This window comes from Fusibacter paucivorans (assembly GCF_018390735.1).
Taxonomy (GTDB): Bacteria; Bacillota; Clostridia; order Peptostreptococcales; family Acidaminobacteraceae; genus Fusibacter; species Fusibacter paucivorans.
The window spans coordinates 1-57,671 of sequence record NZ_JAHBCL010000003.1 but is presented as its reverse complement, the minus strand read 5'-3'; the positions used below and the strand labels follow the sequence as shown (position 1 = coordinate 57,671).

The following is a 57,671-nucleotide window of genomic DNA, read 5'->3' as shown; positions in this document are numbered from 1 at the left end:
GGATGGTTTGGTAGAGATTGGGAAGCAGGTAGAGACTGATGCTGTCTGCTGTTCCGATATTGAGCGTGGTGACGGTTGCAAGTGTTCTAATATCCTCAATTTCTTTTTCGATGCGTACTGATTTTTCAGCGATGGCAATAAAGGCGCGACCGCGTTCTGTGATCGTGATCCCTCGAACGCCCGGATGTCGTTCAATGAGTTTAAATCCTAGTTCGCCTTCTAGTATCTTAAGGCGATGGCTGACGGAAGACTGGGATAGATGCAGCATTCCGGCAGCTTTTGAGAGACTGCCGTTTTCGATAATTGCCAGAAAAGCTTCGATTCCTAAAAGATACATACAGTGCTCCTTAAATATTGATATATTCGATAAATACCATCTACAATATGCGCTTTATAGATATTCTCCTTTATATTATCATGTAAGGAAATTGCAGAATAGCCTTAAATTGATCTTTCACCACAATCTTTAAATTTTTTGTCTCATGAAAAAAATAAAGATTGTGGTCGTAAGCTTAAAATTGGAATAATGCAATGGCTTTATTAAACGGAAAGCGAGGGGAATATATGAATGCATTTTCACTTGGGTTAGTTGTTTTCTCAACTTTTTGTCATGCCTATTGGAATTTTGCACTTAAGCGGTCAAACGGCGGCATACGTTTTATGTGGCTGTTTACGACGATCACTGTGGCGCTGTATTTGCCATACATGATGACGATGGACTGGACGTTTCCAACCATGAAGACATCTTTGATGTGCGCAGGGAGTTTTGGTTTTCATTTTTTGTATTTTCTGGCGTTGGACAAGGCGTATCAATTTGGCGATTTATCCATCATTTATCCTGTGGCACGTGGGCTGGCGCCGGCTGTTACTGTGCTGATTGCCATTGTCCTGCTGCACGAGCAGTTGACGGCTTTACAATTTGCAGGTGTTGCCATAATCGTTGCGGGGACGTTTGCACTCTCTGGATTGAGTTTTCGCGGTGGTGATAAAATGGCAGCTTCTGTGTGCTATGCCATCGTATGCGGACTTATGGTTTCATCTTATACGCTCATTGACAAGATTGCGATTGCAAATGCGGGCGTGTCGCCCTTTGTATTGGATTTTGTCAATAATCTTGGCCGATCATTGTTGCTGATGCCAGTGGCTTTTAAAGATATTGCAAAACTTAAAGAAACGGCAAAGGCAAATTGGCGGGATGCGTTGATTGTAGCTGTGCTGTCGCCATTTTCATATTTGCTCATCCTATTTGCAATGCGTTATGCGCCTGTGAGCTTAATTGCGCCAATTCGTCAATTGAGCATTGTCATTAGTGGGGTTATCGGTATTCGGTTTTTACAGGAAAACAAGACGAAAATGAAACTGATTGGGATTGGCGCTACATTTTGCGGCGTTGTGTTATTAAGTGTGTAATGCTGTATTGAAAGATGATGCATGAAAGAATGCAGGATTAACGGCAAGGTAAAGTCATTCGAAAGACAAACTATTTTTTAATAAGGAGGCATTGATTATGATTATTACAACCACACCAAATGTAGAAGGCAAAAAGATTGTCGCTTATAAAGGTGTTATCTTTGGCGAAGTGATTTCAGGTGTTGATTTTCTAAAAGATTTTTCAGCAGGCCTGACTAATTTTTTTGGCGGTAGATCAAATTCATATGAGGGTGAGCTCATTAAAGCACGTGAGACGGCAATTGCCGAACTTGAGAGCAGGGCTGAACAGCTGGGATGCAATGCTGTTGTCGGCGTAGACATGGACTATGAAGTACTGGGGCAAGGCGGCAATATGCTGATGGTAACGGCATCCGGAACTGCGGTAATTATTTCGGATTGATCCTGAGTTTTGACGATGTGCTGCATAAGTGGTGATACTTTGCGCATAATTGATTTTGAATCTAAAAAGTGGCAAGGCATCAAATCATTCTGATACTGGTGAAAAAATGAAAGGGAGGCGAACACATGAATGAAACGATTAAAATCATGAAGGACCATACGTCTATTCGAAAATTCAACGGAATGCCCTTAACGGATGCAGAAATAGATGCGATTATCGAATCGGCAATGAGAGGTGCAACGGCTGGTAATATGATGCTCTACAGTCTGATTGATGTTCGCTCAAAAGAAAACTTGTCCAAGCTGGCGGTCTGGTGTGACAACCAGCCGTTTATAGAATCGGCTGCGTTTGCACTGATTGTGGTTGTCGACTATCAAAAATGGCATCGCTTTTATGAGCTGAATGGCCTGGATAGAAGCCTTGGCTATGATGGGCCAACGCCGACTGATTTAGTGCTCGGCATGCAGGATGCGATGATTGCGGCACAAAATGCTGTCATTGCAGCAGAGAGCATGGGCATCGGTACTTGTTACATTGGTGATATTTTAGAGCATAAAGAAACGGTATCGGCACATTTTGGTTTGCCGGATTATACGATACCTGCAACGCTGATTGTCTTTGGGCGCTATGAGCATAAGCCTGTACTGCGCAAACGATTCGACAAGTCCTATGTCGTCTTTTCGGAGCGTTATGAGACGTTGTCTGATGAATCCATAAAAGCAATGTTTTCAGAACATTTTACATCGGACGGCAGTGTGGAGGCTTTTTATAAACGCAAGCACAGTGCGCCGTTTTACAAGGAAATGGTACGTTCAATACGTGCGTATTTTGAACCTTTTTTTAAGGGCGAATAAAAGGGGGCGGCATTGTTTTATCGTAAAAATGACTAAATGTTGACAGGACATAGCAACGGGCAGTACATCACGATCGGTCTGAAATGAAACGGTTCGGTGGTTGACGAATGTGATGGTGCTTGATAAAATGTCCATACCCCCTTTCCAGGGGGGCAACAGGAGGTGGAAATATGATTGAAAGCATGCGAGAACGCATTGTTAAAAACCCTTATGATTATTTATTCGTCGGCACCATTGCTTTTTTTGCACTTAGTATAATCAATATTGTCTTTGCATGGCTAGGACTTGTTTGCATGATGACACCATTTATTTTGGCGTTGCGGTCGCATAAAAACCTGTGGTGCCGCAGTTACTGTCCGAGATCACGGTTTTTTATGAAGATCATGACGCCGATTTCTTTAAAACGGCCAATTCCCAAAGCGTTGCGATCGCCAAAGACGCGACGGTATATTATTACCTTCTTCTGTGTCAACTTAATGATGGTTGTCCTATCGACACTGAATGTGGCAAATGGCAGCATGGCACCAATGGCGTCTGTACGTTTTTTAATGTTCATTCGGGTGCCGTTTCAGCTGCCGCAGCTCTGGGAGATTACCGCATCGCCAGTCGTTTTGCACTTGAGTTACAGGCTGTATTCCATTATGTTTTCATCGACAATAGTCGGAATGCTCTTGGCGATACTCTATATGCCGCGCTCTTGGTGCACCATTTGCCCTGTCCAGACGATGGTGACGGATATTGTTAAAAAATATGAAAAAAACTGTGAATCCTGCCGTTAAGAAGGGTAATAATGTATTAACCTTGACTCAGTAAAGGAGGCTTAAATGGTGGGTTATGTTAAATACCTAGAGGACATTCCCTTGTTCAACCTTGATCTAAAGTGTTTACGGTCGTTAGCAGAAAGGCGCGGGCTGTCGTTTAATGAAATATCGCCGCTCAGGCAAATCCTGCCAGCCGATGAAATTTTAAACGACGGCGTAGACGATGACGTACATCTTTGGCAGTTGACGCAAGTGCTGAGTCGTCCGAAATTTGTAAGCCAGTTTACGAAAGCGGGACTTGGTGAACAAACAGAATCCTTTTCAATCTATGGCAAGTATATTGATGGAAAGGCATTTTTTGCCTTTGTTCAAGAACATCAGCAGGAACGTCAAATGCTTTTGTTTGATGCCGTAGAAGAATTGTCGACTTATGTCGTTTCCAGATATGCGTCGATGAATACACAGGCTGTGCCGCCTGAAACGGGATTTGATTCCGATGTGGATCACTTTATTTTCACGCTCAATGTGATTGACAGCATTCGAAGGCGTTACCTGACGGGACTCCTCAGCGGGAAACACATTGCTCTTGAACATATTACACTTCAGGATTACAATACAGAGTTGGATTTTAATTTAAAGAATTCTGATGTGCGCTGGCTATTGCCGTCTGCGTTAAGACTTGTTCCGAAGATTCATCGATTTAAAATTGAATTTGATCCTGAAAAGATTGCCTATGATCCTCATTATAAATTGGTGACAAAGTATCAGGCAGAGGATCAAGGTGAAATATTATTTTTTTTATCAGACGATATTAAAAAAATGGGGCTCGATTTTACCCATCACTGGAAGTATGCATTGGGGTTTGACTTTAGAGATGAAGTCGGTGATCATGGCCGTTATTATTTAGCGCCTTCTGATGAAATTAATCACTTTTTTGAGCTTTCAGGAGACGGGCAGTGCCGATATCGTGCACTTGGCTTCAACGAACTGCTTGAGCGTCTTGAATTATTATTTGAAACCGCTGTTAATTGATGAAGGGAGTGACAATATGGGCAAGACTTTGTGCAAACTCGTTGATGATGACTATATGGAAACACATTTTAAGGCGTATTCAGAGCTTGTAAAATCGCCAAAATATATTTGTAAGAAATGTGGCCGCGCATCCAACGATGACAATAAGCTGTGTAAGCCGAAAAAAATCAAAGCATAAGAGAAGCCGCGCCATAGTGAGTCTCAATAGAGTCCTATGGCGCTTTTGTTAAATTCAAGTAAATTCGTAGGCGAACGCCTTTGGGATTCGTTATAATGGAAAAAAGGAAAAAATGTAACCATTAAACTGTAAAACAAAGGAGCTCTGGTGGGCAAACGATGAAACAATCCATTTATACAGCAATTGTCATGGGCTCAAATGCCTTAAAATTAAAAATCATTCAACGTTCTGGCAAACAAGTTCAGATTTTAGAGAACATTTCAGAACCGATTGCACTTGGGAATGACATTTTTGAAGATTTTGTCATCAAGAAAGAAACTCTGAATGAAATCATTCGAATTTTGATGCACTTCGGGACGGCGATGTCCACTTATGAGGTGGACGAATATGAAGCAGTTGCAACGAGCGCTGTAGAAAAAGCTGTCAATGGTCTTCAAATTCTCGATATTATTCAAATGAAGACGGGATTACTGTTTGAAGTGCTGGAAGAGTCAATGGAGAAGGGCCTTATTTACAAATCGCTTGGCGAACAAGTGGAGGACTATCGAGCGCTGCGGCGGAGCAGCCTGCTGGTCTCCGTCAATTCCGGCACTTGCGATGTCAGTATTTATCATCGAAACAAACTGGTGAAAAATGATGAAATTGAACTCGGCACAAAGGCGATGAAATCGCTGCTCGGTGAACTCGAACACTTGACCGTTAACTATCCTTACGAAATGAGTCTCTTTATTAATGTCAAGGCGTCGCCGCTCAAGGCCGGAATTGAGCAAAAACAATTGAAGCATTTTGTCTACATGGGCAGTTTTTCAGGGCAGTTAAGGGAAAAGTTCTTTAAAGGTGCGGTTAAGATTTCTAAGAAGGAATTTGAAAAACTCTATGAGCGGTCTGTTTATGATCATCAGACTTTTCGCAAGGAAGTTGAAGCGCTGGAACTCGATTGGTATGAGTTTTTAATCAATGTGCTCATCGTTCACAGTATTTTGTCATGGAGCAAAGCGACTGCGCTGCTAATCCCGGAAGTTTCGTTGAGAGACGGGATCATTCTTGAAGCGATTGAGCGGCGGACATCACTAAAGTCCACTGTTGATCAGGATGCCATTCAATTGGCATATGCTATGAGCAGGCGTTACAAGTGCTCAGAAAAGCACATTAAGTATATGGAAAAGACGGCAATGTCGATTTTTTCACTGATGAAAGAGCCTTATCGACTAGACGATCGAGATGCGCTCTTGCTGAGGCTGAGTGCTATTTTGCTGGATATCGGAAAATATGCCAATGCTTCCAATTTTGAAAAGGTAACTTATGACCGTATCAATCAGCTTCGGATTATAGGCATTTCAAAAGCGGAGCACTTGCTCGTCGCACTGGTTTGCAAGCAGCTGATCGGCCGAGAACTCCTTCAAATATCAAAGACGAAATTAGCGGGAGAAAATGCATTCAATACACGCGTCAATCGAATGGCTGCGATCCTCGGCATCGCCTATGCACTGGATGCGGGTATGACACAGCGTGTCCACATTAAAAATATTAAATTGAACGAAAGCCGCATGAAACTGTATGTCGACGGCATTTATGATATGGCGCTTGAAGAGTGGTATTTTGAAAAGGCGGCAGACGTCTTTTTGCAGACATTTGATATAGAAGTAGAATTGAGGAGTTAACCTTATGTATTTTAATCGAGAACTCAGCTGGCTTAAATTTAATGAACGCGTGGTTCGGGAGGCCGATCTTCCCAATCGCCCTATACTGGAACGCTTAAAGTTTTGTGCTATTTTCTCATCCAATCTGGATGAGTTCTTTATGGTACGTGATGCGACAATTCTCGATCAGATTAAAGTTGGTTACAATGGCCTCGATCCGTCAGATATGCGGCCGCAAGAGGTATTCGACGCGATTCATGTAGAAGTTAACAGACTGACGAAGCTGCAGGAGGCCATTGAACGACGCTGCTTGGAAGATATTAGCACTTTTGGCATTCACCTGATTGACCGCAAATCACTGACGCTTTCGGATTTGAAAGCGCTTAAAGTTTTTTTTGATATCAATGTCTTTCCTGTATTGACCCCAATGGGGGTCGATTTTGGCAGACCTTTTCCGCTCATTGCCAATAAGAGTACTTACATAGCCATCAAACTAATGGTGGATGGAATCTATCGCCTTGCGCTTGTACAAGTGCCAACGGGAATTGATCGGTTTGTTGCACTGCCCTCTGAGCATACAGAACAGCGTTACTGCCTGCTTGAAGATGTGATCACGCTCTTTTTAAATCAGTTGTTTAGCGGGTTTGAAGTGTTGAGCAGCTGTATTTTTCGCATTACGCGAAATGGTGATATCAATCTCATTGAAGAAGGCGCAGAGGATTTGCTGGATGTCATTGAAGAAGCGGTGAAAAGCCGAAAGTGGGGAGAGGTGATTCGACTTGAAATTGAAGCACATTCTGATGCGTGGCTCCTTAATGTCATTATGACATCGCTTCAAGTTAAAGATAATCAAGTGTTTTATACCACTGGTATTATTGATAAAACACTTTGGTTTCGCTTTAGTCCCTCTGGTGATAAGCAAAAACTTTCAGCTGAACGCTATGCGCCGCGTTCATTGCCATATATGGCGAAAAAAAATATTTTTAAAAGTATCAGGGAGCGCGACATCTTTATTCATCATCCTTATGAGAGCTTTGATTATGTCGTCAATTTTATTAAGCAGGCGAGCAAAGACGACAACGTGCTCGCTATTAAGCAGACGCTGTACCGCGTCAGCGGTAATTCGGAGATTATCAAGGCACTTGGAGACGCCGCAGAAAAAGGCAAGCAAGTGACCGTGCTGGTAGAGCTCATGGCGCGTTTTGATGAAGAAAATAATATTAACTGGGCAAAAAAACTGGAACAAAAAGGTGCACATGTTATTTATGGGTTATACGGGCTTAAAACACACTCGAAAATCACGCTGATCGTCAGGCGTGAAAAGCAGAAGATTAAACGCTATGTTCATCTTGGAACGGGCAATTACAACGACCAGACTGCAAAACTCTATACGGATATGGGACTGTTCACTTGCAAAGAGAGTATCGGCGTGGATGCCAGTGTTTTTTTCAACATGATCTCAGGTTTTACACAGTCTATTCAGACACACACGCTGACAGTCGCACCGTATCAGATGCGCGAACACTTTATCAAACTCATTGATCGCGAGCGCATGAATGCTGAACAGGGCAAAAAAGGACATATTATTGCAAAAATGAACTCACTCGTCGATGAAGAAATCGTTCGGAAATTGTATGAAGCAGCACAAAAAGGTGTTAAAATAGAGTTAATTGTCAGAGGTATATGCACATTGGTACCTGGTGTGAAGGGGCTCAGTGAAACCGTTTCCGTTACGAGTATTGTTGGCGAATTCCTCGAACACTCGCGTGTTTACTATTTCCTGAATGATCACAATTCGGAGATTTATCTTTCCAGCGCGGACTGGATGACTCGGAATCTCAATAGACGTGTTGAGCTGCTTTTTCCGATTGAAGATCCGGTTATTGCAGAACGCATTCGATTAATTTTGGAGCTCGAACTCGCAGATACAAAAAAGGCATGGCGCCTGAAGTCCGATGGTCACTATGTCCGTAAAACCACTGACAAGGAAACGGCAATGTCAGCGCAAGATGTGCTGAAAACGCTGTCATATGACGACGACCAAACCTTTATTAACGCTCTGAAAGAAAGAATGTGATTAAATTGAAGCAAAAACTGGCGATCATAGATTTAGGTTCGAACTCCGTACGCATGAACATTATGGGCATTAATACTCAGGGAGGCTATGCCGTCTACGATCAGGCAAAGGAGATGGTGCGTCTCAGCGAGGGACTTAACGGTGATGGTCTACTCAAAGATGACCCCGTATCGCGAACGATTAAAGCGCTTGATTATTTTTCGAGTTTGCTAAAAGTATATGAAGTACAGGAAGTGCACGCACTCAGTACGGCGGCTGTAAGGCTTGCTAAGAATCAGCGTGAATTCATCGAACGCGTTCACCGGGAAACAGGTCTGAAATTTCGCGTTTTATCTGGTGAAGAAGAAGCTTATTACGACTATTTGGGTGTGGTGAACTCCATTGCATTTGAAGATGCGGTTCTTGTCGATATTGGCGGCGGGAGTACTGAAATTATACTCGTCAGACGTCGGCGGCTCGTCAATGCCATCAGTATACCATATGGCTCTGTCATTCTCACAGAACACTTTAAAGCCGATAAGAACAGACGCAAACAGATTGAACTTTGTGAAGCGTTCCTGCTGAAGTTGTTTAAAAAGATACCGTGGTTAAAAAATGCAAAAGATTTGCCGATTATTGGCCTTGGCGGTGTTATCAGAACACTTGGAAAAGTTGATCGAAACATGAACCGTTATTCCGGTGAAATCATGCACAACTATCAAATGACGGCGGCGGAGCTGAATGCTGTTTTTGAGCGCATTCATGCAACCGAACCGAAAGATCTCGATAAAATAGAAGGAATCAACAAACGGCGTGCCGATATCATGACCATGGGCATGATGCCGCTCAGAGTCCTTCAAAAAATGCTAAACAGTCCTTCGTTAACCATTAGCAGCAATGGCCTTCGGGAGGGGTATTTCTTTGCCTATTACCTAGAGACGATTGGTGAGCCGATGATTGTTCCCGATGTATTAAGACACAGCAAGTATAATTTGCTGAGATTGTACAGCGCCAATATCCCACATGCTGTCCACGTGAAAGCGCTGGCGCTTTCATTGTTTGACCAGATGCAGACGATTCATGACTTTGATGCACAGGACAGACGGCTTTTAAGTGCTGCGGCGATGCTGCATGATGTGGGCATGCATATTGGTTATTACGATCACCACGTTCACGGCATGTATTTGCTGCTAAACAGTAAAATAGATGGTCTCAGTTATCATGAAAACATTGCCGTCGCGTTTCTGGTAGGGAATCACCGGGAAAGCCAGCTTAAAGATCGCGTACGCGATATTGAAGGGCGTTTGGGTGAAGAATCTGTCAAGAAACTCCAAAAACTTTCGATTTTACTGCAGCTCGCAGAGCAGCTTGACCGTTCGGAAGTCGGTACGATTAAATCGCTGGCAATTGAAGCTAAATCAGATGCTGTTTACATTAAAGCGATTGCCGACAGCTATCCAGAACTGGATATTCAATCAGCCATGCGTTTTGCCGATCGGTTTACGAAATATTATGGCTGTGAAATCAATATTTATTATTAGCAACCGTTCGAAAGCTGTATCGATCGATTGCGTGTGCTTCGCTTGCATAACGGGTGGCTTTAAGCTATCATATTAAGGAAAGCGAGGCGTAAACAGTGATTCAAATTATGGAAGCATATTTGCATATATTAGACGCGCAGCTATTGGCGTCAGAGCGACCTGTGGCAGTTGACCACGATATCGCAGACTATTTTGAAAGTCATTTTATGAAGCTCTACGAAGGGATCGATACGGTTCATATGCCTGTCGATTCGGAATCGAAGCTCTTTCATCATTTAGAGGCATCTAAGGAGACCGGTGATTTCAGTGCATTCACACGTGTTCTTGCTGATGCCTTTTTTGACCTTATGAAGCAAAGCGACGGCATTAAGCCGGGGGTGCTTGCCTTTGTACTCTACGAGGCATTTGAGACGACGTATTTTGGTTTCTTAAAGCTTAACTTTAAAACGGCGTACTTTCATTCGGTTTCCATGGAATCCGATGCTGTGTCACATCAGCTGGCACTAAAACATACGACGCTTCCGGGTAAACAGCAGCGTATTGAAGAAGCCTTTATCGTAGACCTCGACCATTTAACGCTCTATTTAAAAGACCGTGAAGTGGTTGTTAACGGTAAAAAATCAAAGTATATTACCGAGCACATTCTAGGGCTGACACCTCAAATTTCTGCGAAAAAGGCACTTGATATTATCGCTAAAGCGGCAAAAGGGGAAGAAGCACCTATTCAAGCTGCCGTCAATAAAGCAAAGATTAATCAATATGTGCGTGAGCAAATTGAGACGGGAAGTCCGATCCGCATCAGTGATATTGCTGAAACGTGCTATGAGAGCGAAACCGAGCGGCGTCAATATGAAAACGAAGTGCGCATGAAAGGTGTTGATTCAGATGTTGTGACGATCCATGAGACACAACAAGTCAAGCTCAAAGGTGCTCAAAAAATAAAGACGGAAGCCGGGGTTGAAATCATTATGCCGGAGTTCTATTTAACCAATCCGGATAATTTTGAAATCGTAGAGGAATTGGATGGCAGCGTTACCATTAAGCTCAAACATATAGGAGCCATTATATGAGATTAAACAAATATTTAAGTGATGTTGGTTATTGTTCTCGAAGAGAGGCAGACAGGCTGATTGAGGCAGGTCGCGTTAGCATCAATGGCAAAAGTGCCGCGCTCGGCACGAAAGTAGATGCAGCTGATGAAGTGCGTGTAGACGGCAAAGCCATTGCCGCGAAGACAGATAAAGTTTATATCGCCTTTCATAAGCCGCGCGGTGTGGAGTGTACGACGAATCTGGAAGTAAAAGATAACATTATCGACTACATCGGTTATCCTGAGCGCATCTATCCTGTCGGCCGATTGGATAAATCATCGGAAGGCTTGATTTTGCTGACCAATGACGGAGCGCTTTCCAATCTCATTCTGAAAGCACGTCATTTTCACGAAAAGGAATACGTCGTCAAAGTGGATAAGCCTATTACGGATGCCTTTCTTAAAGGGATGCGTGAAGGCGTTCCCCTTTTAGCGTTAGAGACGGTTACGCGCCCCTGTACGGTAACAACGGTAAATCCCTATACATTCAAAATCATTTTAACGCAGGGACTCAATCGACAAATCAGACGCATGTGTGAGGCGTTTGGCTATGAAGTAAAAAGATTGCAGCGCATTCGCGTCTTAAATATTGAACTCGGCGATTTGCCGCGCGGCAAGTGGCGGCATTTGACGCCTTCAGAATGTGAAAAATTGAAAGTGCTTACCGGAAAAGCGTAAAGAAAGGAATAAAAACAGCCGATACTCTATCAGAGGCTGTTAAGCGTGAAAAATGTTCTATGCTATTTTGATTGCAGCGATTGGAACGCTCATGGTTTACATGTCGGTTCGATATATTAAAAGCATCCATCAAATTATGATCTTCAAGCAAGTGAGAGAATCCATACTGCTGTCAACCTTTAACTATGTTAAGCAGACACCGGATCGTTTCTTGGATTTGAATCAGTTGCGCGGGCTGGCCATAAAGCGTTTAAATGAGCATAAACTAAGGAAATGGGTCAAGGCGCTCAATATCACATGGGCGGCACACGACGCCATTCAATTTATGTTTGAATTTGATTTTACAGAAATTCATGCGAAATATAAATTTATCGTTGGCATCGACGAGATCCAAAAAGTGCTTGACGAACTGCCGCTCTCATAAAAGGAGGCCGATTGCGTGAAAAAGATCATTGTCATCATATCATTTGTTGTCATCACCTTTTTAATCTACAGTATGGTCTTTCGAAAAGACGATTCGAATGATGCGCATGTTTACACATTTGACTTTAATGAAATAGATCGAGAAACATGGTTTGTTGGTCAATGGGGCGGTTTTCAGCGTGCATTTGATTTGGTATCGCTCAGCGGGGATATTTTGACGCTGACATCAAATGATGACGCGACACCTTACTTATTGTCAAAACCCATTGAGATTCGAGACGGCGACGTGATTACGTTGAAGCGACATGCAAAAATAACCCATAATGACCAGCTTTTTGCCGGCGGGATGGCCATTTATCAAACGGATGACATGGATGTTATTCCTGAGGCGACAGATGGCAGTTGGATGACTTCGCTCGGCGACGGCATCGTCCTCGTTGAGTATTCATATGATCTTTCTGACAACCAAGAGCGTCCGGGAAAAGATATCATTCGCTTTTTAGCGGCTGATTGGGAATACAATAATAATTATCAGCTGATTAATCCGATTTACGATACATGGGTAGACGAGACGCTGATTTATGATACGCGTTCAAATCAAATCACATACAAGCTCAATGACACGACATATCGACTCAATAGCTATAAATTGGATCGAAGCAATCTGCGCTTTCTGATTCATGCTTATGGTGAGGGAAGGGGAAATGCCGTTTCAATGGATCAGCTATCCATAACCGTTGAAAACAAGAATATTCGCAGATAGTGATTAAAACGGCCGCGATGTAATATGACAAGGCCGTTTACTGTAAAGAAAACAAAATAAAATGAGCCGGCCAATGAAAATGTTAAAAACATCAATGGACCGGTTTTTTCGTTGGTTTTAGTGAACTGTATTCGTAAACTGCAAAGGAGGGGATTCAAAAAATGCGCATGACACCTCTTGAAAAATGTATGAATGACGCCTATGGCATCTTGACCCGTCAGGATCGAACGATTGCAGTGATGCGCGAGAAGCTGGCGGGCAAAAATCATGAAGATGACATCATCGCAGCGACCCTTGAACGATTAATTGAACAGAAGCTGCTCGACGATGTCGCCTATGCCGTTCAGTATATGCGCTCACATCGCTATCGTCACGGGGATTACCGAATGCGTCAGATGCTTTTGCAAAAAGGCGTTTCAGATGTTGATTATCAGCAGGCAAAGGCGATTCTGGCAGATGAAGATGATTTTGAAACAGCGGCTGTTATTGACACGCTGATCAGAAAGAAATGCGAACAGATTGCATTGGATCGCGAACAGTATGAAAGCGATTATGCTTACCGCCAAAAAACATCTGCTAAAATCATGCGATTTCTAGCGGGACGCGGTTTTGATCTCAGCGCTGTCCGAGACGGTCTCCGACGCGTCTTGTCTTCTGACGGAATCGATGAAGATTGATGCTTCATTGTAGCCGCCGTTAACAAAATCGGCATGACATAAGTGAACCGCGTCTTTGGCACGTGTGAGTGCGACATAAAAAAGGCGGCGTTCCTCCTCAAGCAGGCCGGGATCGTCCGAGGGAAAGATATGAGCATTGATATCAATGATAAAAACCGTGTCAAATTCAAGACCTTTGGCACCGTGAATGGTACTGAGTGTCGTCTCAGCATCAGCTTGATTGAGGTTTACAAGCGTTTCCTTTAAAGCTTCGAGCTTTGAGAAAAAGGCGACCGTAGACGTGAGTGGTTTTGCGATGGCCTTATAGGCATCAAGCCGTGTTCGGATTGCCTGCATGGTATAGCCGAAGCGCTCGCCATTTTGTCTGAGGTAATCCAGATAACCGAGGTCGGTTTCAATAAAGTGAATGGCATCGTAGGGGCGCAAACGCGACAGCATTTCAAAACGCGATTTGAGCCCCTCCAGCGTCCGGGTTTGATAATCTTCGAGATAGGGCAGTTCAATCAGACGGTCAAGTGCGCCGCGCATGGAAATTTGATTCAGCACACTGTTCACCATTTCTCTAGAAATGTATCCGTTGGTTCGAAAGGCGATGCGTTTAAAAGCTTCAAGGTCTTGAGGGATCATGGCAAGTGTCATAAACGCTTTAATATCTTCAATCATCCAGTGCGATAATTCTTGAATGGGCGGATCCTTTATATAGAAGGAATCCGTCACTGTATCGGACAATGCCGCGATTAGGCTCAGTGCTGAAATGCGATTTCGATAGAGAATGGCTTTTGAGCCGCTGTAGGTATGAAGCTGATCGGCGATAAAGGTATTGCGTTCAATAATGTCATCAAACAAGTGAATGGCCGGCGGGTTGACAGCGGGTCTTGCCGCGTGCATCGCTTTTTCATAGCGGACTTTATTCTCTGCAATGACCCCTGCGGCGGTGTCGACAATATAGGCGTCGGATCGAAAATTGTCCTCAAGGTAATACGCGCTCGCTGATTTAAAACGCTTGGGAAAGTCAAGCAGGTATTGCGGATAGGCACCGCGAAAACCATAAATGGATTGATCGTCATCTGCAACCAGAAACAGGTTGTGGCGCGGCGCTGCAATTTTTTCGATGAGTTCAAACTGAAGCTTTGAGGTATCCTGTGCCTCATCGACCTGAATAAAGGGAAAACGATTTCGAAAAAAGGCAAGTGCCTTTGGATTTTGATCAAGAATTTTAATCGCGTAGAGCAGCATGTCGTCAAAATCAAATAACTGATGCTGTTTTTTATAACGATGATAGGCTTTGAATAGCGCATAAGTGTCCAATGCTGTCTTTTTAACATTTTTCTGGTCGCCATTTTCCGCTTGGACATCGGATTCGCTGAGTTTTAAGTTATAATAACGGCCAAAGGCATTGAGCAGTGTTTCATAGACATCTTCTGTCAGTGGTTCCTGATGCCTGTTGCGATAGAGTTCGGCGATAATGGCAAATTTTTTGCGGGAATCCTCCAGCAGCTGCATTTTTTGTCCAGTACCGTTTAAATACTGCTTGAGGATATCGTAGGCAAAACGATGAATGGTCATAAAGGGAAAGCGATAAGGATATTTATCGGCAAAGAGGCTGTCGTATCGTCTGCGCATATCGCCGGCAGAGGCTTTAGAAAAAGTGAGCGTCAGAATTTGCTCCGGTGGAATATCGCATTCATCAGCGAGATAAATGAGTCTGTGAAGCAAGAGCGTCGTTTTGCCGCTGCCGGGAATTGCCAGTGTGAGAGCAGGCCCTTCAAAGTGTCTGGAAGCTGCTAATTGATGGGCTGTAAGCATTGACATTGTTAATATTCTCCAATCTGCTCAGGGCTTTACAAATAATGTAAACAAGTTATTAATATATTATAACATAGGGGTAAATTTTGCAATAAGGGCTTGCGATGACTCGCTTTTATTGTATAATAAGAGTGATTTTTCCTATGCACTTTACTTTTAATTATAAATGCGATACTATATATTAGTTATAGACTCTAATTGTAGTCATTTAGTATAATTAATATATAAAAGTTGACAATTTTTGGGTTTAACATGACGAAGCACTTAAGCACGGGCGATTTTACATTGCGTGAATAAGTGGTAAAACGCCGAAGCATGGATTCGGCTTTGATAGATAGAACATACTAATAATTTGGGAGGAAGTCTAATGAGTTATGAAATAATCAAGAATGAGAACAGTGAGATTACCGTTAAGATTACTGTGGCTCAAGCTGATTTCGAAAAGGCTGTCACGGGAGCCTATAACAAAAATAAGTCAAAATTCAACATTCCTGGCTTTAGAAAAGGGAAGGCACCTAAAGTGATTATCGAAAAGCAATACGGCCAAGGTGTTTTTTATGAAGATGCTGTTAATGCACTTTTGCCGGTCCATTACGACAAGGCAGTCGAAGCTTTAAGTCTCGAACCAGTCTCACGCCCTGATATTGATATTACGAATATTGAACCGGGTACAGATTTCGAATTCACAGCAACTTTTGCTGTTAAACCGGAATTTACACTTGAAAATTATAAAGGTATTGAAGTCGAAAAAATTGACGCGGAAGTAACAGAAGAAACCGTGATGGCGGAACTTGAAAAGACGCGCGATATGAATGCACGCCTCATTAGTGTGACAGATCGTCCAGTGCAAGACGGCGACACTGTTTACATTGACTATAAAGGTTTTGATGGCGACGTCCAATTCGAAGGCGGTACAGCGGATAATCAAGAACTCGTCATTGGCTCAGGCAAATTTATTCCAGGTTTTGAAGAACAACTTATTGGTAAAAATATAGATGAAGAAATGACGGTTGAAGTGTCATTCCCGGAAAATTACCATGCAGAAGACCTCGCAGGCAAACCCGTTAAATTTGAAGTGAAAATTAACGATATCAAATACAAAGAACTACCGGAACTCGATGATGAATTCGCGAAAGACGTCTCTGAATTTGATACGCTTGAAGCGTACAAAGAAAGCGTCAAAGCTGAACTCGAAGAAGGTGCTAAAACCAGTGCGGAATCAGCGCAGCGCGATAAAGTCATCGAAGCGGTTGCAAAATTGATCCCAGTTGAAATTCCAGCAAAGATGGTGGATGCAGAAATCGACAATATGCTGAACGAATTTAATCAGCAGCTTTCATACCAAGGACTTAGCCTTGAACAGTACATTCAATTCACAGGCGGTTCAATGGATGATTTCAGAGAACAAGTGAGAGAAGATGCGCTTGCGCGCGTTAAAACGTCACTCGTTATTGAAAAAGTCGTTGCACAAGAGAACTTTGAAATTGCCGAAGAAGAAGTTGAAGCAGAACTCGGTAAAATTGCTGAAATGCAAGGATCTGATATAGAAGAAATTCGCACAATGTTTGCGAGAGATAACTTTGAATACTTGAAAACTAATCTTAAATCCAGAAAGGCTGTAGACTTCTTAGTAGAAAATGCAACCTTAGTATAGGAGGCGCACATGGCAACTTATATCCCTTATGTCATTGAACAAACCAGTAAAGGTGAACGATCATACGATATCTATTCCAGACTGCTTAAAGATCGAATTATTTTTCTGAGCGGTGAAGTTGATGACCACACGGCGAATCTCATCGTCGCCCAGCTGCTCTTTTTAGAAGCTGAGGATCCAGACAAAGATATTTCGATCTACATCAACAGCCCCGGCGGCTCGATTACGGCGGGTATGGCGATTTACGATACGATGCAATACATTAAACCTGACGTATCGACAATGTGTGTGGGTATGGCTGCCAGCATGGGTGCATTTTTACTTGCAGCAGGTACGAAGGGTAAACGCTTCGCGCTTCCAAATGCCGAAGTGATGATTCATCAACCGCACGGTGGGGCTCAAGGTCAAGCTTCTGATATTAAGATTCAAGCAGAGCGCATTATTAGAATGCGTAAAACTTTAAATGAAATTCTTAGTGAAAGAACCGGAAAGCCTTTAAAACAAATTGAGAAGGACACAGATCGCGACAACTTTATGAGTGCTGAAGAAGCGGTTGCATATGGTCTGATCGACAAGGTTTTTGAATCAAGATAGTGATGTTTATAGAAAGAGGTAATAAATGGATAAACCCACTTTAAAATGTTCCTTCTGTGGTAAAAGTCAGGATCATGTCAAGCGTCTCATAGCGGGACCAAATGTTTATATTTGCGATGAGTGCATTGACCTTTGCAATGAGATTCTGGAAGAGGAACTCGCCGTTTACCAAGCAGATGAGAATGCAGAATGGCAGCTTTCCAACCTTCCAAAACCGACGGAAATCAAACAAATCCTAGATGATTACGTTATTGGGCAAGGTCAGGCAAAGAAAACACTCGCCGTTGCAGTATACAATCATTTTAAACGCATACAGACAGAACTTGCAGAAGACGACATTGAACTTCAAAAGAGCAACATTCTGCTTATTGGTCCAACGGGTTCAGGTAAGACATTGCTTGCGCAAACACTTGCGAAAATACTGGACGTACCGTTTGCCATAGCAGATGCGACTGCGCTCACAGAAGCTGGATATGTTGGCGAAGACGTCGAAAATATCATTTTGAAGCTCGTTCAAGCTGCTGATTACGATATTGAACGCGCACAAAAGGGCATTATCTACATTGATGAAATTGATAAGATTACGCGTAAATCCGAGAATCCTTCTATTACGAGAGATGTTTCGGGCGAGGGTGTCCAGCAGGCACTTTTAAAAATATTAGAGGGTACGGTTGCCAACGTGCCGCCGCAAGGTGGGCGCAAACATCCGCATCAAGAGTTTTTACAGGTTGATACCACCAATATTCTCTTTATCTGCGGCGGTGCTTTTGATGGCCTTGAATCCATTATCGGTTCGCGGATTGGCGAGAAGGCACTTGGCTTTGGCGCCAGCGTTCAGAGCAAGAAGAATGTGCCGATTGGTGAACTCTTTGCAAAGATTGAGCCGAAAGACTTGTTGAAATACGGTTTGATTCCGGAATTTGTCGGTCGTGTACCGGTTGTCGTGACGCTTCATGAACTAGACAAAGAAGCACTCGTCAAAATTCTGAAAGAACCGAAAAATGCCATTATCAAGCAATATCAGAAAATGCTGAAACTTGATGATGTCGATCTGGAGTTTGAGGAAGAAGCACTTTTAGAAGTCGCTAAGCTCGCCATAGAGCGGAAGACTGGTGCTCGCGGCCTTCGGTCTATTTTGGAGCACGTAATGATGGAAGTCATGTATGAAATTCCATCTCGGGACGATATTAAAAAGTGCATCGTTACGAAGGAAACCATTACGAACCACCAAATGCCGACATTGGTTTTGGCAGAAAGTAAAAAGGAACGCGTCAAAAAAATTGAAGAAAGTGTGTCGTAAGACATTCAAAGCGACCTGCCAAACGGCAGGTCGTTGCTGTTTAATAGAAGTTTTTCAGGAAAAGCGTTTTCGAAGAAAATGCGGACTGAAAAACGGTTTTTGACGACAGTCAAAAATCTTACCTTAAGGAAGTTTCAGGAAAAGCGTTTTCGAAGAAAATGCGGACTGAAAAACGGTTTTTGACGACAGTCAAAAATCTTACCTTAAGGAAGTTTCAGGAAAAGCGTTTTCGAAGAAAATGCGGACTGAAAAACGGTTTTTGACGAACGTCAAAAATCTTACCTTAAAATTCATTAAAAAACGTCTTAAAATGCTTTTTTAAGGTATAATATGAGCATAGAGGGTATTAAAATACTCAAATTTCGGTAGAAATTGCATAATTTATTGCAATTAACAGCTGAAATTGGTAAAATATCTGAGCATAACCAGTAGAAAGAGGTGAAAACATGGATAATGAAACTAAAATTGTCAATATGCCCTTGATTCCACTAAGGGGTTTGTCCGTTTTTCCGTATATGGTACTTCATTTTGATGTCGGCAGAAAGAAGTCTATCAAAGCACTTGAAGCTGCTATGGCGAAGGATCAAAAGATTTTTTTAACGTCACAGTTTGATATAGATATTGATTCGCCGGGGATCAATGATTTTTATAAAGTGGGAACCGTTTGTAAAATCAAGCAGATGCTAAAGCTCCCCGGGGATGCGATTCGCGTTCTTGTGGAAGGGATTCAGCGAGCTGAGGTTGACGAGATCATCGAAGAACTTCCGTATTTTCGCGTGAATGTCAAAACATATTTTGACAGTATCGAAGTCGATAAGGAAACACAGGCGCTGATGCGTTCGTGTGTCTCATCCTTTGAGCGCTATATTTCTGTCAGCAACCGCGTTAGTCCGGATGTCGTTTTATCTGTTTCATCTATTGATGAACCCGGAAGACTTGCCGATATTATCGCGGCGCAAATTACACTTAAAACTGAACAAAAACAGGCGCTGATTGACGCCATTGACATTAAACTGCGTTTAGAACGGCTTTACGGCCTGCTCTTAACTGAAATTGAAATCCTGCAAGTTGAAAAGGATATCAACGATAAAGTTAAGAGTCAAATCAACAAATCTCAAAAAGAATACTACCTTCGTGAACAGATTAAAGCCATTCGCGATGAACTGGGCGAAGAAGATGCACAGGACGATGAAATTGAAGAAATGCGCAAACGTCTAAAACGGCATCGTCTCAGTAAAAAAATTGATAAAAAAATTGCCAGTGAAATTGACCGCTATTCCAGATTGTCACCTTCATCAGCTGAGAGCGGCGTTATTCGCAATTACGTCAATTGGATTCTAGATTTGCCGTGGCGCAAGGAGACGAAAGATGAAATTGACCTCGTCAAAGCGCAGACGATCTTGGATGATGAGCACTTTGGACTCGAAAGCGTTAAAGAGCGCGTGGTTGAATATTTAGCGGTTCGCGACCTCACCAAGAGCATGAAGGGGCCGATTATTTGTCTCGTGGGCCCTCCAGGCGTCGGTAAGACATCTATTGCCAAGTCCATTGCGAAGAGTCTCAACCGCGAATTTGTACGCATGTCTTTAGGCGGTGTGAGAGATGAAGCGGAAATACGCGGTCATCGTCGAACTTATATTGGGGCGATCCCAGGTCGGATTATCAACGGGATCAAAGAAGCCGGCACGAAAAACCCGGTATTCCTATTTGATGAAATCGACAAGCTCTCCAGCGACTTTAGAGGCGATCCGGCATCAGCACTTTTAGAAGTACTCGACCCAGAACAAAATAAAGAGTTTACGGATCACTATCTCGAAGTGCCTTTTGACCTTTCAAAAGTCATGTTTATCACGACGGCCAATTCCCTGAATACGATTCCAAGACCGCTATTGGATAGAATGGAAGTCATTCAAGTTTCAGGCTATACAGAATATGAAAAACTTAACATCGCGAAAAAATATTTGGTGACAAAGAAGATGGAAGAGCATGGCCTCAAAAAAGTCAATCTCTCTATTTCTGATGATGCCATTCTCGAAGTGATTCGCCAGTATACCCGTGAATCCGGCGTTCGTGAACTGGAACGCAAAGTGGCTGATGTTTGCCGTAAAGCGGCAGTGCGCATTGTAAAAGGCGAAGTGAAAAGTGTTCGCGTCACCGATAAAAATGTCGATAAATATCTGGGCAAAACAAAGTACCACTATGATCTCATAGCTGAAAAAGATCAAGTGGGTATCGTAACTGGATTGGCATGGACAGCTGTTGGCGGCGATACGCTTTCCATTGAAGTCAATACGATGAAAGGAAAAGGCAAACTGCAATTGACGGGTCAATTGGGTGATGTTATGAAAGAATCGGCACAGGCTGGACTTTCGTTCATCCGCACCATTGCCTCGGAATATGGCATTGCCGATGATTTCTACGAAACCATGGATATTCATGTGCACATTCCAGAGGGTGCCATTCCAAAAGATGGTCCTTCTGCGGGCATTACCATGGCGACAGCGCTCATTTCGGCGCTTTCTGAAATTCCGGTCAATCGCTTTGTCGCTATGACCGGAGAAATTACCCTTCGCGGCCGCGTCTTGCCAATTGGCGGCTTCAAGGAAAAATCACTGGCAGCGAAACGCGCCGGCATTAAGAAAATCCTCTTCCCATATGAAAATGCTAAAGATCTTGAAGATATTCCAGACAGCGTTAAGGAAGAAATCGAATTTGTGCCTGTAAAATCAATGGAAGAAGTGTTGGCACACGCATTGGTCAAGCCTAAAAAGACAAACGTCAAAAAGGCAGCAAAGGGTGCTAAAGGGGAAAACCATGAAAATTAAAAAGAGTGCATTTGTCATTAGCGCCGTTTCACCAGCACAGTATCCTCAGGATGCGCTGCCGGAGATTGCATTTGCCGGACGTTCTAATGTTGGCAAATCGTCGCTGATCAACATGCTCCTCAATCGAAGGGGGCTGGCAAAGACCAGTTCGACACCCGGTAAGACACAGACGGTAAATTTCTATGATATTGATGAAATTTTTCGTTTCGTCGATTTGCCGGGCTATGGTTTTGCCAAAGTGTCCAAGGCGCAAAAGGCAACTTGGGGAAAAGTCATTGAGACTTACCTTAAATCCAGAGAAAACTTGCTGGAAGTCTTGCAGCTGGTCGATATACGTCATAAACCCTCGCAAGAGGACAAGCAGATGTACGCTTGGATTAAATCCTTTGGTTTCAATGGGATCGTCGTTGCAACAAAAGCTGATAAATTAAGCCGAAATCAGATCGCACAACAGAAAAAAGTGATTCGCAAAGAACTCGATATGGCGCCGGATGCCATACTCATTTGTATTTCCAGCAGTGAGCGTACGGGAAAATATGAGGTGTGGGATTTGTTGAATGCGATTTTTGAAGCCAATGAACTGGCGATCCGCGTCGAGCGTCAAAGCGGTGCGTAATGGTTTAGGGAAGGCCGATGGCTGCACATGTTGGATGCACCGTTGTCGGTTAATGTTTAAAAATGATAAAATAGCGATGTGTGACTTGCTTAACAGCAAGGCGAGCATAAAAGTGAGTATAATATAATACTTTTAAGGAGAATTCTATGAGCCAAAATCCTATCGTGACCTTGACGACAGACTCAGATCAGGTCATTAAACTGGAACTATACCCTGAAGTTGCCCCCAATACGGTTAACAACTTTATTAGCCTCGCTCAAAAGGGCTATTACGACGGTTTGATTTTTCACCGCGTTATCCGCGGCTTTATGATCCAAGGCGGATGTCCAAATGGCACGGGAATGGGCGGACCGGGCTACGGTATCAAGGGTGAATTTTTAATGAACGGTGTTCAAAATAATTTGAAACACGATGCCGGTGTTATTTCCATGGCAAGAGCGCAAAATCCAAATAGTGCAGGCAGCCAATTCTTCATTATGCATCAAAATTCGCCGCACTTAGACGGCCAATACGCTGGTTTTGGTAAAGTTATCGAGGGACAGGACGTCGTCAATGCCATTGCAGAAACGAAAACGGATTACTCAGACCGTCCGGCGACACCACAAGTTATTAAATCAATGACTGTTGAAACATTTGGTGTTGAATACCCGGAACCTGAAAAAATGTAAGGGTTTTATCAAGTGATCTGATGAGATGTTCATGGGATCGGATTTGATTTAAAAGAGAACCGCGTAGAACAGAAAAGCATAGAAAAAGAGCACTTGCAGATCTAAAGAAAAAGATGTACAAGTGCTCTTTTTGCGGCCTATTTGGAATAGGTCATTTTGTTTTTATAACTTGCCGTCTGACCCCAAAACCACGAGAATTTTGTGCTTAACCATGTCGTAAATTGCTTCTCTAGCAGGTGCCAAGTATTTTCGAGGATCGAAATTACTTGGGTTAGAAACAAATTGTTTACGAATGGTGCCCGTCATGGCAAGTCTTAAATCTGAGTCAATATTGATTTTACAGACGCCGTACTGTGCCGCTTCTCTGAGCATTGGCTCAGGGCAGCCTTTAGCGTCTTTTAATTCGCCGCCGTAGGCATTGCACATTTCGACGAATTCCGGAATAACCGACGACGCCCCGTGAAGGACGAGCGGATAATTCGGCAAAAGGTTTGAAATAACTTTAAGGCGTTCGATGTCAATTTTAGGATCGGTACCCGCGGCGAATTTATAGGCGCCATGGCTTGTGCCGATGGCGATGGCCAGCGAAGCACAGCCAGTGCGTTTTACAAAATCGACTGCTTGGTCTGGATCGGTATAAGTGGCATCTTCCTTTTTAACATTGACGGCATCTTCAACACCGGCAAGGCGTCCAAGTTCCGCTTCAACGACGACGCCGCGTGCGTGAGCATATTCGACGACCTTTTGTGTCAGCGCAATATTTTCTTCATAAGGAAGGTGAGAACCGTCAACCATGACGGAAGTAAAACCATCGTCTATGCAGGCTTTACAGATTTCAAAATCTTCACCGTGATCGAGATGAAGGGCGATGTCCAATTCAGGATGTTCCAGCAAAGCGGCCTCTACTAATTTTTTCAGGTAAATAGGATTGGCGTATTTGCGTGCGCCGGCAGATACCTGTAAGATTAGCGGCGATTTTGTTTCAGCTGCCGCCTTGACAATCCCCTGAATAATTTCCATGTTGTTGACGTTAAAGGCGCCAACGGCATAGCCGCCTTCATAAGCTTTTTTAAACATTTCGGTCGTTGTTACTAATGGCACTGTAATCACTCCTTTGTCATTAATGGATTAAGTGCAAATCTTGGTTGCAAAATACATAACAATTACATGCTACATATGTTATTATAAAGCAAGTAATAGCAATTTGCCAGACAAAATGGCACGAACCACGCACTTATCGACTCTATACCCTAAATTTACTTTGCCATGCAATGCAATACGGAGGCATCATTGAATTTACCAGAAGCTTTTATCAGACGCCTGAAGGCGCAGAGGCCAAATGATTACGATGCGTTGATTGACAGTTTTGAAGGTGAAACATTTCAAGGACTCAGGATCAATACGCTAAAAATAGATGTACATACTTTTCTTGAAAAATTTCCATACCCGCTGACGCCCGTTCCGTGGACGACTGATGGGTTTTACTATCGAGCAGAAGACCCTGTTACCAAGCATCCCTACTATCATGCAGGCCTGTATTATATTCAAGAACCTTCGGCCATGGCGCCGATCGGCACACTTGAACTTGAAGCGGATCAGTTTTGTCTTGATCTATGTGCGGCACCTGGCGGGAAAAGTCTGCAACTGGCTACGGGCACACATGACGAGGGCTTTTTAGTGACCAATGATATCAGTGACAAACGCGTTAAAGCCATCGTTCGAAATGTCGAGCGATTTGGTCTGCGCAATGTGCTTGTACTCAATGAGACGCCTGAACGCATTGCATCATGTTTTGGCGCTATTTTTGATCATGTGCTGGTTGATGCGCCCTGTTCCGGAGAGGGAATGTTTCGTAAAGACCCTAAGGCTGTCAGCGCATGGGCCGTTTATGAAAATGACCGTTGTCAGACCATGCAGGCGGATATTCTCAGAACCATGAAGACACTGGTTAAAACAGAGGGGCGTTTGACTTACTCGACTTGTACCTTTGCGCCTCAGGAGAACGAAAGCCAAATGAAGGCATTCCTTGAAGCGAATCAGGATTTTGAAATGATTGCCATTAATCAAAAACTAGCGTCTACAGGGATTGAAATCGATAATTTTCAAATGCGCCTTCTACCGCATTTAATTGATGGTGAAGGCCATTATATTGCAAGACTGGTACGCCGAGGCAATACACCGGATGCAGGGGATGACAAATGTAATGATCACATACGAACAAGTGACAGTGGGCGTGATTACGATGAGGCGATGTCACACCATCAAAGCAGGCATAGCGTTCAAAGTCGATATACCGTTGCCGATAAGCCGCCGGAACCGGTTGCCGCTTTCATGAAAACACATTTAACGACGCCTTTGACGGGACGGTTTAAAACAGTCAAAGAACGCGTCTATTTATTGCCGATGTATGACTATCCTATAAATGGACTCAAAGTGGCGCGTGAAGGGTTGTACTTAGGTGATATCAAAGGGACGCGGTTTACGCCTTCGCAGGCGCTGGCGCTATACCTCAAGGCATCCCAGTTTATTCAAAAAATCGAATTGCCATCGAACGGCTCAGCGATTCTTAAATATTTAAAATGCGAAACGCTCCATGTAGAGCACGAAGGCAAAGGTCTTCATCTGGTAACGACAGACGGGTATCCGGTTGGCTTCTGTAAATTAGACCGTGGGGTGCTGAAAAATCTTTATCCGGCATCTTGGCGTATGTTTTAAGTGAGAGGAGATGACGCATATGGGTGAAAAAATGCGTTTGGATAAATACCTGTCCAATATGGGAAAGGGCAGCCGCAGTGAACTCAGAGTGATCATGAAGCGTGGGGTCGTCACTGTAAACGGTAAAACGGTAAAAGACGGTTCGATTAAAGTGGATCTTGCCAAAGACAATGTTGCATTTGAAGGTGTTTCAGTGCCTTATATTCCTTATATTTATCTGATGCTGAATAAACCGCAGGGGGTCATTTCGGCAACTGAGGATGCGAAACTGCCCGTGGTGGTTGACCTCGTTCCCGAACCATTTCGACATTATGAGGTCTTTCCGGTTGGCAGGCTGGATATAGACACTGAGGGACTGCTGCTGCTCACCAATGATGGTGCACTGGCACATCGGCTTTTGTCGCCGAAGCATCATGTTCCGAAACAGTATTTTGCGAAGCTGGCGGCACCGGTAAACCCAGAGGATACTGGCGCCTTTGAGAAGGGAATCACGTTAGAAGACGGCTATGAATGCATGCCTGCAAAACTGCTGACGACAGGAATAGCTGATGAGGTGCTGCTGACGATTTACGAAGGGAAGTTTCATCAAGTTAAACGCATGTTTGAAGCACTTGGCAATAAAGTCATCTATCTTAAACGTATGCGGATGGGTGGGTTGCAGCTTGACGAGTCGTTGAAACTTGGCGAGATGCGACTGCTGACAGCGGAAGAGCTTGAACTTATCGAAAACAGCGAGGGACAATAAGTGCCTACGCGCTTGTGACTGACAGGAGGCGAGTTTATGAACGTAAAGCTTACGATTGCGAACAGCTGTTGCAGAAGCGGTTATCATAAAACGGGTGAGACTTACATTGTCGGCGACATTTGTCCGCCAATTTGCCACGAACTGTGGCATGTAGCTTACCCCAATATCCTTGTGCTTCAAAATGGGGGAACGCTTGACAGCGGATGTGAGAGATTGCGGAAATTTGAAGTGAAATGCCCGGATGGAGGGCGTGTGACATTATATGGAGAAGTCATGGACTAACAGTGTGTTGTCGGCAACTACTTGCACAGCGACGGCGGATAATGTGCGGTATTTCGCATCACGATAAAAAAACCAGCTGCATCAGCAAACTGGTTTTATGAATTCATGGTAATGATTACAATAAACATGCATTGTATGACACGAACGAAAGCAGGTAGTGAATGATTAGCGACCTTGCCCCGTTAAGACATTGATAATCGTATCGAGATCATCGCTTTTAGAAAGCTTGAAATCGCCTGCAAATAATTTTCGGTCCAGTTCGCGTTCGACAAGTCTGGAGACAAAAGTATTGGCACTGTCAACATAACCGAGTGCGGCGAGGTCTTCACCGATGCTGTAGCCCGATGCGCCGGACGGTACAACAAAAGTCTCATAGGCAGCAGGTGTTGATGTATCTGAAGGGGCTGACGTGTCTGGCGGTGTCGTCGTATCATTATCGCCTGTTGGCTCTGTTGGTGTGGTATCTTCGGGCTGCGCTTCATGATTGCTGTTTTCGGTATCCGTCCCTAAATCATGATTGAGATTGGTATTGGGAATGATTTCAATAACCTTATCATCATCTAATGGCGCTTCGGTTTCAGATCCGGACGGCAGCATTGCTTCTAGATCAAAGCTGAGTGTATCGGATATTTTCCAAGAGACAGAAAAGAAAATGATGGCAATGATTAGCAGTGATACCACGATATCGCTAATGTCATATAAAAAGTCTTTAAGACGTTCAAGCATGTTGACCTCCAAAAATACCGGCATCTAGCACTGATGCTATTAATAAGGATATCATAAAATTGAGCATTCATAAAGCAATGTTCTTTTCAAATAGATTACTTTCGTGTTACAATTTTTTAAGGAGGTGGCATATTGTTTGGAAAACTGGAAGCCTCAGATTTGGCAAAGATTAAAGCATACATGGCGGCAAATGCAGTCGAAACGATTTATCTCGAATATCCTGTCGCTCAGTTTGAACAGGGCAAGCTCCAAGGCGTGCTCTACGGTTATATAAGTGAACAGTCACTGGTAGGACTGTTTTATTTTTCGAATAAACGCTCACTGATCATGCATTATTCAGACCCCGTCGTCTTGGGAAACCTAAACGTGTTAAAGGCGTTTAAGCATCATGCGCCGAAATACGTAAAAGGTGAGACCAAGCAGATGAACGGTTTTTATAACATCATTTGCAGAACGGTTGAAAATGTTCAGGAATCAAAGAGCCTGCTGATGACCTATCGCCAACAGACGATATCGATTACGGCAGCTTGTGCATATGCGACAGCAACAATGGACACAGCAGAAACGCGGCAAATGATTCAAGATCTCAAATTCTTTTTGCGCGTAGAGCAGTATTTTGGTCGTAATATCAAATCTATTCAGGACATTCAAAAGAGTGTCGACAATTACTTAGCGGAAAATCAGTTTTGTTTGATGCACGACGGTGAAAAACTGATAGCCCAGGGACTAATCGAAGAGGAAACGGAACAAATGGGGATTATCGGCGGTATATACGTTGACCCCGCCTATAGAAGGCGGCAAATTGGCCGTTTTATTTCAGAGACGCTGACAAAACGCCTGCTTGAAAACGGCAAGCGTCCCAACTTGTTTGTTCTGGAAAAGAATGCGCCGGCCATTGCCCTCTATCACAAGATTGGTTATGAAGATGTATCGGCCTTTAGCGTGTTTACCATTGATTATTAATGGCGGACAGCAAAGCAAAAGAACAACGGAAATCAGAAAGCGAGCCCGGAACCTATAATCCCGTCAGCTGCTTTTAGACAAAGTAAAAAAATATCAATCTCAAAAGGATAACCTATGCGAGAAATTATAATAACTTCCAATGAGGCGGATCAGCGTATTGATCGCTTCCTACTCAAGTATTTTAATGATACGACGCGCGGCAATCTCTACAAACTCATGCGGAAAAAAGTCTTTAAACTCAACGGGAGACCGGTGACGAAGCCGGAGACGTTTTTGAAGTGCGATGACGTTCTGAATATTTACATGGCAGAAGCGACGATTGAAAGCCTTCGAAAACCTATTGAGCTCGTGACGCCTGACCAAGTGGGGCTGTCCATTATCTATGAAGACGATGATATTCTAATTGTAGATAAGCCTAAGGGCATGCTGACGCATCCGGATAAGACTGAATATAAAAATACACTGGCGACTATTGTACAATTTTATTTAAAGCATCTTTGCACGCAGACTTTTAAACCGGCACCGGTACACCGGCTCGATAAAAATACAGGCGGTCTCGTTCTCTTTGCCAAGCACTATGAAAGTCTTAAGCATTACAATGCGTTAATGCGTGAACGTAAAATTGATAAATATTACCTATGCGTCTGTGAAGGGAAGACAAAGCCTCATGGCGAGGTGAAAGGCTATCTGACGAAAGACGAGCAGTTAAATAAAGTAACCCTTTCAGCACATGATCGGGATCAAAGTAAACTTTGCCATACAAAATACAAGACCGTGAACTTTAAAAAGGGTTACAGCTTGGTAGATGTTGCGCTTTTAACAGGGCGGTCGCATCAGATCCGTGTTTCGATGGCTTATGAAGGGCATCCTATTGTCGGCGATGTTAAATATGGCGGCAAGAAGCGCAGGGGTGAAACGACTCAGTTGCTGCATGCTTATAAATTGGTCATCGGGGAGCGCGTTTTCACATCAAATTCAGAAGCGATTGACGCATTTATGGCTTCGCTTTCCAATGATTAGCGGATGTGTTTAAAAGCAGTTGCGGCAATAATTGCGAATAAGCTGATGCAATTTGAAGATCGACGCACGTTGTGAGATTAAAAATAACTGAGATGGTGGGTGGTCAACTTGAATTCTTCTCAACAGGTGATACAGAAATTAATAGAACGCTATGATTATTGCGGTGCTCTGGAAATCCTTAAGGAAACCGGGCATGATCATTCTGACGCAGGGGTAGTAATAGATTCCTGCCGCTATGCTGTTAATTTTGATTTTGCAACGGCAAAAAAGCTGCTGACGCAATTGTCGGAAGAGACGCGGCATAAGGATATGAGTCAAATGTTGAAGCGAAATGTTGAGGCACTGACAGATGGATACCCGGACGCTTTGTTTTCTGAACTCCTTGAAAACCTCAAATTTCAAATTGTCAATGAAGAGTTTATTGATTTCCTGGGGCGTGTTTATCGATTCAAAGAGGCAATCTATAAATACATGTTTATCAAAAATCATTTAAAAAACAGGAAATTCAGCTTTCATATACGCTTTATGCAAAAAAAAGAAATTCTCAAAATTTTGAGGAATCACTATAAAATTTTTAATAGCAATCTCATTTTCGGTATTAATGCTTATTTTAAAAAGTATGCGAAGCACGATCCAAAAGTAGAGCAGATTATTAAGCTTCTCAACTCTGAAAAAATGAATCAGCTGATTGAACTCAGACACGAATCGTTGATTGGCCACGGTTTTAGAGGCGTGAGTTATGAAGAGATACAACGCGTCTACGGCAATCCGTACACCGTACTGGACGACTTTCGCGAATGCTTGTATCTGCTTGATATTGACATTTTAAGGTATAAGTATGCCATGGTTAACGACTTCATTTTAGAGATGATGCACAATACATTTGATGAAGAATAAACACCCGATCATTGATTGGGTAAACTGTATAAATATGGGTATCAGAAAAGCGATGTAATAGAAATCGACGAGGAGGCTTTATGTTAGAGATCAATGTAAAGGATTACGGTAAAGTTAGCGCACAGCCCGGGGAGAGCTATGAAGCCATTATACGGCGAATGGCATTGGCGGGAAGGCCGAAAGTTTTGGCAATAAGGTGCAGCAATGTCCTAAGAGAGCTCAACGATACAATAGAGGGATCGTGTGACTTGACTTTGGTAGATCTGGCGAGCTCCGACGGCGAAAAAATATACCAGCGAAGTCTCTCCTTCATTATGATCTATGCTGCGAAAACCTGCTTTCCAGGCATTAAAGTACGTATTGAGCATTCGCTCAGCAAAGGGCTTTACTGTGAATTTGATTATGAGCGTAAGCTGCTTCAGGCAGATTATAACCGTATCCGTGAAAAGATGCTCGATACGATAAAAGCGGATCTGCCTTTTGAAAAAGTGACGGTTCCCAAATCGGAAGCCATTGCGATTTTTGAAAAATTACAAATGTCATCAAAAGTGGCATTGTTAAAATATCGAGATAACGATTGGATCAAACTTTACAAACTTCAAGATCAAATTGACTATTTCTATGGTTATATGGTGCCGAGTACAGGCTATGTCGAACACTTCGAAATTATTAAATACGATGAGGGCATCATCCTCATGCACCCAACAAAGTATTATCCGTTTGAAGTGCCGCCATTTATAGAATCACCCAAAATTGCAGAAGTGTTCAAAGAATCTGAGATATGGGGCACCATTATGGATATTGGCTATGTCTGGAACCTCAATGCCTTGATTGAATCCGACAGACACAAAGAACTGATCCAAATCGCAGAGGCGCTCCACGAGAAAAAAGTTGCGACGATTGCCGACATTATCACGAAACAGCGAAAACGCGTTATCTTAATTGCAGGGCCTTCATCATCGGGCAAGACGACATTTGCAAATCGTTTAAAAGTACAGCTCAAGGTCAATGGACTGCATCCGATTACCATTTCCACTGATAATTATTTCGTAGATCGGGAGCTGACGCCAAAGGATGAAAATGGCGATTTGGATTTTGAGTCGCTTGATGCTGTGGATGTCGACTTATTTAATACACATATCATGAAACTTCTTGACGGCGAATCGGTAGACCTGCCAGTTTTTGATTTCCACAAGGGCAAGCGGACCTATCGCCAGCAGCCGATTTGTATTGCAGCGAATCAGCCCATTATTATTGAGGGCATCCACGGTCTGAATGAAAAACTATCCTATCACATTTTTAAACGCGATAAATTCAAAATCTATGTGAGTGCACTGACACAGCTTAACATCGATGAGCACAACCGCATTCCAACGACGCAGACGCGCTTGCTTAGACGTATCGTCAGGGATAATCAGTTTAGAGGACACTCGGCACTCAAAACGATTAATATGTGGAATTCTGTTAGGCGAGGCGAGGAAAAGAATATTTTTCCATTCCAAGAAGAGGCTGATATCATGTTCAATACGGCACTGCCCTATGAGCTGGCGATACTCAAAAAACATGCAGAGCCTCTGCTCGAGCAGATACCACAGTCCGAACCGGCTTATGGAGAAGCATTGCTCTTGATGAAATTTCTCAGTTATTTTAAATCGATTGACGACGATCAGCTTGTACCGCACGTCTCGATTTTGAAAGAATTTATCGGTGGCAGCGGCTTTGATGTGTAATGAGGGGGTGCTATGTTTCGAAGGGGTGAACACAACGATCAACTTTATACGCGAACTTTTGTGCTCCTCTGTCTAGTGTTGATTTTAGATATTATTATCCGGCATCGTATTGATACATTGACCGGTTATTATTTCAGTGGATTGATTTTTGCCATTTTGGTTGCAGGGATTTTTTATGGTGGAACCCTCTACTTTAAGCGCCATTTAATGACACGGTGGCAGCATCGGCAAGTGGGCTTCGTTTTTATTGGATTCGTAGGCAACTATATTTTAGCGGTTGTCAATCTCGTTTATCATCGTTTTGAAATTGCACCGCTAACCAATTATTTTTTGGCATATGCGAATTTATTTCTCGGCTTAATTGTCTTCTTTTCACTGGGTAAATGGCAATCGGACTCATGGGAAGCTAGACTGCAGAAGCAGCATGAAGTGGTTTTTTGGGCACTAGTGGTCTGTGAAACCGTTATGTGGCAGATGGTTAAGCTGTCATGGATTCACTATGGTGCGACCATTTCTTTTGTTGACATCATTGGGGCGGCTTTGACGGCGGCTGTCCTTATCAATTATATTGTTCGTTATTACCGTCCGCATCTAGATCTCGGTGTCGTGGTGCCGCTGATCTATTTGAGTATTGCCCAGTTTTACCTCAGCATTGCAGATCGTGAAAACGTCTTTATGCATCTTCACCCATACTGGCTGCTGCTGCTGGGGGTTATTCTTCTGGTTGTCTATCAAGTGCGTGAAATAAAGGAAGTCCTCACGGATCATAATACTGTACTGTATCGTCAGTTTAATGTTTATTCACAAAACCTCCGAAAACTGATTGACAAAAAAACAGTACAAATTAGGGAGGCGAATCAAAGCATTATCAATGAGCTCGAATATGCACGCGTGATACAGCAGTCGCTTTTACCGCCACGAAAATATACCTATCGAGATGTAACGCTGGTTTCAGACTATTATCCGTGTGAACGATTAAGCGGTGATTTTTTTGATGTGTTTAGAATTGATGACGAATTTATCGCCCTTTATTATATGGACGTTGCCGGACACGGCATATCAGCAGCATTGCTGACCATGTTGAGCAACAACTTTTTAAGAGCCCAGGATCACCAGCTGAAACGACTTTGGGCACAGCGACCCGACAAGAGTCTAAAGTTTTTTTACGACCACTTTAATTCATTGAGTCTGCCGGAAGAAATGCATCTGGTTATTTTCTATGCAACTTACAACTTGACGACAAAGGTGTTGACTTATTGTTCTGGCGGCATGAACTGTGCGCCGGTCGTCTTCCGTAAAAACGGCAATTATGAAATATTGGATCAAAGTGACGGATTTCCAATCTGTATGATGGGCAATGTCTTTACACCGGTCTTTGCATCGGCAAATGTTCTGCTCAGACCCGGTGATCGCGTTATATTCTATACGGATGGCTTAACGGACAAAGACAAGAATAAGATTTTTAACGACGAAGAGCTTATCGCTTTTTGCCGACAGCACCGCAAAAAGAGCATTCGGGATTTTAATGCTATACTGACAGAGAAAATTGCACCAAACAAAGATGACCTAAATGACGATATTACCTATATCATTATGGATATTTAGTCCGTGTTGACGGGATACATACAAATCAATATAATAAACGTATAAATTATTTTATATATATAAATATTTCGAGACCTTTGGCCTATGCGGCAAAAGAGATCTATCGAAGAAAGCTGTAAAATAATTTAAAGAGGTTGCCAAATGAAAGAAGTCATGGTTTTAAAAGATTTAGAACAAATTAAAGCAATTTCTCAGCAGTATCGACTTCAAATAGTTGAAGCTTTTGAGAATAAACCAAAGACGGCGAAACAAATTGCGGAAACGATGGGCGAACCGCATGGACGCGTCAATTATCACATCAAAATGCTTGAAAAGGTTGGCATTATTGAACTCGTTGAAGAGATTGTGAAATTTGGCGTCGTTGAAAAGTATTACTGTCCCGTTGCGAAAAAGATGATGATCGACAGTACGGCAGTAACGCTTGACGACGAGATGAACAATTCGATTGGAAAGGTTTCTTTGGCTTTTTTTGAGGGAATCTCAAGAGATTTTTATGTGTCATTGGAGCATTTTAACGGAACGACCAGCCGTAAAATTGCTTATGCTTCTGACTATTATTTAACAGATGAGGAAGCAAAAGAACTTTCTGATATGCTAAACCAAGTGATGGGAGCGTTCCTAGAGGGAAAGGATCAGCCTCGATCAAATGCACACAGACACTTTTCGGCGCATATGGTGATCCCGATGCCCGATCGGTGCGACTAATAAGTTCGACTTTAAATAAGGGGGATTCAAATGAATAAATCACTGGTACTATTGCTAGCACTTGTGATCGTTTTATCGATGGGAGTGATGGGCTGCGGCAACGGCGATATCACACCGTCAGATACACAAACACCTGCCGCGACAACTGATTCAGAGACACCTGAGGCGCCGACGGGCAGTTTGAACGTCGACGACAATGCTGCATTGGCAAGGGGGAATATTCTTACGGTCTCCACGACATCACTCAATGGACAGTTTAACCCTGTCATGACAGATAATCTGTACGATACATGGGTTGTCAATCTAGTCTTTGAGGGCTTAATTACGAATGATGCAAAGGGCAATCCGATTCCAGCAGCGGCTGCTGACTGGGAAATTTCAGAAGACAAACGCGTTTATACGTTCCATCTGGCTGACGGCATGACGTTCCACGATGGAGAGCCTGTAACAGCTCAGGATGTTGCATTTACTTATTACACAATGGCTGATCCGAACTATGACGGACCATTTAGCTATGCAGTTGCCGATATTGTCGGTGTTGATGCTTATCAAAAATATGAAACGGACGCGATTACAGGTATTAAGGTGATTGACGAATCGACGATTTCATTTGAGATTACATCACCAAATGTCCAAAAAATATGGGATTTCAGCTATGGTATTATGCCGGAGCACGTTTATCGTTACGATAATTGGGAAACTTTCAAAGCAATGGTTAGCAACCCTATTGGATCCGGTATTATGAAATTTGATGCGTTTAAAATTGGTGATTACGTGCAGCTCTCTGCGAATGAAAAATATTTTAAAGGCAGTACAGCAATTGATGGCGTCATTATCAAGATACAGCCGATTGAAACGGCGACAGCTGCACTTGCAGCCGGTGGGATTGATCTCGTCAATCCATCTGCAAGCCTTGATAATTACGATATGATGATTTCCACGGGTATTGCCAATGTTCAGGAATTTACCGGGAATGGTTACAATTACATCGGATTTAACCTTCGAAGCCCCAAATTGTCGGATAAGCGCGTTCGACAAGCGCTTGCCTATGGGCTTAATCGTAAAGTCTTTATTGAAAATCAGTGGGAGGGATTTGCATCGGTATGCAATGCGCCGATTTCACCTGTTTCATGGGCTTATCCTGACCCGAGTCTTTTAAATGATTATGCTTATGACCCTGCAAAGGCGCAAGTACTGCTCGATGAAGCAGGCTGGATTGATACAGATGGTGATGGAATTCGTGAGAAAGACGGCATCAAACTCTCACTCGTATGGACAGCTTATAACGATGTTGACTGGCCAATGAATTTTGTTGCAATGGCGCAGGAAAACTGGAAGACAATTGGCGTTGAACTCGAAGCCGATCTCATGGGTTTCACTGCTGCCTCGGAAAAAGTCTTTAACCAGCAGGATTTTGAACTCTGGAGTATGGGATGGTCACTTGCCATTGATCCTGATCCAACAGGTGTCTTTGATAAAGCGTCGGATGTCTTGGGCGGCTATAACGCAGGCGGTTATTCGAATGCGCGCGCAGAGGAAATTTTCAAAGAAGGCAATACAGAATATGATCAGGCGACACGTGCTGAACTCTATCAAGAATGGGCGATCATTGCCAACGATGAATTGCCGTATCTTTTTAATGCTTACCGAAACGAAATATGGGGTGTTAACAAGCGTGTTAAAGGGATGAAATTAGGCCCTTATTATGACTGGACATATACGATTAAAGACATGACACTGGACTTCGTACAGTAAGGAAGAGCCAGAACTCAGCAGCCACACGCATCATGTGATGCGTCGTGGTCACTGGGTTCTTTTTGTCGGCAGTTTTTTGGCGTTGTGAATGCTGGGGGCATACATTGAGCAGAATTGAGGAATTTGTTGGAAAATGGATTGCAGCGGTCAAAGTACCTTCACCTGCAAGGGGGCGTATAGAAGCAGGTGTCCTGTGTCTAACTGAGCAAAGTTGTACGTTTTTATCTGCTCAGATGCAGGCGACGTTAAAGGAAACAAAAGTCATGACATCTTTTGAACCAAATCCCAATGACCGAAACGTATACGATCACATCTTGAAAGAATTTGGCGGCAATGCAATCGTCATTGTGGTTGGCGTGCCATACCCTCTGACGCAGCCCAACGGTCCTCAAACGGGAAAGGGATTTATTGATGGCGTTGCGGCTTATGGCGAATACCACGATCAGGTAAATGAAATCCTGAGAAAACTGGCAGCCGCGTTGGCTGAGGTGATTGATTTTACACCTTTACAGGAGGCGCGGTATGTTGACACATCACCCTATGTAGATCGTGAATTGGGTTTTTGGAGCGGCTTAGGAGAATATGGACGACATCATCAATTGATGAATGCTGCACTTGGATCACATTTTAATATAGGGACGCTGATGCTTGGAGCGCCTAAAGGCTATTTGCCGGAAGGAGAAAATGAGGCGGTAATGGCGAAGTTGATGGAACGCGCTGATGAATCGCGTTTATTTAAAGGATGCAGAGACTGCTATGCATGTGTGACGGCATGTCCAACCGGCATATGCGGGACAAGTGTTATGGATCGAGACCGATGCCTCTCTTATATAACGCAAACGAAAGAGATCATCTCAGACGAGCTGGTGATTAAGATGGGAAATCGACTCTATGGATGCAGTACTTGTCAGCTGGCGTGTCCCTATAATGAAGTAATGTCAGATCTTGGCGCTGGCGGTGTTGTATTGAAGCAGGCCATTCAGTTGACCAATAGATCATTTAAGCGGCAGTATGGTCATACGGGCATTGCATGGCGAGGTGTGAACGTATTTAAACGGAATGCTATTATTGCAATGTATAATACAGGGACTTTGTTATCGGATTCAGAGCGGGAGCTTTTAGCTGGGCATCCGTTTTTAAAATCATATGTAAGGAAATTGTATGATAACCGTTAGTTGCTTCTTCACCATAATGCTGTTGTGTTCTCATTTTACAAAAGATATGCAGAGAGTGGTGAAAGGTTTCATATTTGAATGCTGCAATTTCCTCATGACTTAAAAGAAGATAAGGAGGCAAATACTATGGAAAATGTACATGAACTGGGATTTCTAAAAGCTCAAGTGGATGCATTAAAAACGCAGGGGGTTTTTCGGACGCTTCCGGTACTCGAGGGTGCCAACGAACCGGAGGTGACACTCAGCGGTAAGAAGGTCATCAACTTATCATCAAACAATTACCTAGGGTTTGCAAATCATCCTAAATTAAAACAGGCTGCTATTGATGCCGTTAACGCATACGGCGTCGGTTCCGGAGCCGTACGAACGATTATTGGCAATATGACGCTGCATGAACAATTGGAGGAAAAACTGGCGGTCTTTAAACGAGAAGAAGCTGTCGTGGTATTTCAAAGCGGTTTTAACTGCAATGCGGGCGTCATTCAAGCAATCACTGGTGAGGAAGATCTCATTGTATCTGATTCACTAAATCATGCCAGCATTATAGATGGTGTTAAGCTTTCCAAGGCCTCGAAAGCTGTTTTTCAGCACAGCGACATGGCGGATCTTGAATCGGTTCTCAAAGCAAAGCGTCATTTGCACAAGCAGTGCCTCATTATCACAGACGGTGTTTTCAGCATGGATGGTGACTTGGCAAAGCTGCCTGAGATTGTGGCACTTGCAGAGCGATACAACTGCATGACGTATGTAGACGACGCGCACGGTTCCGGTGTACTCGGCGAAAACGGCCGTGGAACAGTGGACCATTTTAAATTGCATGGACGTGTTGACTTTTCAATTGGTACGCTTTCAAAAGCCATTGGTGTTGTAGGCGGCTATGTTGCGGGAAGACAAGTCATGAAGGATTGGCTCTTGCATCGCGGCAGACCGATTTTATTCAGTACTTCTCTGCCGCCAGCGGCAGTGGGCGCTATTATTGCAGCCATAGATGAACTTACTTCAACGACGGCATATACAGAAAAACTTTGGGAAAACGGCAATTATTTTAAAGCGGGTCTTAAAGCGCTAGGTTATGATATAGGCCATTCAGAAACGCCAATCACGCCGGTGATCATTGGTGATGAAGCGAAAACAGTTGCCTTTTCTAAAGCACTTTACGATGCTGGTGTTTTTGTTTCGCCAATTGTATTCCCAACGGTGCCAAAGGGAACTGGCCGTGTGAGATGCATGGTGACGGCGGCACATGACAAGCGGCATCTGGATAAGGCGATCGCAGCATTTGAACGCGTTGGGCGCAGTATGGAGATTATTTAAGGTGCGGGTGTTTAAGAAGGGCTAAAGGCGAGATGAATACATGATGATGAGCTGTTTAAGAGAATATTGATGGATTATACTGTTAAATTTTCAAATCTGTGATTTCGCAATCTTTTTTGGGTATAATGCGTTACAAGCAGAAAAAATCAAAAAAAGTACTATTCTTATAACTAAAAAACGGTATAATAAACATATAATTGGGGATTGGAGGAACAGACTCATGATGTTGGAAAAAAAAGATGGAATATTGTTGGAAAGTGGTACCGGTGAAGTTGAAATCCTGCATTTTATTGTTGCCGGAGAGCATTATGCGATCAACGTCATTAAAGTGAAAGAATTATTGCAAATTGAAAACGTCTCGAAAGTTCCAAACTCTCATCCGGCCGTTTCGGGTATTTCCCTCATACGTGGCGAGATGATCTCCATTGTGGACTTGATGTACATTCTTGAAAACCGCAAGAATGACAAAGTCAAAAATAGTATGACCTTGGTTTGCGAATTTAATAAGATCAAGGTTGGTTTTGCCATTGATTCTGTCCTCGGGATCAACCGCATTGGCTGGAATAAGATTATGAAGCCGGATGACATTACGGCGAATTCATTGGTCATTGGCAATATTAACCTTAATGATGAGATTATCATGTTGTTGGATTTTGAAAAAATCGTGATGGATATTAACCCGAATACCGGCATTAATCTTGAACGTATTAAGGATATTAGCGTAAAAGACCGTTCTCATATTAAAGTGGCACTGGCAGATGATTCACCGCTGATTCGCAAAGTCTTGCTTGAAACACTGACTTCATCGGGATTTACGAAACTTAAATTCTTTGACGATGGTGCGCAAGCCTATGATTATCTGCTGATGCTGGCAGAAAAAAAAGGCGATCAGTTTATGGAAGATATTGATTTGCTGATTACAGATATTGAAATGCCGCAGCTTGACGGTCATGCGTTAACACGCCGTATAAAAGAGCATAAAATATTGAAGAAACTGCCGATTATTATCTTTTCATCACTGATCACTGATGATTTGCTTCATAAAGGTGATGCCGTTGGTGCAGATGCACAAATGAGTAAACCTGAAATTGAAAATTTGGTAAATCTCATTGATAAAATACTAAAGATTCGAAATTAGTATTTCAGGCGTACATAAGACAGATCGCGTGAATCGCTATTGATGAACACCATAAGATTTTCACCATCGTATTTTCGCAATAGAATCATCTGCAAAATACTTCAAATTCAAATCTTCTTACTTTATAAATCACCTTGGTATGCGATTGGATACCAAGGTGTTTGTTTTTTGATGAGAGAAGGGCTGACGGTTGTTTCGAAAATAAAAAATTAAGTAATATTAAACATTCTGATTAATATATATTGACGAATGAAATCAGTTGCCGTATAATGTTCGAGTAAAAAAGTTTAGTATATATAAACTCGTTTGTAGGATAAAGGAGTATTGGTTGTGAATATTGGAGAAAAGATAAAGCGCTTAAGGCTGGAGAACAACCTGACGCAAGAGGAATTAGCGGATAGATGTGAACTTTCAAAGGGATTTATTTCCCAACTCGAGCGCGATATGACATCGCCGTCTATTGCGAGTCTCGTCGATATACTGGAAAGTTTGGGCACGAATCTACAGGCATTCTTCAGTGAAACAGTGGACGAAAAAATAGTATTTAAAAATGAAGATTTTTTTGAAAAAGAAGATGAAGAAACCGGTTATAAACTGGAATGGATTATCCCAAATGCACAGAAAAACATGATGGAACCCATTATGTTGACTTTGGCCCCAAATGGCGCTTATGACGCGCATGAACCCCATGAGGGGGAAGAGTTCGGCTATGTGATGTCTGGTTCTGTCATCGTACGTTTAGGCAGTAAAAAATACGTGGCAAAAGCGGGTGATACATTTTACTATAAGGCAAACAAGGGGCATGAGATTGTCAATAAAGGCAAACGCGAAGCGAAGATACTTCTCGTAGGCGCACCACCAAATTTCTAAGTAACTGGAGGCTCAAATGATGGATAGGATTGTCAACGGAATCAATGTATCGAAGGTTTATAACGGCGTTGCCGTTGTAAAAGACATCGACTTTTGGGTCAAAAAGAATCAATTTCTTACCATATTGGGACCGAGCGGATGCGGTAAGACGACAACGCTTAGAATGATTGCGGGGTTTGAACAGCCCACTGCCGGACACATCTTTTTTGAGGGGTTGGACATTACCAATATACCGCCGTATAAGCGTGCGATCAACACGGTCTTTCAAAAATATGCGCTTTTTCCACACCTCAATATCTATGAGAATATTGCTTTTGGACTGCGCATTAAAAAGCTGAATGAAAAAGAAATTGAAAAGCGTGTGGCACGGATGCTTGAACTCGTTAATCTCAAGGGATTCGAAAAGCGCAAAGTGCACTCGCTTTCAGGCGGTCAGCAGCAGCGAATTGCCATTGCCCGAGCACTGGTCAATGAACCGAAGGTGCTGCTGCTCGACGAGCCCTTGGGGGCGCTGGATCTCAAGCTTCGAAAAGAAATGCAGATTGAATTGAAAAATATGCAGCGCGAGCTCGGTATTACGTTTATTTATGTAACGCATGATCAGGAGGAAGCGCTGACAATGTCAGATAAGATTATCATTATGAATCAGGGCGAAATTCAGCAGACGGGTTCGCCGATTGATATTTATAATGAGCCCGAAAATGCCTTTGTGGCTGATTTTATTGGAGAGAGTAATATTTTTGACGGCACGATGCCATCGGATTGCCGAGTACTTTTTGCCAATCGTGAATTTGAGTGTGTCGACAGCGGATTTCAGACAAACGAATCAGTCGATGTCGTCATTCGGCCCGAAGATGTGACGCTATCGGAACCTGAGGCCGGTGTGCTCACAGGCGAAGTGACGTCAGTTGTCTTTAAAGGCGTCCACTATGAGATGCTGATCCAAGAAGGCCCGCGTACTTGGATGGTGCACAATACTTTGATGGCACCGGAAGGGGCAATGGTTGGCTTATCCGTTCTGCCGAATGATATTCACATTATGCATAAGGAGGGATAGATGCTAAAGAAAATTTCATCCGGCCCTTATTGGCTGTGGAGCCTTATTTTTATCGTTGTACCGATTATGCTGATCATTGTGTTTAGTCTTTCGGTGCCGGGAGATACCTTTCGGTTTTCACTTGAAAATTACAGGCGATTTATGGAGCCTGTCTATTTAAAAGTACTGGCAAGATCCGTGAAAATTGCTGTAGAGGCGACCCTGATTTGTTTGGCAATTGGATACCCGATGGCGATGATTTTAGCAAAAATGCATTTAAAATACAGAACGATTGCAGTGATGCTGCTCGTCGTCCCCATGTGGATGAACTTTCTGCTCAGAACCTATGCGTGGATGACTATTCTCAATAAGAATGGCATCTTGAATCAGCTTTTGAGTTTATTTGGGCTGCCGCAAATGACGTTTCTCTATTCAGAGGGCGCCGTGTTATTGGGCATGGTGTATAATTTTCTGCCCTTTATGGTGCTGCCGATTTATACAGTCTTGACAAAAATGGACAATGCACTGATTGAAGCGGCTGAAGACTTGGGTGCCAACCGGGGTACTGTCTTCCTAAAAGTGACTTTTCCACTCTCATTGCCGGGGGTATTGTCTGGTGTTTCTATGGTATTTATGCCGGCAGTCAGCACTTTCGTCATCTCAGATCTCCTGTATGGCGGACAGTATATGCTAGTGGGCAATCTCATCCAGCAGCAGTTTCTCGTGGTTAACGACTGGCACTTTGGTTCAGCGATATCCATGTTGCTCATGGTGATGATTCTCATTACCATGTCGATTATGAATCGCCTGGGACAGAATGGGATTGAACAAGGAGGTGGCAATATATGGTGATGAAATGGTTAAAGCGCATTTACGCTGGATTGATTTTCATTTTTCTATATGCACCGATTGCCGTACTGGTCGTCTTTTCATTTAATGATGCGAAGTCAACGGCAAAGTGGGAAGGTTTTACCTTTAAATGGTACCGGACGCTGCTTGAAAACGACTATATTATGAAATCGCTGTACTACACCATTTTGATTGCGGTTATTGCTTCTTTGCTTGCCACCGTGATTGGCACCTTTGCAGCCTTTGGTATTCACTATGCAAAGCAATGGCGACAAAAACTGATGATGAATATCAACTCGATTCCAATTTTGAATCCCGATATTGTCACAGGCATTTCGCTGATGACGCTCTTTCTCTGGATGGGACTGGAGCGCGGCTTTATTACGATGCTGTTGGCGCACATGACATTTTGTATTCCCTATGTGATTTTGTCCGTGCTGCCGAAAATGAAACAGATGCCGGCAGATGTGCTGGAAGCGGCAATGGATCTCGGTGCAACGCCGTGGATGGCTTTTAAAAAAGTGATTTTACCGGAGATTAGTCCGGGCATTATTTCCGGTGCGCTGATTGCGTTTACGCTTTCAATTGACGATTTTGTCATTAGTTTTTTCACTGCCGGCAATGGGGTTACCAATCTTTCTATTGCCATTTATTCCATGGCCAGAAGAGGGATAAAACCGGAAATAAATGCACTTTCAACATTGATGTTTTTAACGATTCTCATCTTGTTGCTCGCCATTAACAAGCGTTCCAGCAATATAGAAGAATTGTAATCAGCAGAGAAACAGTTGCGCCGCAGCAAAGAAATGCGAGTGCTGAATGAATATAAAATTGAGTTTGACAGGGGGATTAGAATATGAAGAAAAAATGGTTAATCGGCTTATTGCTCATGGTACTCATCATGAGTGTCAGCGGCTGTAAAAAGGATGACCAAGTCGTTCTAAACGTTTACAACTGGGGCGATTATATTGATGAGAGCATCTTTGATACCTTTGAGGAAGAAACAGGGATCAAAATTAATTATGAAACGTATGCAACCAATGAAGAAATGTATACGAAAATCAAAAATGGCGGCAGTAATTACGATATCGCCATTCCATCTGACTATATGATTGAAAAGATGATTAAAGAAGAGATGTTGGAACCGCTGGATCTCGAAAGCATTCCAAATTTCGCCAACATTGATGATCAGTTTAAGGACTTGGCGTTTGATCCGCAAAATCAGTATTCCATCCCTTATTTCTGGGGAACAGTTGGGATTATTTACAATACCGATCTGATTGAAGAAGAAATTGATTCTTGGGATGCGCTATGGGATCCAAAATATGCGGGGATGTTCACCATGGTGGATTCACAGCGTGATTCGATTATGGTAGCACTCAAAAAACTTGGGTATTCTATGAATACCAAAAGTGTCGCTGAACTCGAAGAAGCAAAAGCTTTATTGGTAGCGCAAAAACCTTTAGTGCTTGCCTACGTCGGTGACAATGTAAAAGATATGCTCATCAGTGGAGAAGCGGCGATGGCGCTTGTTTGGTCAGGTGAAGCCAGCACGGTCATTCAGGAATACGATTATTTTAAATATGCACTGCCAAAAGAAGGTTCGAATAAGTGGTTTGACAATATTGTCATTCCAAAGGGTTCCGAGCATGTGGCAGAAGCACATCAGTTCATTGACTTCCTTTGCAGAGGCGATATTGGCTTTTTAAATGCTGATTACGTTGGGTATGCGACGTGTAATACTGAAACGATGAAACTGCTGGATCCGGCGTTGATGGGAACGACATATGCCTATCCGGACAAAGCGCTGCTTGAAAATTTTGAAGTGTTTTTAGATCCTGGCGACTTTATCAGCGAATACGATCGCGTGTGGACTGAAATCAAAGCAAATTAGGATTTGAGCACTAGAGTCAGTGAATATTTGATGGTATAATAAAACCATCTTGAAATGTATTGTAAAATAAAAAGCCCATGGTTCAGTGGGCTTTTTCAACCGTTCATTACGCAGAAGGAGCATAGGATGATTATTGATGGCAAGCAAATTGCGAATGCATTGAAGCAGGAAATCAGGGAACGCGTTCAAGCGATGGCTGTAAAGCCAAAAGTCTCAGCCATTATCCTCGGAGAACACCCTTCTTCGCTATCTTATTTAAAAATGCTGGAAAAGACTTGCAAAGCTGTTGCATTTGATTATGAGATCGTATCGCTGCCATTAGAGACAACTTTGGAATCACTTTTAAAAGTGATTGATGAAAAGAACAATGAGACACAAATTAAAGGGATCCTAGTCCAGCTGCCGCTTCCGGCTCATATTGATGCTTCAAAAGTGCTGGATGCGATTGTACCGGAAAAGGACTTAGACGGCTTTCATCCCCTCAATGCAGGACATTTATTTAAAGGCGAACGAGGCATCAGACCTTGTACGCCATCAGCGGTCATGCATATATTGGCTAAAACGGGCATTGATTTAAAGGGAAAAGATGTTGTGGTCATCGGCAGAAGCAATATCGTCGGCAAACCGCTTTCAATGATGCTGCTTGAGCAAAATGCAACGGTGACGATGTGTCATTCCAAGACTAAAGCGCTTGCATCGCATACAAAACGTGCTGATATTGTTGTTGTCGCAGTAGGAGTTCCGAATTTTCTCACGAAAGATATGGTGACAGAAGCGAGTATTGTCATTGATGTGGGGACCAATATGTTAAATGGCAAGCTCGTTGGCGATGCTGATTTTGAAGCATTAAAAGATTACGTTAACATGATTACACCGGTTCCGGGTGGTGTAGGACCGGTTACCAATGCCGTCTTATTGAATAATGCTCTGATGAATGGTTAACAGAGAGGCTGTAGAAGGAGTATGAGGGTGAATATTTTCGGAATATTGATCACAATCGGTTCCATTGCCGGAACGGTCGCCTATTTCTTAAATGAGCAAAAGTCACAAACTGAGCCGATTGATGCCTATGGTGACTATGAAAAATTTCTGGAAGCGGCAATACAGTACCGTGAAGAAAATGAAGAGTACGCGAAAGATATCAAGCGGCTTGAGCCATATTTATCACAGTATGACTCGTTGCCCTTGCGCCGGTATGCGCTTTCGCTGGATGGCAAGTTTTTGATTATCAATAATATGCCGGAAGATGAAGCACAGCGGCTGATCAATGAAATCGGCGGCGACAGCTACATTAACGGTGCTTTTGTCTATTTAACCCTTCAACGTAAAAACGATATCAGTAAAATTAGACCGATTGCTCATTTCAATATCAGACCCGATACGAAAATCAACACCATGACAGTGCTCCATTACGATACAACCGGCTGTATTGCTGAAGACAATGAAATTGTTGAAAAAAAATGGGAGAATCGCCAAATAACATTTCGAAGTCCCGGCACTTATACGATTAAGCTGAAGATTAAAGATAAAAACGGCAACTGGTCTGAAGAATTTTCAAGAGAGATACGCGTTACAGAAGAACAGGGGATTCGCGGGATAGAAGGTTATGCGGGATCATTTTTCTATATTTTTAAAAGCGGTCGTACGCTGGCCTATGGTAAAAATGAATTTGGGCAGCTGGGGATTGGTACGTTAAGTGCTGTACCGGATCTCAGGTACAACAATCTCTATGATGGTGTTGAACAGGCTGCCTGCGGCGAAAATTTTAATCTTTTTAAAATGAATGATGGCACCGTTTGTGCTGCGGGATCCAATCGGAGCGGTGAGCTTGGAACAGGGGATAAAAATTCGCAGCGGACGCTAAATGCTGTATGGGGACTTGAAAATATCAAGCAAGTAGCCGCTGGCAAGCGATTTGCAGCCGCACTTGATTTAAATGGCAATATCTATGTTTGGGGTGATAACATGGATAACCAAATCATGAAGGAAGATGTTAAAGAAGCATTGATGCCGGTACGTTTAGAAGGTGTCGAAGGCATAAAACAAATTGCACTCGGCGCTAATTTTGGACTGGCACTGAAATATGACGGCACGGTTATGGGCTGGGGTGATAATACACACGGACAGCTGGGGATTGGCTATAAGGGACATTTGACAGAACCAGTGGTGACGCTTTATAAGAATGTAGCACAAATTGCAGCAGGTGAAAAGTTTTCACTGGTCGTAACGGAGAGCGGTCGCATGTTCGGTGCCGGAAACAACGCCTATGGTCAGCTCGGCATGAAGGGCAAATCGGAGGTGCTCTTTCCGACGGAAATCCCGAAACTAAAAGAGATCGCAACTGTTTATGCAAAAGAATCATTGGTGTTGGCCGTTACGGCAATTGGCAAGGGATTCGTTTGGGGGAATTTTAATGCGCCCGGTGTTAGACCGATTTATGAACCGGAAGAACTTCCCGGCATCCAGTATATAAAAGCAGCCTGCAACAGTGGGAAAAAGTGTTATGTGATTGACAACAAAAATGAGATGTACACAATTAGCGATACAGGTGGACGATATGAAAAGCGGAAAGTGTATGAAAACTTTTCGGATTATCGTGAAGGACATCACGATGCATAATTGCTTGTTTCGACAAAATTGGGTATAATAAAGGCAAATGATACGATAGGAGTGGTGAGATGAAGGATCGTAGAAAAGCCCATAGACTTCCTTTTAACGCAACGTTGACCATTGATGAGGTATACAATCAACAGGAAGTCATAAGAGAATCTCGGGAGATACCGATTAACGCCGTTGATATTTCAAAGGGGGGCATTGGATTTACAGCGCATGAATCGCTGCCGCTCGGGTATTACTTTAATGCGAAAATTGACCTCGGCAATGGACGTCAGTTCTATAGTGTCTTGAAGATTATTCGTAAAGAAGAACAGGAAGATGCGATTATCTACGGCTGTGAGTTTACGGGACTTGCTGATATCTTATCACTGTATATTGATGAGTTTGAAACGGATGCATCCGAGTCTTGATTCGCAGCAACTGGCAATCGCGCCAGCTTAGTGATTGTTTAGAACAAATTGATTTGAACTTTAAATATTTTGCTGATGGCTTAGCTGCAAGAATATAATGGTAAAGATCGACTTGAACAATGGCTTAATCATATTAAATGGAACAGCATTACTTCGGACGGCCTATAAGCCGACGCAGCAGTACTTAAAGATAATGAAAAGAACCTGCAATCACAGCGTATGCATGATACGTGAAGAGCGCAGGTTTTTGAATACCATGCTTTAAGGGAATGCTTCGAGGTGCTTTTGTCTATAGACAGCATCCACTATGTTTCATAGTGGTTTTACTATTATGGAGGTATTTTGACAATGAAGAAGGCAATTTTCACCTTTGATTATGGCAAAGAAAAGATGGATCAAATTAGAGCACTTGGCTATGAGGTGCAGTTTGCGATTGAATCCAATCACACGGATCGTGAGAGTGAAGGATTTGAGCAACTGGACTCAGATGCAGAGATCCTCATTTGCTATAATCCTTTTGACTATTTAAATTTTGACCAATTTCCCAACCTAAAGCTTATTCAGCTTTCGAGTATTGGCGTCGACCAAGTGCCCGTCGAGGAAGTGACTGCTAGGGGAATTGCCGTTGCCAATAATCGAGGCGGCTATTCCATTCCGATTGGTGAATGGATTGTCTATAAAATGCTAAGCGCCTATAAATTGAACCGAAAATTAGAAAAGCAGCGAAACGAACGCATTTGGAAAATGAACTCACATGTTAAGGAACTCACGGAAAGACGCGTGCTGTTTATCGGAACCGGCACGATTGCACAGGAGGCTGTTAAGCGATTATCGGGTTTTGACATGGTAATTGCCGGCGTTAATACAACGGGTCACGCAGTTGAGGGCTTTGACGAAGTGCATCCTATTTCGGCATTAGAAACGCAGCTGACAATTGCAGATTTTGTCATCATCGCCATTCCGCATACTGAAAAGACGACACATCTGCTTAATGATGCCATGCTTACGGCCATGCGGGATGATTCGGTACTCATCAATGTTGCACGCGGTGCCATTATTGACGAGAAAGCACTTATAAAGCACTTAGAATTCGGAAAATTTGCATCGGTTTCCCTGGATGTTGTGGAATCAGAGCCGCTTGCTGAAGACCATCCGTTCTGGCAGTTTGAACAAGTCGATATTACGCCGCACAATTCATGGATTTCCGAGAAGCGAAATGACCGTCGTTTCGATATTATTTATCGCAATATGAAGGCTTATATTGAGGGAACGTCACTTTATAATATTGTTAACTTCGAAAGAGGCTATTAAGTCTTGTGAATGGCGAATAATACGCTCATCGCCGAATGGCAATGAAATGGAGTCCATAAAATATGATACAAAAAGAACAAAATGAAAACAAAGATGAATGCATGCTGGCAGATATTCGACAGCTGTCTGCGGCAGAATTGCGGGAAGCGCTTTTATCAATGGGTGAAAAAGCTTACCGCGCCGATCAGATCTACATATGGTTGGCAAAGGGGATAACGCAATTCGAGGATATGCGGAATCTGCCTGGAAAATTGATTGAGAAGCTGAAACGGCAATACCGCATTGACAATGTAAAGATTGTCAGCGCGATGACATCACAGGATGGTACTGTAAAGCTCCTCAATGCATTTTACGATGGTGAGATTGTCGAATCCGTCTTTATGCGGTATAAGCACGGCAACAGCGCATGCTTGTCCACACAGGTCGGATGCAATATGAAATGTGCGTTTTGCGCTTCGACGGTTGATGGCTGTGTTCGAAATGTAACCGCCGGTGAAATGCTTGGACAAATCTATGCTATGCAAAATCATACGGGTGAACACATCAATAATATCGTGCTCATGGGAAGCGGTGAACCGCTTGATAATTATGATGAGACGCTGAAATTTATCCGGTTGGCTTGTGATGAGAAAGGTCTTAATCTCTCAGGACGCGCCATTACACTTTCGACGTGTGGGCTGGTACCGCAAATTATGAAACTTGCCGATGAACAGCTCCAAATAACACTGGCGATTTCGCTTCATAACGCCGTTGATACGGAACGGTGCGAAATCATGCCCGTTACGAAAGCCTATAATATTGATGCGCTGATGGGTGCGGTTGCCTATTACATTGAAAAAACGCATAGACGCGTTACTTTTGAATACGCGATGATTGATGGCGTCAATGATACAATGGCGCATGCTGACGCCTTGGGTAGGCGTTTAAGAGGGATGCTCGTTCATGTTAATCTCATTCCGGTGAACGCTGTAAAAGAAAATCAATTTTTTCCATCGCAAAATTCAAAAATAAATGTGTTTATGAAGCGATTAATGGATAAATATAATATAAACACCACCATTAGACGTGAACTTGGATCCGATATCAACGCTGCCTGTGGGCAGTTGAGGCGGCAGCATTTGGAAGGAGATGGTAAAAAGCCGAATGATACGGTGTAAAAAAATTTAATTGTTTTTGAAGGGATATATCGTATGTATCTAGAATAATACAATATGAGTGTAAAAAAAGGAGGAGATTCACATGGTTAAATTAATCGCTGGGAAAAAAGGTTCAGGAAAGTCAAAAGAAATTGTCAGACTTGCAAATGAATGTGTCAAATCGTCAAAGGGAACGAGCATCTTTATTGACGACGATAAGCGTGCAATGTATGATCTGCATCACAGTGTGCGCTTTATCAATCTTGAAGAATTTCCGATTGATAAAGGTGATGAGCTCCTAGGTTTTATTTGTGGTCTCATTTCGAACAATTATGATATTGAAAATATTTTTATTGACGGTATTTTAAATTGTATCGAAATCGATATGGACCAGTTATCCCAGTGGTTTGCCAAACTGGATGATCTCTCCACAGCATATGATATTAATTTTACCATTACACTGAGCCATGATGGCGCATTACCTGAACGGTTGCATAAATTTATCGCATGATATTGATACGCATAGAATGGGGAAATGTGTATAGAGAAAGAAAAAAGGAGGTATCCGATTTTACGGATGCCTCCTTTACTTGATAAATGCCTTGCCAAGGTATTTTTTGATCGATTCATCAGATGAAAAGGCATCAATGATGAATGTATCACCGGTTTCTTCAAAGATGACCTGTATCGTTGCGTCGCCTTCTAAAAATGCTTTGGCGACAGTGGCTTCGTTGAGTTCTCTGACTTTATTCTTATGGTGCTTGATCTTGTCAAATGACTTGGTATACATGGCGCCTGACAGGCCAATGGTTTTGGTATATTGTTTCATAATGCCTCCAAAGTGGAATATTGTTTTATATTTTTTACAGTATCTTATTATAGCAGAAATCATCTTTTGTTTACAAATGATGCGAAAACGTTACTAAAAATTTAATCTTTTGATAGGATAATTTAATTTTAGACCGAACGTTATTTGGTATAATAAAACTGTACTGATACAAGACAATCCACTGGGCGAAAGTTTATGAATATGGATAGAGGAGATTTTCTATGAGAAAAAGAAAGAAGTTTATGGTTTGCGTCACACAACAAAAGTCCTGCGAACGCCTAATCGCCTATGGTGCCAGCAGAATCACCTCGGAAAACGATGAACTTCACGTCATACACGTCGTCAAGGAAAACTGGAAGTATTTTGGCAAGCTTGAAGAAACAGATGCACTTGAGTATCTCTTTGATGTTTCGAAGAAACATCATGCGTCATTGTCGGTAATGAAGGCGAAAGATATCGAAACGACGCTGGCTACCTATGCTGAAAAAAATAAGATCACCAATATCATCATGGGTTCTTCAAAAGAGAAAGATGATCAGCAAAATATGATAAACCGATTGCAGGAGCGGACACGTATTCAAGTGAAATTTGAAATCGTGCCGATTACTGATGAAGAAGATATTGATATCATTGAAGTAGAATCCGTGATCATGGGCTAAGACAATACCAGAAACGGCACTTGAAATCGTTAAAAACGCGTTTATTCCGTAAGGAGGACGCGTTTTTTTTGTATACTTTTTACGAACTGTTCATTTGTTGATTGTGAACAAGCACTTTGGGTTATAAAATATAGGTAGGTACATAAAATATTTTATACGGGAGGATTACATGTTTCGAAACAAGGGATTTTTATCTGTCGTACTCGTGCTGATGCTGGTGATGTCCAGTGTTGTCAGCTTTGGAGCAGACGGCGATGTTACCATCGATGTGTACTCGTTTAATGACTTCCACGGTTCGCTCGCAGAGAGCGGCAAAAATGTCGGTATGGCGAAACTCGTCGGTGCGGTCAATGCGCTGCGCGCAGAGAATCCAAATACGATTATCGTCTCAGCAGGTGATAATTATCAGGGTTCTGCAATGTCCAACTTATCGTACGGCGAACCTGTCAGTGATATGATGAAAATGCTGGGAGTATCTGTTTCAGCAGTCGGTAATCACGAATTCGACTGGGGGGTCGATCGCATTCCAACATGGGCGGCGGATGCGGATTTAACATTTGTAGCATCTAATATTTATGACATAGGTACTAGTGAACCCGTTACATGGGCAACCCCTTACGTTATTCAAGAAATTGCCGGCAAGAAAATTGCGTTCATCGGTTTGACAACCATTGAAACAGCATATAAGACAAAAGCTGAAAACGTAGCAACACTTGAATTTAAAGACCCGGCTGAAGCGGCAAAAATATGGGTGGATTATCTACTCGCAGGCAATGATGCTGCCGGCGTTCCCGATGCCATTATCGCTTTAACACATACACCTGCCTCACAAGACGGCTATGGTGCTGATCCTACATTGCCGGTTACAGGTGAGGAAATGATGGCGATTACAGCGGTTGAAGGCTTAGATGGCGTGGTCGCTGCACATAATCATGCAACGGTTGCTGGCTATGCAAACGATGTGCCGGTTGTCGAAGCTTATTATAACGGCAGAGCACTTGGTCATTTAACACTTGTATTCAGTGATGATGAATTAACCGTAACGCCATCTGTTGATGAGTTGTATAAGCGTTCCGAAGAGATAACACCGGATCCTGACGCGATGGCAGCTTATGATAAGTGGAATGAGACACTTGCGCCGACATTGAATGAAGTGTTAGGTCAGGCTGTTGGTGAAATGACACACGATCGCTATGACGGCGTATCAACAACGGTACTCGGACAATGGGTTTGTGAAGTCATGGCAGAAGATGCCGGCGTTCAAATTGGTATTCAAAATGGCGGCGGCTTGAGACGTTCTATTCCAAGTGGTGATATTACGTATGGTATTATGTACGAAGTGATGCCTTTTGACAACACGCTGGTAACGATGAAACTTAAAGGTTCTGATCTCCTTAAGAACATCGAACACGGCATTGGCAACGAAGACGTTGGCAACGCCTCTTTCTCCGGCCTCCAAGTTGCCATTGATTCAGATAAACCATTTGGCGAACGCGTGCTCTCACTGAGTTTAGCAGACGGCACTCCTATTGATATGGATGCGTATTATACGGTTGTCATCAATGACTTCATGTATCCGTCAGGGGATAACTTTGACTTCTCCAATGCGATAGACGTAACCAATACATTCGTGCCAATTCGCGATGCACTGGTAGATGCTGTTAAAGCAGGCGGCAGTGTCAATGCGAAACCGGTAACGGCAGTTGTGGAATACGACACTTATAATGTTGCATCAGGTGATGTTCTTTGGAAAATCGCAAAGGCACACGGTGTTACGTATCAGCAGCTTGCGGCAATCAATGGTTTGAGCAATCCAAATATGATCCATGTTGGGCAAATGCTCATGGTGCCTGAAAAATGATAAAGTTGAGCGTTTGTTTCTGTTAGTAAACCAGGTGTGATCATTGAGATCGCTTTTGGCTAAGATAAAAACAGTCAGCAAATAGAGAGGGCTTTGCGTTGGCAAAGCCCTTTATTGCGGCGTTAATTATTTAGCGAAAGCACGTGAATTGTGGTAAAATAGTAATGGAAATGTGAAGTGGAGAACAGTCGACGAATGCGATATACTAAATACAGTGCGTGGCTAAAAAACAAATACGGCGGCAAGGTCTACAAGCTTCCCATTAATTTGCCTTGCACTTGCCCAAATCGCGATGGCTTGCTCAGTAGAGGCGGCTGTATTTTTTGTGGTGAAGTCGGTACGGGCTTTGAAGCGAATCGGGCTTCTTTTGATGTTGAAAAACAGCTTGCACAGAGTATGGCGCGGATTGCGCCGAAGTACAAGCCCGATTATTATATAGCTTATTTTCAAAATTATACCAATACATATCTGCCGCTCAATACTTTTAGGTCACTAGTGGAATCGGCTTGCGCGACAGGTGTCGTCGGACTGAGTATCAGTACGAGACCGGACTGTATTGGAGAGCCTTATCTAAAGGTTCTGGATGCAGTGCAGGCACAATACGGTGTCGACATTGAAGTCGAACTTGGTCTGCAAAGTGCAAATGATGAAACATTGAAGATCATCAATCGCGGGCATGATGTTGCAGCCTTTGTCGACGCAGTCAAACGCGTTCATGCACACGGTTTTACCGTGTGTGCACATCTTATTGGCAATTTGCCGTGGGATACGGAGGCTGACAATTTGGCGGCGATCGAACTCATCAAATCACTGGCAGTTGAAGGCGTCAAAATTCACTCGCTTTATATTTTGAAACATACGGTACTCGGCGACATGTACCAGCGGGGAGCGATTGAACTGATTGATTACAATGCCTATTTGGAACGATTGATTAAAATGGTTCGGCATTTGCCGGAAAACGTTGTCATACAGCGGCTTTTTGGCAGAGCGCCAGAAGAAGATACACTTTTTTGCAATTGGCAGATGAGCTGGCGAAAATTGCAAAATGAATTTGAAGCAAGACTTGAAGCCCTTGATGTGAGGCAGGGCGACTTGTGTTAAGATAAAGCAAAAGGAGGCATTCATGAAGGTGATAAGAGAGTGGAAAACCATGCTGGTCCCTTATGAGCAAGCAGTTGAAGAACTAAAAGTAAAATTTAAATCCATTCGCAACCAGTATCGCGAGCTTAATGAATATTCTCCAATCGAATTTGTAACGGGGCATGTCAAAAAGATATCGAGCATTATTGAAAAAGCAGAGCGCCGCAATATTCCCATGGAGAGAATCGAAGAAGAGATGGAGGATATTGCAGGCATTCGCATCATGTGTCAATTCATTGATGACATTTATCGTGTTGTCGAACTCATTCATGATCGAAGCGGCAAGGACTTTACGGTTTTATACGAGAAAGATTATATCAAGTATCCAAAAGAGAGCGGCTATAAGAGTTATCATATTATCGTCTGCTATCCTGTGCACACGGCACTTGGCACACAGGAGATTTTAGCGGAATTCCAAATCAGAACCCTCGCAATGAACTTTTGGGCGACGATTGAGCATTCACTCTCATATAAATATAAATCGCAAATACCACCCAATATTAAAGAACGCCTTCGAAATTCAGCCATGGCGGCACAACAGCTTGATGAAGAGATGACGGAAATCAGCAAAGAAGTCATTAATGCACAGTTGATGTTCGAAGAAAAATCGAATACGGTGCGCGATATTACGACGAATATTCAGCTCTTATTTTCACAGGGGAAAGAGCTGGAAGCAATGGATTTTCAAAAACGTTTTGAAGCAATCAAAGATGGCGACAATATCTTTGAATTCGAGCTGCTCCTAAGTGAGATTAAGAAAGCACTGCCGCGCTATAATATTTTTGAGAAGGGATCTTTAAGGTAATGCAGCGTTGGGAACAGATGCTCTATATGAAGCAAATGCGCCGAACGATTGATGCTTATCATCTGATTGAACCGGGTGACAGGATTCTCGTCGGACTTTCGGGTGGTAAAGACAGCGGGCTTTTATTTCATGCACTCAGCGAGCTCAGCCGATTTAGCGGCTATCATTTTGAAGTGGCTGCACTAACAGTGGTGCACGGTATGACGGAATCCCTTGATTCGCTCATACAATATGGTCAGAAGGCCGAACGGCAAATTTACCTGCATCAAGAGGCATTTGCGAATCGTTTACAAGCGAGCGAAGCGGATGGCTTTTCAGCCTGTTACACTTGTGCGCGTATGCGAAAGGGTATTTTAAAGCGGTTTGCGAAAGCAAATGCCTTTAATAAAATTGCTCTCGGGCATACGCGTGATGACTTTTTGGAAACGATGCTGATGAATGTCATGCAGCATGGGCGATTGGCCGGCATACCGCCAATAACGCGTGAAAAAAGCAGTGAAGGTGCAGGTGTGATTATTCGACCGTTGCTGCTCGTCGATGAAAAATCGATTACGAAGGCAGTCGAGACGCTGAAACTGCCTATCATTAAGTCGACGTGCCCCTATTCGGCAGAGAAAGCCAGAAAGACGGCTGATGATCTTATAGGGAAGCTGGAAGCAGTATTGCCGGGGTTTTCTGAGCAGTGGATCACAGCACTTCAAAACATGGATACAACTCGGCTGCTCTAAGGATTCTAATGGATCAACGAAAAGATGATGTTAAAACGATCGATAAAGGAGAGAGCATGGCAATTTATGCAATCGGTGATTTACACTTGTCCTTTGGCGGCGACAAACCCATGGACGTTTTTGGTGAAAACTGGATATTGCATTATGAAAAGATAAAATCTGACTGGCTGGCACGCGTGAAGCCGGAAGATACGGTTATTTTACCGGGGGATATTTCATGGGCAATGACCTTTGAAAGTGCTTATATTGATTTGGCGTGGATTGATGCGCTGCCTGGGCATAAGATTATCTTTAAGGGCAATCACGATTACTGGTGGTCTTCAAAGCGTAGGATGGCAGGTGTATTTGAAACCCTTACGTTTGTACACAACGATTATGCAGTGGTTGGCGATATCGCGATCTGCGGTACACGGGGCTGGATTTGTCCAAATGTGACAAAATTTGAAGCTGAAGATGAGAAAATATACCTCCGTGAAGGCATGCGTCTTGAGCATTCACTGAAAGCTGCTAAGGCTGACGGTTATGAACGCATTATTGGCGCTTTGCACTTTCCGCCGACAAATGAATTGCACGAACCCACGGTTTTTACGGCTTTGATGACGCAGTATGGTGTCGAGAAAGTCGTTTATGGACATATACATTCCAATCCTTTTTTTAAAACGGCTTTACAAGGTTCATACGAGGGGGTATTATATTATTTAACGGCTTGCGACTATCTGTCGTTTAAGCTATTTGCATTAGAAGGGGCATAGTGTGAGGGGACAAAATATAACATTGCTTTGTGAAAAGCGTAGGGCACTGATCCATGAGCTTGAACAGGGTAAATTAAGCAAAGAACATTTCATATTGGAGAATTATGAAATGCTGAAAACCATCAAATACGTTGATTTAGAAGTGAAGGACGTTGAAGAGGGTGTTTTAAAGTACCATTATTTTAATACCATGGCAAAAATGAAGATGCTGACGGCAGACGAGTTGGAATATAGAGATCCTGAGGGCTGTAAAGGCCTTCGTGAGGCTGCTTACGAGCTCTATACAAAAAAAGAAAGAATCACGTTGGGCTTGTTAACGCTCGTAGATTACCATCATATTAGCGCGTATTACATAGGGCTTGCTGAACGGATCAGAATCCAATTACAGCAGCCAGATTTTTGATTCGTAATGCAAAAATTAATCGAATCCAAAATTGAGACAAAAAGGACCTTAGCTTCCGATCCAAGTTCATTACCAGAAACTGCAGTATGATAACACTTTTCGCAGTGTCTTCAAGTTTAGATTTTATTAGATCGAGTCCAAATTTCCGCTTGCCAATACCGTAAGTGCCTTCAATTGCATTGCGTTCACCGTTATCAGCGCGTTCTATTCTTTTTGCCTCAGGATCAACTACCTTGGGCTTTCGGCCTAGCTTTGGACCGCTGATTCGGATGCCTCTGAGTTTAAGCCACGCTAGGTTTTCACGGTTACGAAAAATTGAATCTGCGAGTACGGCCTCAGGATAGCATCCAAAACGTTTAAAGTAATGTTCGACCGCTTCCTGCATAAGGACACCTTCGTTAAAACTGTCAAAATCCAGTTTCTCAATGAAGGTATAACCATTTACAACACTTGTCATGACCTTGCATCCAAACTCAACGTCTGAACCCGCTTTGCCTCTGACAATAGGTCTGATGTAAGGCTGTGAGATGCTAACGATCCGGTTGTCTACAGAATGCGTTCTCGACTCATACATGTAGCGCTGCTGCTCGTATAGTTTTCGTATGACCTGCAATT

57 protein-coding genes (1 of these 57 running past the window's edge) are annotated in these 57,671 nt (G+C 43.0%); 51 read left to right on the top strand and 6 right to left on the bottom strand.

All coding sequences use genetic code 11. The annotated features are described in order from the left end of the window. On the bottom strand, nt 1-337 hold the beginning of the coding sequence (locus KHM83_RS02445) for a LysR family transcriptional regulator (RefSeq protein WP_213235324.1). It extends 533 nt beyond the left edge of the window; only the first 337 of its 870 coding nucleotides appear in the window; its start codon is at nt 335-337; its stop codon lies off the left edge, out of view. Nucleotides 338-564: 227 nt separating this feature from the next. Between KHM83_RS02445 and KHM83_RS02440 the strand changes: the two genes are divergently transcribed. The 14 genes from KHM83_RS02440 to KHM83_RS02375 all read left to right on the top strand — a co-directional run bounded on the left by KHM83_RS02440 (nt 565) and on the right by KHM83_RS02375 (nt 13,524). Further along, nucleotides 565-1,410, top strand: a complete 846-nt coding sequence (locus tag KHM83_RS02440) for a DMT family transporter (protein WP_213235323.1) — start codon at nt 565-567, stop codon at nt 1,408-1,410. Nucleotides 1,411-1,507: 97 nt separating this feature from the next. Further along, entirely contained in the window at nt 1,508-1,831 is a 324-nt protein-coding gene (locus tag KHM83_RS02435; protein WP_213235322.1) for a putative heavy metal-binding protein, read from the top strand. 125 nt (nt 1,832-1,956) lie between these two features. Beyond that, entirely contained in the window at nt 1,957-2,685 is a 729-nt protein-coding gene (locus KHM83_RS02430) for a nitroreductase family protein (protein ID WP_213235321.1), read from the top strand. Between the two features lie 170 nt (nt 2,686-2,855). Beyond that, the gene (locus KHM83_RS02425) at nt 2,856-3,464 is read left to right on the top strand and encodes a hypothetical protein (protein ID WP_213235320.1); all 609 of its coding nucleotides are present in this window, start codon (nt 2,856-2,858) and stop codon (nt 3,462-3,464) included. Between the two features lie 45 nt (nt 3,465-3,509). Continuing rightward, complete coding sequence (locus KHM83_RS02420; protein WP_213235319.1) at nt 3,510-4,478, top strand: hypothetical protein; 969 nt, start codon at nt 3,510-3,512, stop codon at nt 4,476-4,478. A 16-nt stretch (nt 4,479-4,494) separates the two neighbouring features. Continuing rightward, nucleotides 4,495-4,656 carry a hypothetical protein gene (locus KHM83_RS02415; RefSeq protein ID WP_213235318.1) on the top strand — a complete coding sequence of 54 codons (162 nt, stop codon included), beginning with the start codon at nt 4,495-4,497 and terminating at the stop codon, nt 4,654-4,656. A 158-nt stretch (nt 4,657-4,814) separates the two neighbouring features. Beyond that, nucleotides 4,815-6,317, top strand: a complete 1,503-nt coding sequence (locus tag KHM83_RS02410) for a Ppx/GppA phosphatase family protein (RefSeq protein ID WP_213235317.1) — start codon at nt 4,815-4,817, stop codon at nt 6,315-6,317. Nucleotides 6,318-6,321: 4 nt separating this feature from the next. After that, nucleotides 6,322-8,373, top strand: coding sequence for a polyphosphate kinase 1 (gene ppk1 / locus KHM83_RS02405; RefSeq protein ID WP_213235316.1), 2,052 nt, complete (start codon nt 6,322-6,324; stop codon nt 8,371-8,373). Nucleotides 8,374-8,378: 5 nt separating this feature from the next. After that, nucleotides 8,379-9,893: a Ppx/GppA phosphatase family protein gene (locus KHM83_RS02400; protein ID WP_213235315.1), complete on the top strand. Its 1,515-nt coding sequence runs from the start codon at nt 8,379-8,381 to the stop codon at nt 9,891-9,893. A gap of 95 nt (nt 9,894-9,988) precedes the next feature. After that, nucleotides 9,989-10,963, top strand: coding sequence for a nucleoid-associated protein (locus KHM83_RS02395; RefSeq protein ID WP_213235314.1), 975 nt, complete (start codon nt 9,989-9,991; stop codon nt 10,961-10,963). Then, the gene (locus KHM83_RS02390) at nt 10,960-11,661 is read left to right on the top strand and encodes a pseudouridine synthase (protein ID WP_213235313.1); all 702 of its coding nucleotides are present in this window, start codon (nt 10,960-10,962) and stop codon (nt 11,659-11,661) included. The genes KHM83_RS02395 and KHM83_RS02390 overlap by 4 nt, the downstream gene beginning before the upstream one ends. A gap of 52 nt (nt 11,662-11,713) precedes the next feature. Beyond that, nucleotides 11,714-12,085 carry a hypothetical protein gene (locus KHM83_RS02385; RefSeq protein ID WP_213235312.1) on the top strand — a complete coding sequence of 124 codons (372 nt, stop codon included), beginning with the start codon at nt 11,714-11,716 and terminating at the stop codon, nt 12,083-12,085. A gap of 15 nt (nt 12,086-12,100) precedes the next feature. Continuing rightward, on the top strand, nt 12,101-12,847 hold the full coding sequence (locus KHM83_RS02380; protein WP_213235311.1) for a hypothetical protein: 747 nt from the start codon (nt 12,101-12,103) through the stop codon (nt 12,845-12,847). Nucleotides 12,848-13,008: 161 nt separating this feature from the next. Further along, nucleotides 13,009-13,524, top strand: a complete 516-nt coding sequence (locus KHM83_RS02375; RefSeq protein WP_213235310.1) for a regulatory protein RecX — start codon at nt 13,009-13,011, stop codon at nt 13,522-13,524. Here the strand turns inward: KHM83_RS02375 and KHM83_RS02370 are convergent. Then, the gene (locus KHM83_RS02370) at nt 13,441-15,336 is read right to left on the bottom strand and encodes an ATP-dependent helicase (protein WP_213235309.1); all 1,896 of its coding nucleotides are present in this window, start codon (nt 15,334-15,336) and stop codon (nt 13,441-13,443) included. The two genes, KHM83_RS02375 and KHM83_RS02370, sit on opposite strands and share 84 nt — an antisense overlap. Before the next feature lie 361 nt (nt 15,337-15,697). Here KHM83_RS02370 and tig point away from each other — a divergent pair, with 361 nt between their 5' ends. The 6 genes from tig to KHM83_RS02340 all read left to right on the top strand — a co-directional run bounded on the left by tig (nt 15,698) and on the right by KHM83_RS02340 (nt 22,987). Next, the gene (gene tig / locus KHM83_RS02365; protein WP_213235308.1) at nt 15,698-16,984 is read left to right on the top strand and encodes a trigger factor; all 1,287 of its coding nucleotides are present in this window, start codon (nt 15,698-15,700) and stop codon (nt 16,982-16,984) included. 9 nt (nt 16,985-16,993) lie between these two features. Next, nucleotides 16,994-17,578, top strand: a complete 585-nt coding sequence (gene clpP / locus KHM83_RS02360; RefSeq protein WP_213235307.1) for an ATP-dependent Clp endopeptidase proteolytic subunit ClpP — start codon at nt 16,994-16,996, stop codon at nt 17,576-17,578. Between the two features lie 25 nt (nt 17,579-17,603). Next, nucleotides 17,604-18,878, top strand: coding sequence for an ATP-dependent Clp protease ATP-binding subunit ClpX (clpX, locus tag KHM83_RS02355; protein WP_213235306.1), 1,275 nt, complete (start codon nt 17,604-17,606; stop codon nt 18,876-18,878). A gap of 446 nt (nt 18,879-19,324) precedes the next feature. Beyond that, nucleotides 19,325-21,703: an endopeptidase La gene (gene lon, locus KHM83_RS02350; protein WP_213235305.1), complete on the top strand. Its 2,379-nt coding sequence runs from the start codon at nt 19,325-19,327 to the stop codon at nt 21,701-21,703. Further along, the gene (yihA, locus tag KHM83_RS02345; protein ID WP_213235304.1) at nt 21,693-22,319 is read left to right on the top strand and encodes a ribosome biogenesis GTP-binding protein YihA/YsxC; all 627 of its coding nucleotides are present in this window, start codon (nt 21,693-21,695) and stop codon (nt 22,317-22,319) included. Before lon ends, yihA begins: the two co-directional genes overlap by 11 nt. A gap of 146 nt (nt 22,320-22,465) precedes the next feature. Then, on the top strand, nt 22,466-22,987 hold the full coding sequence (locus tag KHM83_RS02340; RefSeq protein WP_213235303.1) for a peptidylprolyl isomerase: 522 nt from the start codon (nt 22,466-22,468) through the stop codon (nt 22,985-22,987). Nucleotides 22,988-23,149: 162 nt separating this feature from the next. Here the strand turns inward: KHM83_RS02340 and fba are convergent, their stop codons facing one another. Further along, the gene (gene fba, locus KHM83_RS02335; RefSeq protein ID WP_213235302.1) at nt 23,150-24,088 is read right to left on the bottom strand and encodes a class II fructose-1,6-bisphosphate aldolase; all 939 of its coding nucleotides are present in this window, start codon (nt 24,086-24,088) and stop codon (nt 23,150-23,152) included. A gap of 189 nt (nt 24,089-24,277) precedes the next feature. On the opposite strand from fba, the gene KHM83_RS02330 reads away from it, so the two are divergent. From KHM83_RS02330 to KHM83_RS02320, 3 genes are read left to right on the top strand one after another with little or no spacing between them, the layout of a single operon-like run. After that, nucleotides 24,278-25,702: an RsmB/NOP family class I SAM-dependent RNA methyltransferase gene (locus KHM83_RS02330; RefSeq protein ID WP_213235301.1), complete on the top strand. Its 1,425-nt coding sequence runs from the start codon at nt 24,278-24,280 to the stop codon at nt 25,700-25,702. Nucleotides 25,703-25,721: 19 nt separating this feature from the next. Continuing rightward, nucleotides 25,722-26,447 carry a pseudouridine synthase gene (locus tag KHM83_RS02325; RefSeq protein ID WP_213235300.1) on the top strand — a complete coding sequence of 242 codons (726 nt, stop codon included), beginning with the start codon at nt 25,722-25,724 and terminating at the stop codon, nt 26,445-26,447. 36 nt (nt 26,448-26,483) lie between these two features. After that, nucleotides 26,484-26,729: a TIGR04076 family protein gene (locus KHM83_RS02320; RefSeq protein WP_213235299.1), complete on the top strand. Its 246-nt coding sequence runs from the start codon at nt 26,484-26,486 to the stop codon at nt 26,727-26,729. Nucleotides 26,730-26,894: 165 nt separating this feature from the next. On the opposite strand, the gene KHM83_RS02315 is transcribed toward KHM83_RS02320, so the two are convergent. Beyond that, nucleotides 26,895-27,455 carry a hypothetical protein gene (locus KHM83_RS02315; protein WP_213235298.1) on the bottom strand — a complete coding sequence of 187 codons (561 nt, stop codon included), beginning with the start codon at nt 27,453-27,455 and terminating at the stop codon, nt 26,895-26,897. A 132-nt stretch (nt 27,456-27,587) separates the two neighbouring features. Between KHM83_RS02315 and KHM83_RS02310 the strand changes: the two genes are divergently transcribed. The 21 genes from KHM83_RS02310 to KHM83_RS02210 all read left to right on the top strand — a co-directional run bounded on the left by KHM83_RS02310 (nt 27,588) and on the right by KHM83_RS02210 (nt 50,390). Further along, a complete protein-coding gene (locus KHM83_RS02310; protein WP_213235297.1) occupies nt 27,588-28,418 on the top strand; it encodes a GNAT family N-acetyltransferase in 831 nt (276 codons plus the stop codon). Nucleotides 28,419-28,532: 114 nt separating this feature from the next. Beyond that, nucleotides 28,533-29,438, top strand: a complete 906-nt coding sequence (locus KHM83_RS02305; protein WP_213235296.1) for an RluA family pseudouridine synthase — start codon at nt 28,533-28,535, stop codon at nt 29,436-29,438. Between the two features lie 108 nt (nt 29,439-29,546). Continuing rightward, nucleotides 29,547-30,335 carry a hypothetical protein gene (locus tag KHM83_RS02300; protein WP_213235295.1) on the top strand — a complete coding sequence of 263 codons (789 nt, stop codon included), beginning with the start codon at nt 29,547-29,549 and terminating at the stop codon, nt 30,333-30,335. An 80-nt stretch (nt 30,336-30,415) separates the two neighbouring features. Then, nucleotides 30,416-32,065: a nucleoside kinase gene (locus KHM83_RS02295; RefSeq protein ID WP_213235294.1), complete on the top strand. Its 1,650-nt coding sequence runs from the start codon at nt 30,416-30,418 to the stop codon at nt 32,063-32,065. A gap of 12 nt (nt 32,066-32,077) precedes the next feature. Beyond that, complete coding sequence (locus KHM83_RS02290; RefSeq protein ID WP_213235293.1) at nt 32,078-33,670, top strand: PP2C family protein-serine/threonine phosphatase; 1,593 nt, start codon at nt 32,078-32,080, stop codon at nt 33,668-33,670. A 141-nt stretch (nt 33,671-33,811) separates the two neighbouring features. Next, nucleotides 33,812-34,375 carry an ArsR/SmtB family transcription factor gene (locus KHM83_RS02285; protein ID WP_213235292.1) on the top strand — a complete coding sequence of 188 codons (564 nt, stop codon included), beginning with the start codon at nt 33,812-33,814 and terminating at the stop codon, nt 34,373-34,375. A 30-nt stretch (nt 34,376-34,405) separates the two neighbouring features. After that, nucleotides 34,406-36,130 carry an ABC transporter substrate-binding protein gene (locus KHM83_RS02280; protein ID WP_213235291.1) on the top strand — a complete coding sequence of 575 codons (1,725 nt, stop codon included), beginning with the start codon at nt 34,406-34,408 and terminating at the stop codon, nt 36,128-36,130. A gap of 104 nt (nt 36,131-36,234) precedes the next feature. Continuing rightward, entirely contained in the window at nt 36,235-37,305 is a 1,071-nt protein-coding gene (locus tag KHM83_RS02275) for an epoxyqueuosine reductase (protein ID WP_213235290.1), read from the top strand. 126 nt (nt 37,306-37,431) lie between these two features. After that, on the top strand, nt 37,432-38,619 hold the full coding sequence (locus KHM83_RS02270; RefSeq protein ID WP_213235289.1) for a glycine C-acetyltransferase: 1,188 nt from the start codon (nt 37,432-37,434) through the stop codon (nt 38,617-38,619). A 220-nt stretch (nt 38,620-38,839) separates the two neighbouring features. Then, nucleotides 38,840-39,757, top strand: a complete 918-nt coding sequence (locus KHM83_RS02265) for a chemotaxis protein (protein WP_343213099.1) — start codon at nt 38,840-38,842, stop codon at nt 39,755-39,757. A 330-nt stretch (nt 39,758-40,087) separates the two neighbouring features. Next, nucleotides 40,088-40,627, top strand: a complete 540-nt coding sequence (locus KHM83_RS02260; protein ID WP_213235288.1) for a helix-turn-helix domain-containing protein — start codon at nt 40,088-40,090, stop codon at nt 40,625-40,627. 16 nt (nt 40,628-40,643) lie between these two features. Continuing rightward, nucleotides 40,644-41,684: a spermidine/putrescine ABC transporter ATP-binding protein gene (potA, locus tag KHM83_RS02255; RefSeq protein WP_213235287.1), complete on the top strand. Its 1,041-nt coding sequence runs from the start codon at nt 40,644-40,646 to the stop codon at nt 41,682-41,684. After that, nucleotides 41,685-42,515 (top strand): ABC transporter permease, encoded by an 831-nt coding sequence (locus KHM83_RS02250; protein ID WP_213235286.1) that lies wholly within the window; start codon nt 41,685-41,687, stop codon nt 42,513-42,515. Continuing rightward, a complete protein-coding gene (locus KHM83_RS02245) occupies nt 42,509-43,285 on the top strand; it encodes an ABC transporter permease (protein WP_213235285.1) in 777 nt (258 codons plus the stop codon). Before KHM83_RS02250 ends, KHM83_RS02245 begins: the two co-directional genes overlap by 7 nt. A gap of 83 nt (nt 43,286-43,368) precedes the next feature. After that, a complete protein-coding gene (locus tag KHM83_RS02240; RefSeq protein WP_213235284.1) occupies nt 43,369-44,406 on the top strand; it encodes an ABC transporter substrate-binding protein in 1,038 nt (345 codons plus the stop codon). 126 nt (nt 44,407-44,532) lie between these two features. Continuing rightward, complete coding sequence (locus KHM83_RS02235; RefSeq protein WP_213235283.1) at nt 44,533-45,348, top strand: bifunctional 5,10-methylenetetrahydrofolate dehydrogenase/5,10-methenyltetrahydrofolate cyclohydrolase; 816 nt, start codon at nt 44,533-44,535, stop codon at nt 45,346-45,348. A 27-nt stretch (nt 45,349-45,375) separates the two neighbouring features. Beyond that, on the top strand, nt 45,376-47,025 hold the full coding sequence (locus KHM83_RS19920) for an RCC1 domain-containing protein (RefSeq protein ID WP_213235282.1): 1,650 nt from the start codon (nt 45,376-45,378) through the stop codon (nt 47,023-47,025). 59 nt (nt 47,026-47,084) lie between these two features. Next, the gene (locus KHM83_RS02225) at nt 47,085-47,432 is read left to right on the top strand and encodes a PilZ domain-containing protein (RefSeq protein WP_213235281.1); all 348 of its coding nucleotides are present in this window, start codon (nt 47,085-47,087) and stop codon (nt 47,430-47,432) included. A 348-nt stretch (nt 47,433-47,780) separates the two neighbouring features. Further along, a complete protein-coding gene (locus KHM83_RS02220; RefSeq protein WP_213235280.1) occupies nt 47,781-48,743 on the top strand; it encodes a phosphoglycerate dehydrogenase in 963 nt (320 codons plus the stop codon). 104 nt (nt 48,744-48,847) lie between these two features. Continuing rightward, on the top strand, nt 48,848-49,900 hold the full coding sequence (gene rlmN, locus KHM83_RS02215) for a dual-specificity RNA methyltransferase RlmN (RefSeq protein ID WP_425513862.1): 1,053 nt from the start codon (nt 48,848-48,850) through the stop codon (nt 49,898-49,900). An 82-nt stretch (nt 49,901-49,982) separates the two neighbouring features. Continuing rightward, nucleotides 49,983-50,390: a hypothetical protein gene (locus KHM83_RS02210; protein WP_213235278.1), complete on the top strand. Its 408-nt coding sequence runs from the start codon at nt 49,983-49,985 to the stop codon at nt 50,388-50,390. A gap of 75 nt (nt 50,391-50,465) precedes the next feature. On the opposite strand, the gene KHM83_RS02205 is transcribed toward KHM83_RS02210, so the two are convergent. Beyond that, on the bottom strand, nt 50,466-50,708 hold the full coding sequence (locus KHM83_RS02205) for a hypothetical protein (protein ID WP_213235277.1): 243 nt from the start codon (nt 50,706-50,708) through the stop codon (nt 50,466-50,468). A gap of 221 nt (nt 50,709-50,929) precedes the next feature. Between KHM83_RS02205 and KHM83_RS02200 the strand changes: the two genes are divergently transcribed. The 7 genes from KHM83_RS02200 to KHM83_RS02170 all read left to right on the top strand — a co-directional run bounded on the left by KHM83_RS02200 (nt 50,930) and on the right by KHM83_RS02170 (nt 57,056). Next, a complete protein-coding gene (locus KHM83_RS02200; protein WP_213235276.1) occupies nt 50,930-51,367 on the top strand; it encodes a universal stress protein in 438 nt (145 codons plus the stop codon). 169 nt (nt 51,368-51,536) lie between these two features. Next, nucleotides 51,537-53,228, top strand: a complete 1,692-nt coding sequence (locus tag KHM83_RS02195; RefSeq protein WP_213235275.1) for a 5'-nucleotidase C-terminal domain-containing protein — start codon at nt 51,537-51,539, stop codon at nt 53,226-53,228. A 195-nt stretch (nt 53,229-53,423) separates the two neighbouring features. Next, a complete protein-coding gene (locus KHM83_RS02190; RefSeq protein WP_213235274.1) occupies nt 53,424-54,329 on the top strand; it encodes a TIGR01212 family radical SAM protein in 906 nt (301 codons plus the stop codon). 22 nt (nt 54,330-54,351) lie between these two features. Beyond that, the gene (locus tag KHM83_RS02185) at nt 54,352-55,173 is read left to right on the top strand and encodes a GTP pyrophosphokinase (protein ID WP_213235273.1); all 822 of its coding nucleotides are present in this window, start codon (nt 54,352-54,354) and stop codon (nt 55,171-55,173) included. After that, nucleotides 55,173-55,901 carry a tRNA 2-thiocytidine biosynthesis TtcA family protein gene (locus tag KHM83_RS02180; protein WP_213235272.1) on the top strand — a complete coding sequence of 243 codons (729 nt, stop codon included), beginning with the start codon at nt 55,173-55,175 and terminating at the stop codon, nt 55,899-55,901. The genes KHM83_RS02185 and KHM83_RS02180 overlap by 1 nt, the downstream gene beginning before the upstream one ends. Nucleotides 55,902-55,957: 56 nt before the next feature. Further along, entirely contained in the window at nt 55,958-56,653 is a 696-nt protein-coding gene (locus KHM83_RS02175; protein WP_213235271.1) for a metallophosphoesterase, read from the top strand. A gap of 1 nt (nt 56,654) precedes the next feature. Continuing rightward, nucleotides 56,655-57,056, top strand: coding sequence for a DUF6648 family protein (locus KHM83_RS02170; protein WP_213235270.1), 402 nt, complete (start codon nt 56,655-56,657; stop codon nt 57,054-57,056). Here KHM83_RS02170 and KHM83_RS02165 read toward each other — a convergent pair. Next, nucleotides 57,025-57,671 (bottom strand): transposase (locus KHM83_RS02165; protein ID WP_213235269.1); only part of this gene is annotated, 647 nt, incomplete at its 5' end. The genes KHM83_RS02170 and KHM83_RS02165 overlap by 32 nt on opposite strands.

Excerpts from the sequence above, each read along its gene's own strand:
- KHM83_RS02440 (WP_213235323.1), top strand. The coding sequence starts at position 565 with ATGAATGCATTTTCACTTGGGTTAGTTGTTTTCTCAACTTTTTGTCAT.
- KHM83_RS02435 (WP_213235322.1), top strand. The coding sequence starts at position 1,508 with ATGATTATTACAACCACACCAAATGTAGAAGGCAAAAAGATTGTCGCT.
- KHM83_RS02430 (WP_213235321.1), top strand. The coding sequence starts at position 1,957 with ATGAATGAAACGATTAAAATCATGAAGGACCATACGTCTATTCGAAAA.
- KHM83_RS02425 (WP_213235320.1), top strand. The coding sequence starts at position 2,856 with ATGATTGAAAGCATGCGAGAACGCATTGTTAAAAACCCTTATGATTAT.
- KHM83_RS02420 (WP_213235319.1), top strand. The coding sequence starts at position 3,510 with ATGGTGGGTTATGTTAAATACCTAGAGGACATTCCCTTGTTCAACCTT.
- KHM83_RS02415 (WP_213235318.1), top strand. The coding sequence starts at position 4,495 with ATGGGCAAGACTTTGTGCAAACTCGTTGATGATGACTATATGGAAACA.
- KHM83_RS02410 (WP_213235317.1), top strand. The coding sequence starts at position 4,815 with ATGAAACAATCCATTTATACAGCAATTGTCATGGGCTCAAATGCCTTA.
- ppk1 (WP_213235316.1), top strand. The coding sequence starts at position 6,322 with ATGTATTTTAATCGAGAACTCAGCTGGCTTAAATTTAATGAACGCGTG.
- KHM83_RS02390 (WP_213235313.1), top strand. The coding sequence starts at position 10,960 with ATGAGATTAAACAAATATTTAAGTGATGTTGGTTATTGTTCTCGAAGA.
- KHM83_RS02385 (WP_213235312.1), top strand. The coding sequence starts at position 11,714 with ATGTTCTATGCTATTTTGATTGCAGCGATTGGAACGCTCATGGTTTAC.
- KHM83_RS02375 (WP_213235310.1), top strand. The coding sequence starts at position 13,009 with ATGCGCATGACACCTCTTGAAAAATGTATGAATGACGCCTATGGCATC.
- KHM83_RS02370 (WP_213235309.1), bottom strand. The coding sequence starts at position 15,336 with ATGTCAATGCTTACAGCCCATCAATTAGCAGCTTCCAGACACTTTGAA.
- tig (WP_213235308.1), top strand. The coding sequence starts at position 15,698 with ATGAGTTATGAAATAATCAAGAATGAGAACAGTGAGATTACCGTTAAG.
- clpP (WP_213235307.1), top strand. The coding sequence starts at position 16,994 with ATGGCAACTTATATCCCTTATGTCATTGAACAAACCAGTAAAGGTGAA.
- clpX (WP_213235306.1), top strand. The coding sequence starts at position 17,604 with ATGGATAAACCCACTTTAAAATGTTCCTTCTGTGGTAAAAGTCAGGAT.
- lon (WP_213235305.1), top strand. The coding sequence starts at position 19,325 with ATGGATAATGAAACTAAAATTGTCAATATGCCCTTGATTCCACTAAGG.
- yihA (WP_213235304.1), top strand. The coding sequence starts at position 21,693 with ATGAAAATTAAAAAGAGTGCATTTGTCATTAGCGCCGTTTCACCAGCA.
- KHM83_RS02340 (WP_213235303.1), top strand. The coding sequence starts at position 22,466 with ATGAGCCAAAATCCTATCGTGACCTTGACGACAGACTCAGATCAGGTC.
- KHM83_RS02325 (WP_213235300.1), top strand. The coding sequence starts at position 25,722 with ATGGGTGAAAAAATGCGTTTGGATAAATACCTGTCCAATATGGGAAAG.
- KHM83_RS02320 (WP_213235299.1), top strand. The coding sequence starts at position 26,484 with ATGAACGTAAAGCTTACGATTGCGAACAGCTGTTGCAGAAGCGGTTAT.
- KHM83_RS02315 (WP_213235298.1), bottom strand. The coding sequence starts at position 27,455 with ATGCTTGAACGTCTTAAAGACTTTTTATATGACATTAGCGATATCGTG.
- KHM83_RS02305 (WP_213235296.1), top strand. The coding sequence starts at position 28,533 with ATGCGAGAAATTATAATAACTTCCAATGAGGCGGATCAGCGTATTGAT.
- KHM83_RS02295 (WP_213235294.1), top strand. The coding sequence starts at position 30,416 with ATGTTAGAGATCAATGTAAAGGATTACGGTAAAGTTAGCGCACAGCCC.
- KHM83_RS02290 (WP_213235293.1), top strand. The coding sequence starts at position 32,078 with ATGTTTCGAAGGGGTGAACACAACGATCAACTTTATACGCGAACTTTT.
- KHM83_RS02285 (WP_213235292.1), top strand. The coding sequence starts at position 33,812 with ATGAAAGAAGTCATGGTTTTAAAAGATTTAGAACAAATTAAAGCAATT.
- KHM83_RS02280 (WP_213235291.1), top strand. The coding sequence starts at position 34,406 with ATGAATAAATCACTGGTACTATTGCTAGCACTTGTGATCGTTTTATCG.
- KHM83_RS02270 (WP_213235289.1), top strand. The coding sequence starts at position 37,432 with ATGGAAAATGTACATGAACTGGGATTTCTAAAAGCTCAAGTGGATGCA.
- KHM83_RS02265 (WP_343213099.1), top strand. The coding sequence starts at position 38,840 with ATGATGTTGGAAAAAAAAGATGGAATATTGTTGGAAAGTGGTACCGGT.
- potA (WP_213235287.1), top strand. The coding sequence starts at position 40,644 with ATGATGGATAGGATTGTCAACGGAATCAATGTATCGAAGGTTTATAAC.
- KHM83_RS02250 (WP_213235286.1), top strand. The coding sequence starts at position 41,685 with ATGCTAAAGAAAATTTCATCCGGCCCTTATTGGCTGTGGAGCCTTATT.
- KHM83_RS02245 (WP_213235285.1), top strand. The coding sequence starts at position 42,509 with ATGGTGATGAAATGGTTAAAGCGCATTTACGCTGGATTGATTTTCATT.
- KHM83_RS02240 (WP_213235284.1), top strand. The coding sequence starts at position 43,369 with ATGAAGAAAAAATGGTTAATCGGCTTATTGCTCATGGTACTCATCATG.
- KHM83_RS02235 (WP_213235283.1), top strand. The coding sequence starts at position 44,533 with ATGATTATTGATGGCAAGCAAATTGCGAATGCATTGAAGCAGGAAATC.
- KHM83_RS02225 (WP_213235281.1), top strand. The coding sequence starts at position 47,085 with ATGAAGGATCGTAGAAAAGCCCATAGACTTCCTTTTAACGCAACGTTG.
- KHM83_RS02220 (WP_213235280.1), top strand. The coding sequence starts at position 47,781 with ATGAAGAAGGCAATTTTCACCTTTGATTATGGCAAAGAAAAGATGGAT.
- KHM83_RS02210 (WP_213235278.1), top strand. The coding sequence starts at position 49,983 with ATGGTTAAATTAATCGCTGGGAAAAAAGGTTCAGGAAAGTCAAAAGAA.
- KHM83_RS02205 (WP_213235277.1), bottom strand. The coding sequence starts at position 50,708 with ATGAAACAATATACCAAAACCATTGGCCTGTCAGGCGCCATGTATACC.
- KHM83_RS02200 (WP_213235276.1), top strand. The coding sequence starts at position 50,930 with ATGAGAAAAAGAAAGAAGTTTATGGTTTGCGTCACACAACAAAAGTCC.
- KHM83_RS02195 (WP_213235275.1), top strand. The coding sequence starts at position 51,537 with ATGTTTCGAAACAAGGGATTTTTATCTGTCGTACTCGTGCTGATGCTG.
- KHM83_RS02190 (WP_213235274.1), top strand. The coding sequence starts at position 53,424 with ATGCGATATACTAAATACAGTGCGTGGCTAAAAAACAAATACGGCGGC.
- KHM83_RS02185 (WP_213235273.1), top strand. The coding sequence starts at position 54,352 with ATGAAGGTGATAAGAGAGTGGAAAACCATGCTGGTCCCTTATGAGCAA.
- KHM83_RS02180 (WP_213235272.1), top strand. The coding sequence starts at position 55,173 with ATGCAGCGTTGGGAACAGATGCTCTATATGAAGCAAATGCGCCGAACG.
- KHM83_RS02175 (WP_213235271.1), top strand. The coding sequence starts at position 55,958 with ATGGCAATTTATGCAATCGGTGATTTACACTTGTCCTTTGGCGGCGAC.